This is a genomic window from Pseudomonas sp. TNT3, from assembly GCF_010095445.2.
In the GTDB taxonomy this organism is placed as follows: Bacteria; Pseudomonadota; Gammaproteobacteria; order Pseudomonadales; family Pseudomonadaceae; genus Aquipseudomonas.
The window spans coordinates 57,672-115,342 of sequence record NZ_WFGV02000013.1; the positions used below are offsets into that span (position 1 = coordinate 57,672).

At 53.3% G+C, this 57,671-nt stretch carries 42 protein-coding genes and 2 pseudogenes (2 of these 44 cut by a window edge); 30 read left to right on the top strand and 14 right to left on the bottom strand.

Features of this window, described 5'->3' with window-relative positions; genetic code table 11:
- The 6 genes from GBC55_RS10595 to GBC55_RS10620 form a co-directional block, all read right to left on the bottom strand.
- Positions 1-341, bottom strand: partial view of a DUF6586 family protein gene (locus GBC55_RS10595; RefSeq protein WP_162437420.1) — the 5' portion only. The gene continues 184 nt to the left of window position 1, outside the view; the window shows 341 of its 525 coding nt (coding positions 1-341); the start codon lies at positions 339-341; its stop codon lies beyond the left edge, outside the window.
- Positions 342-554: 213 nt separating this feature from the next.
- On the bottom strand, positions 555-3,185 hold the full coding sequence (topA, locus tag GBC55_RS10600) for a type I DNA topoisomerase (protein ID WP_162437421.1): 2,631 nt from the start codon (positions 3,183-3,185) through the stop codon (positions 555-557).
- 114 nt (positions 3,186-3,299) lie between these two features.
- A complete protein-coding gene (locus GBC55_RS10605) occupies positions 3,300-3,536 on the bottom strand; it encodes a DUF1653 domain-containing protein (protein ID WP_162437422.1) in 237 nt (78 codons plus the stop codon).
- Between the two features lie 98 nt (positions 3,537-3,634).
- A complete protein-coding gene (gene fadA / locus GBC55_RS10610; protein ID WP_162437423.1) occupies positions 3,635-4,810 on the bottom strand; it encodes an acetyl-CoA C-acyltransferase FadA in 1,176 nt (391 codons plus the stop codon).
- Between the two features lie 32 nt (positions 4,811-4,842).
- Complete coding sequence (gene fadB / locus GBC55_RS10615) at positions 4,843-6,990, bottom strand: fatty acid oxidation complex subunit alpha FadB (protein ID WP_162437424.1); 2,148 nt, start codon at positions 6,988-6,990, stop codon at positions 4,843-4,845.
- Between the two features lie 704 nt (positions 6,991-7,694).
- The gene (locus GBC55_RS10620; protein ID WP_162437425.1) at positions 7,695-8,132 is read right to left on the bottom strand and encodes a hypothetical protein; all 438 of its coding nucleotides are present in this window, start codon (positions 8,130-8,132) and stop codon (positions 7,695-7,697) included.
- A gap of 119 nt (positions 8,133-8,251) precedes the next feature.
- Here GBC55_RS10620 and GBC55_RS10625 point away from each other — a divergent pair, with 119 nt between their 5' ends.
- Both GBC55_RS10625 and GBC55_RS10630 read left to right on the top strand, forming a co-directional pair.
- Entirely contained in the window at positions 8,252-8,692 is a 441-nt protein-coding gene (locus GBC55_RS10625; protein ID WP_162437426.1) for a universal stress protein, read from the top strand.
- A 34-nt stretch (positions 8,693-8,726) separates the two neighbouring features.
- Positions 8,727-8,819 (top strand): annotated as a pseudogene (locus tag GBC55_RS10630) (YqgE/AlgH family protein); the annotation flags it as partial.
- 58 nt (positions 8,820-8,877) lie between these two features.
- Here the strand turns inward: GBC55_RS10630 and GBC55_RS10635 are convergent.
- Positions 8,878-10,797 (bottom strand): ATP-binding cassette domain-containing protein, encoded by a 1,920-nt coding sequence (locus GBC55_RS10635; RefSeq protein WP_162437427.1) that lies wholly within the window; start codon positions 10,795-10,797, stop codon positions 8,878-8,880.
- Positions 10,798-11,010: 213 nt separating this feature from the next.
- Between GBC55_RS10635 and GBC55_RS10640 the strand changes: the two genes are divergently transcribed.
- The gene (locus tag GBC55_RS10640; protein WP_162437428.1) at positions 11,011-12,939 is read left to right on the top strand and encodes a transglycosylase SLT domain-containing protein; all 1,929 of its coding nucleotides are present in this window, start codon (positions 11,011-11,013) and stop codon (positions 12,937-12,939) included.
- Positions 12,940-13,040: 101 nt separating this feature from the next.
- Here the strand turns inward: GBC55_RS10640 and GBC55_RS10645 are convergent, their stop codons facing one another.
- Positions 13,041-14,816 (bottom strand): ABC transporter transmembrane domain-containing protein, encoded by a 1,776-nt coding sequence (locus GBC55_RS10645; protein ID WP_162437429.1) that lies wholly within the window; start codon positions 14,814-14,816, stop codon positions 13,041-13,043.
- 234 nt (positions 14,817-15,050) lie between these two features.
- Here GBC55_RS10645 and GBC55_RS10650 point away from each other — a divergent pair, with 234 nt between their 5' ends.
- Complete coding sequence (locus tag GBC55_RS10650; protein WP_162437430.1) at positions 15,051-15,230, top strand: PA1571 family protein; 180 nt, start codon at positions 15,051-15,053, stop codon at positions 15,228-15,230.
- A gap of 176 nt (positions 15,231-15,406) precedes the next feature.
- On the opposite strand, the gene pdxB is transcribed toward GBC55_RS10650, so the two are convergent.
- Entirely contained in the window at positions 15,407-16,549 is a 1,143-nt protein-coding gene (pdxB, locus tag GBC55_RS10655; RefSeq protein WP_162437461.1) for a 4-phosphoerythronate dehydrogenase PdxB, read from the bottom strand.
- Between the two features lie 351 nt (positions 16,550-16,900).
- Between pdxB and GBC55_RS10660 the strand changes: the two genes are divergently transcribed.
- Positions 16,901-18,304 carry an MATE family efflux transporter gene (locus GBC55_RS10660; protein ID WP_162437431.1) on the top strand — a complete coding sequence of 468 codons (1,404 nt, stop codon included), beginning with the start codon at positions 16,901-16,903 and terminating at the stop codon, positions 18,302-18,304.
- On the opposite strand, the gene tusA is transcribed toward GBC55_RS10660, so the two are convergent.
- Both tusA and rlmM read right to left on the bottom strand, forming a co-directional pair.
- On the bottom strand, positions 18,301-18,552 hold the full coding sequence (gene tusA, locus GBC55_RS10665) for a sulfurtransferase TusA (protein WP_162437432.1): 252 nt from the start codon (positions 18,550-18,552) through the stop codon (positions 18,301-18,303). The two genes, GBC55_RS10660 and tusA, sit on opposite strands and share 4 nt — an antisense overlap.
- Before the next feature lie 203 nt (positions 18,553-18,755).
- Positions 18,756-19,829, bottom strand: coding sequence for a 23S rRNA (cytidine(2498)-2'-O)-methyltransferase RlmM (gene rlmM, locus GBC55_RS10670; protein WP_162437433.1), 1,074 nt, complete (start codon positions 19,827-19,829; stop codon positions 18,756-18,758).
- 222 nt (positions 19,830-20,051) lie between these two features.
- Between rlmM and acnA the strand changes: the two genes are divergently transcribed.
- From acnA to GBC55_RS10760, 18 genes and pseudogenes are all read left to right on the top strand, one after another.
- A complete protein-coding gene (gene acnA / locus GBC55_RS10675; protein WP_162437434.1) occupies positions 20,052-22,793 on the top strand; it encodes an aconitate hydratase AcnA in 2,742 nt (913 codons plus the stop codon).
- Between the two features lie 910 nt (positions 22,794-23,703).
- Positions 23,704-24,546 (top strand): 3-deoxy-8-phosphooctulonate synthase, encoded by an 843-nt coding sequence (gene kdsA, locus GBC55_RS10680; RefSeq protein WP_162437435.1) that lies wholly within the window; start codon positions 23,704-23,706, stop codon positions 24,544-24,546.
- 30 nt (positions 24,547-24,576) lie between these two features.
- Positions 24,577-25,863: a 3-deoxy-manno-octulosonate cytidylyltransferase gene (kdsB, locus tag GBC55_RS10685; protein WP_162437436.1), complete on the top strand. Its 1,287-nt coding sequence runs from the start codon at positions 24,577-24,579 to the stop codon at positions 25,861-25,863.
- 331 nt (positions 25,864-26,194) lie between these two features.
- Positions 26,195-26,986, top strand: a complete 792-nt coding sequence (locus GBC55_RS10690) for a CPBP family intramembrane glutamic endopeptidase (protein WP_162437437.1) — start codon at positions 26,195-26,197, stop codon at positions 26,984-26,986.
- A gap of 212 nt (positions 26,987-27,198) precedes the next feature.
- Positions 27,199-27,633: a low molecular weight protein-tyrosine-phosphatase gene (locus GBC55_RS10695; protein ID WP_162437438.1), complete on the top strand. Its 435-nt coding sequence runs from the start codon at positions 27,199-27,201 to the stop codon at positions 27,631-27,633.
- Positions 27,634-27,657: 24 nt separating this feature from the next.
- Positions 27,658-29,892 (top strand): polysaccharide biosynthesis tyrosine autokinase, encoded by a 2,235-nt coding sequence (locus GBC55_RS10700; RefSeq protein WP_162437439.1) that lies wholly within the window; start codon positions 27,658-27,660, stop codon positions 29,890-29,892.
- A 55-nt stretch (positions 29,893-29,947) separates the two neighbouring features.
- On the top strand, positions 29,948-30,466 hold the full coding sequence (rfaH, locus tag GBC55_RS10705; RefSeq protein ID WP_162437440.1) for a transcription/translation regulatory transformer protein RfaH: 519 nt from the start codon (positions 29,948-29,950) through the stop codon (positions 30,464-30,466).
- 749 nt (positions 30,467-31,215) lie between these two features.
- On the top strand, positions 31,216-32,583 hold the full coding sequence (locus GBC55_RS10710) for an undecaprenyl-phosphate glucose phosphotransferase (protein ID WP_162437462.1): 1,368 nt from the start codon (positions 31,216-31,218) through the stop codon (positions 32,581-32,583).
- A 243-nt stretch (positions 32,584-32,826) separates the two neighbouring features.
- A complete protein-coding gene (locus GBC55_RS10715; RefSeq protein ID WP_162437441.1) occupies positions 32,827-34,062 on the top strand; it encodes an oligosaccharide flippase family protein in 1,236 nt (411 codons plus the stop codon).
- A gap of 8 nt (positions 34,063-34,070) precedes the next feature.
- A complete protein-coding gene (locus GBC55_RS10720) occupies positions 34,071-35,267 on the top strand; it encodes a capsular biosynthesis protein (protein ID WP_162437442.1) in 1,197 nt (398 codons plus the stop codon).
- A 184-nt stretch (positions 35,268-35,451) separates the two neighbouring features.
- Positions 35,452-36,357 (top strand): glycosyltransferase, encoded by a 906-nt coding sequence (locus GBC55_RS10725; protein ID WP_162437443.1) that lies wholly within the window; start codon positions 35,452-35,454, stop codon positions 36,355-36,357.
- A complete protein-coding gene (locus GBC55_RS10730) occupies positions 36,358-37,512 on the top strand; it encodes a hypothetical protein (protein WP_162437444.1) in 1,155 nt (384 codons plus the stop codon).
- A 56-nt stretch (positions 37,513-37,568) separates the two neighbouring features.
- Positions 37,569-38,597, top strand: coding sequence for a glycosyltransferase (locus GBC55_RS10735; RefSeq protein ID WP_162437445.1), 1,029 nt, complete (start codon positions 37,569-37,571; stop codon positions 38,595-38,597).
- Positions 38,598-38,609: 12 nt separating this feature from the next.
- Entirely contained in the window at positions 38,610-39,629 is a 1,020-nt protein-coding gene (locus GBC55_RS10740) for an NAD(P)-dependent oxidoreductase (protein ID WP_162437446.1), read from the top strand.
- A gap of 430 nt (positions 39,630-40,059) precedes the next feature.
- Positions 40,060-40,995 carry a KpsF/GutQ family sugar-phosphate isomerase gene (locus tag GBC55_RS10745; RefSeq protein ID WP_162437447.1) on the top strand — a complete coding sequence of 312 codons (936 nt, stop codon included), beginning with the start codon at positions 40,060-40,062 and terminating at the stop codon, positions 40,993-40,995.
- Positions 40,996-41,117: 122 nt separating this feature from the next.
- Entirely contained in the window at positions 41,118-42,158 is a 1,041-nt protein-coding gene (galE, locus tag GBC55_RS10750; protein WP_162437448.1) for a UDP-glucose 4-epimerase GalE, read from the top strand.
- A 63-nt stretch (positions 42,159-42,221) separates the two neighbouring features.
- Positions 42,222-42,986: pseudogene (kdsB, locus tag GBC55_RS10755) on the top strand (3-deoxy-manno-octulosonate cytidylyltransferase).
- Positions 42,987-43,068: 82 nt separating this feature from the next.
- Complete coding sequence (locus GBC55_RS10760; protein WP_162437374.1) at positions 43,069-45,075, top strand: hypothetical protein; 2,007 nt, start codon at positions 43,069-43,071, stop codon at positions 45,073-45,075.
- A 52-nt stretch (positions 45,076-45,127) separates the two neighbouring features.
- On the opposite strand, the gene GBC55_RS10765 is transcribed toward GBC55_RS10760, so the two are convergent.
- Positions 45,128-46,159 carry an acyltransferase family protein gene (locus GBC55_RS10765; RefSeq protein WP_162437449.1) on the bottom strand — a complete coding sequence of 344 codons (1,032 nt, stop codon included), beginning with the start codon at positions 46,157-46,159 and terminating at the stop codon, positions 45,128-45,130.
- Between the two features lie 705 nt (positions 46,160-46,864).
- Between GBC55_RS10765 and GBC55_RS10770 the strand changes: the two genes are divergently transcribed.
- From GBC55_RS10770 to GBC55_RS10795, 6 genes are all read left to right on the top strand, one after another.
- A complete protein-coding gene (locus tag GBC55_RS10770; RefSeq protein ID WP_162437464.1) occupies positions 46,865-47,164 on the top strand; it encodes a hypothetical protein in 300 nt (99 codons plus the stop codon).
- Positions 47,165-47,254: 90 nt separating this feature from the next.
- Entirely contained in the window at positions 47,255-48,361 is a 1,107-nt protein-coding gene (locus tag GBC55_RS10775; protein WP_162437450.1) for a polysaccharide biosynthesis/export family protein, read from the top strand.
- A gap of 14 nt (positions 48,362-48,375) precedes the next feature.
- A complete protein-coding gene (locus GBC55_RS10780; RefSeq protein ID WP_162437451.1) occupies positions 48,376-49,035 on the top strand; it encodes a YjbF family lipoprotein in 660 nt (219 codons plus the stop codon).
- 38 nt (positions 49,036-49,073) lie between these two features.
- On the top strand, positions 49,074-49,805 hold the full coding sequence (locus GBC55_RS10785; protein WP_247266895.1) for a capsule biosynthesis GfcC family protein: 732 nt from the start codon (positions 49,074-49,076) through the stop codon (positions 49,803-49,805).
- Complete coding sequence (locus GBC55_RS10790; protein ID WP_162437453.1) at positions 49,802-51,892, top strand: YjbH domain-containing protein; 2,091 nt, start codon at positions 49,802-49,804, stop codon at positions 51,890-51,892. The genes GBC55_RS10785 and GBC55_RS10790 overlap by 4 nt, the downstream gene beginning before the upstream one ends.
- On the top strand, positions 51,889-52,284 hold the full coding sequence (locus tag GBC55_RS10795; RefSeq protein WP_162437454.1) for a VanZ family protein: 396 nt from the start codon (positions 51,889-51,891) through the stop codon (positions 52,282-52,284). The genes GBC55_RS10790 and GBC55_RS10795 overlap by 4 nt, the downstream gene beginning before the upstream one ends.
- Before the next feature lie 136 nt (positions 52,285-52,420).
- Here the strand turns inward: GBC55_RS10795 and GBC55_RS10800 are convergent, their stop codons facing one another.
- Positions 52,421-54,034: a nuclease domain-containing protein gene (locus tag GBC55_RS10800; RefSeq protein WP_162437455.1), complete on the bottom strand. Its 1,614-nt coding sequence runs from the start codon at positions 54,032-54,034 to the stop codon at positions 52,421-52,423.
- A 3-nt stretch (positions 54,035-54,037) separates the two neighbouring features.
- On the bottom strand, positions 54,038-56,299 hold the full coding sequence (locus GBC55_RS10805; RefSeq protein WP_162437456.1) for a restriction endonuclease: 2,262 nt from the start codon (positions 56,297-56,299) through the stop codon (positions 54,038-54,040).
- Between the two features lie 327 nt (positions 56,300-56,626).
- On the opposite strand from GBC55_RS10805, the gene GBC55_RS10810 reads away from it, so the two are divergent.
- On the top strand, positions 56,627-57,671 hold part of the coding region annotated (locus tag GBC55_RS10810) for a DUF6531 domain-containing protein (protein WP_162437457.1) (this coding region is incomplete at its 3' end). 2,076 nt of the annotated region lie beyond the right edge of the window; 1,045 of 3,121 annotated nt are visible.

Here is a 57,671-nt window from a genome sequence, read left to right on the forward strand (position 1 = left end):
GCGGCATGGGCGGCTAGTAGTCTGGCCAACCAGGTTTCCGGATTTTGAGCCAGCTCGACCATCTCGGCCATTTCAGGAATCGCGATTGCTTCAAGCACTTCGCGAGTCAGCAACATTTCCGCGCGTGGCGCATTAGCCTGTGGCAAACGATAGAAGCCGGCGATTTCGTGGCATAGCCCCAACAACGCCCCGTACAGGTGAAACAACGCCGATTCGCGCCCGGCCTGAATCAGCGCCAGGGAGTTCATTGCCCGCCCCTCTTCGGCTTTGGCCAACGCTTCCAGCGACAGGCCGGCGAAATAGATTTTCTGATTGGTACGGGTATAGAGCTCGTGGGCCATGACGGCAGCCTCCACAACGAAATAATTGCTTCACGCAGGTCGGACAGTGTCGTGGATCCGCTTCGCTTCCCGCAAGCACAAAACAAAAAGGCCGCATGAAAACCCGAGGTTTGTCATGCGGCCTTGCTGTATCAACAGAGCTATTGTGGCGAGGGAGCTTGCTCCCGCTGGCCGACGAAGTCGGCCCCTCTAAACCCTTCTATTACCGCCGGCTCAAGCCTTGACCTTAGCCGGACGCTTGTCTTCCACAGTCCACTTGCCGCCGTCGTAATACGCTTTCCAGCCAGTCGGCTTGCCGTCGACTTCTGTCTGAACGTATTGCTCCTTGGTTTTGCGGCTGTAACGAATCACTGCCGGCAAGCCGTCCGGATCCTTCTGCGGCGCTTCACACAGGAAGTGATACTTAGGATCGATCTCGTCCTTGTGCGGGACAATTTCCATCACCAGCGGAGCGCGGGTCTCGCGGTTTTTCGGAAACTGACTGGCAGCCAGGAACAGGCCGGACGCACCGTCGCGCAGGATGTAGGTGTCGTTGACCTTTTCGCATTTCAGCTCAGGCATCTTCACCGGGTCCATCTTCGGCGGCGCCGCATCACCGCTTTTCAGCAGCTTACGGGTGTTCTTGCACGTCGCGTTGGTGCAACCGAAGAACTTGCCGAAACGGCCGGTCTTGAGTTGCATCTCGCTGCCGCACTTGTCGCATTCCAGGCTCGGACCTTCGTAGCCCTTGATGCGGTAAGTGCCCTCCTCGATCTCGTAGCCATCGCAATCCGGGTTGTTACCGCAGATGTGCAACTTGCGCTTCTCGTCGAGCAGGTAAGCGTCCATCGCCGTACTGCAGATCGGGCAGCGATGCTTGCCACGCAGTACCAGCGACTCCGACTCACCCTCGTCGTCCGCGGCGATTTCATCGCCCGGCACCAGATTGACAGTGGCCTTGCAGCGCTCTTTCGGCGGCAGGCTGTAACCCGAGCAGCCGAGGAACACACCGGTCGATGCCGTACGAATCTGCATCGGACGACCGCACACCACGCATGGAATGTCAGTCATCACCGGCTGGTTGGCGCGCATCCCGCCTTCGGCGCTTTCAGCAACTTCGAGTTTCTTCTTGAAGTCACCGTAGAACTCGTCCAGCACGTTTTTCCAGTCGCGTTCGCCCTGGGCCACGTCGTCGAGGTTCTCTTCCATGCCGGCGGTGAAGCCGTAGTCCATCAGGTTGGAGAAGCTCTCGGACAGACGCTCGGTGACGATGTCACCCATCTTTTCCGAATAGAAACGACGGTTATGCAGCGCAACGTAGCCACGGTCCTGGATGGTCGAAATGATTGCCGCATAAGTCGAAGGACGACCGATACCGCGCTTTTCCATTTCTTTAACCAGGCTCGCTTCCGAGTAACGCGCCGGCGGCTTGGTGAAGTGCTGGGTCGGATCAAGCTTGATCAGCTTCATCGCATCGCCCTGAGCCATGTCCGGCAACACATCGTCGTCGCCTGGCTTGGCGATTTGCGGCATGACGCGGGTGTAACCGTCGAACTTCAGGATACGGCCCTTGGCGCGCAGCTCGAAGTCGCCTGCACCCACGGTGACCGTGGTCGACAGGTATTGGGCCGGCAGCATCTGGCAAGCGAGGAACTGGCGCCAGATCAGCTCGTAGAGGCGCTCTGCATCACGCTCCATGCCCGTCAGCTTGCTTGGCTCGGTGTTGGCGTCGGACGGACGAATCGCTTCGTGAGCCTCTTGTGCGCCTTCCTTGCTGCTGTAGACGTTCGGATTTTCCGGCAGGTACTTCTTGCCGAACTCGCTCTCGATATAGGTACGCGCCATCGTCACGGCATCGGCCGAGAGATTGGTGGAGTCGGTACGCATGTAAGTGATGTAGCCGGCTTCGTACAAACGCTGGGCCATCATCATGGTTTTCTTCACGCCGAAGCCCAGGCGGTTGCTCGCAGCCTGCTGCAGGGTCGAGGTGATAAACGGTGCGGACGGCTTGCTGCTGGTCGGCTTGTCTTCACGCTTGGCGATGCTGTAGCTGGACGCCTTGAGCTTCTCCAGCGCGGCCATGGCCTGGGTTTCGTTGAGCGGCTTGAAGGCTTCGCCTTTCTCGCGGGCCACGTCAAAGCGCACGGTTGCGCCTTTGGCGGTGCCGAGGTCAGCGTGGATTTCCCAGTATTCTTCCGGGTTGAACGCACGAATCTCGCGCTCACGCTCGACCACCAGCTTCACAGCCACCGATTGCACACGACCGGCAGACAGGCCACGGGCGATTTTCGCCCACAGCAGCGGCGAAACCATGTAACCCACGACGCGATCGAGGAAACGACGCGCCTGCTGGGCGTTTACACGGTCGATGTCCAGCTCGCCCGGCTTGGAGAAGGCTTCCTGAATCGCCTTCTTGGTAATTTCGTTGAACACCACGCGCTTGTAGCGGCTGTCATCACCACCGATGGCTTCGCGCAGGTGCCAGGCAATGGCTTCCCCCTCGCGATCCAAGTCGGTTGCGAGATAGATGGTGTCAGCATCTTTGGCGAGCCGGCGCAGCTCTTCGATGACCTTTTCCTTGCCCGGGAGGATCTCGTACTTGGCTTTCCAGCCATGTTCGGGATCGACGCCCATGCGCGAGACCAGTTGCTTGCGCGACTTCTCTTTCGGCGTGAGCACCGGACCTTCGCCCGCGGCGGCCTTGCCGCGCTTGGCGGCTGGCTCTTTGCTGGCGCTAGCCGAACCGCTGGTGGGCAGGTCTCGGATATGGCCGATACTCGACTTCACCACGTATTGGTTACCCAGATACTTGTTGATGGTCTTGGCCTTAGCCGGGGATTCCACAATGACCAGCGATTTGCCCATGGATCAGAAAATTCCTGAATTCTAGAAGTGAAAGGCGGTTGGCGCCTGACGCGGCACCGCTATATATAGTGGCTACAAGATGAGGTCAAGCGCAGGGTTCTGCGCGCACTCGGCTTATGGCTTGGAAAAAACGCTCGGTTCGGCTTGCACCAAAGCAAAGCGTGGCACCTGTTCGCCGTCAACCTCGACCGACTCCAGGAACATGCTCAAGGGACGCACCCAAAAGCCGTAATCGCCATACAGGGCTTGGTAGAAGACCACTTCTTCTTCGGTTTCCGAATGCCGCGCAATGCTGAATACGCGGTACTGCGGACCTTTGTAATGCTGGTAGAGCCCAGGTGATATCGACATGGTTTGGCCCTCGCACAAATCTTTTCAAAAATAAAATAAAAAAAATTCAGAAAAACAAAAACCGGGGCACTTGGCCCCGGCTTCCATCAACGAAATGCTTAAACGCGTTCGAAGACGGTGGAGATGCCTTGGCCGAGACCAATGCACATGGTAGCAACACCCAGGTTGCCGCCATTTTGCTTCATCACGTTCAGCAGAGTGCCGGAGATACGCGCACCGGAGCAACCGAACGGGTGACCCAGGGCGATCGCGCCGCCGTGCAGGTTAACCTTCTCGTTCATCTTGTCGAGCACTTTCAAATCTTTCAGCACTGGCAGGGCCTGTGCGGCGAAAGCTTCGTTGAGCTCGAAGAAGTCGATATCGTTAATGCCCAGACCCGCGCGTTTCAGCGCTTTCTGTGTAGCCGGTACTGGACCATAGCCCATGATTGCCGGGTCCACACCTGCCACTGCCATCGAGCGAATCACGGCCAAAGGCTGGATGCCCAGATCTTGAGCACGCTGCGCCGACATCACGATCATGCACGAGGCACCGTCGGTGATCTGCGACGAAGTACCGGCTGTCACGGTGCCGCCCTTAGGGTTGAAAGCAGGCTTGAGAGCCGCCAGGCTTTCCAGGGTGGTTTCCGGACGAATGGTTTCGTCGTAGTCGAACAGTTTCAGGAAACCGTTCTCGTCATAGCCCTGCATCGGGATGATTTCGTCTTTGAACTTGCCTTCCACGGTCGCCTTATGAGCGAGCTGATGGGAACGCACGCCGAAAGCGTCCTGCTGTTCGCGAGTGATGCCGTGCATCTTGCCCAGCATTTCAGCGGTCAGGCCCATCATGCCCGAGGCTTTCGCCGCGTACAGGGACATGTGCGGGTTCGGATCGACACCGTGCATCATGCTCACGTGGCCCATGTGCTCGACGCCGCCGACCACGAACACGTCACCGTTGCCGGTCATGATCGCTTGTGCGGCAGTGTGCAGCGCGCTCATCGACGAGCCACACAGACGGCTGACGGTCTGGCCGGCGGCAGTGTGCGGGATCTGCGTCATCAGGGACGCCATGCGGGCAATGTTCCAGCCCTGCTCCAGGGTCTGGTTTACGCAGCCCCAGATCACGTCTTCGACTTCGCTCGGGTCAACCTTAACGTTGCGTTCCAGCAATTTGCTGATCAGGTGCGCCGACATGTCTTCGGCGCGGGTGTTGCGGTGCATGCCGCCTTTGGAGCGGCCCATCGGAGTACGACCGAAGTCGACAATCACGACGTCTCTTGGATTCAAGCTCATAAAATTTCACTCTCGCTCAAAAGTTGGGACGCTTAACCGAAGAACCGTTGGCCGGTTTTGGCCATTTCACGCAGTTTTGCGGTCGGGTGGTACAGCGCGCCCAAATCAGCGTACTGGTCAGCCAGGGCAACGAACTCTGCAACACCGACCGAGTCGATGTAGCGCAGCGCACCGCCACGGAATGGAGGGAAACCAATACCGTAAACCAGACCCATGTCGGCTTCGGCAGCGGTTTCGACGATGCCGTCTTCCAGGCAACGTACGGTTTCCAGGCACAGCGGGATCATCATCCAGTTGATGATGTCTTCGTCAGTGACATCGCGCTGCTCGTAAACGATCGGCTTGAGCACTTCGAGTACCGACGGATCGGCGACTTTCTTCTGCTTGCCCTTCTTGTCGGTCTCGTAGGCGTAGAAGCCCTTGCCGTTCTTCTGGCCCAGGCGCTTGGCTTCGTAGAGAACGTCGATCGCCGAACGACGGTCGTCTTTCATGCGGTCCGGGAAACCTTCAGCCATCACGTCACGACCGTGGTGTCCGGTGTCGATGCCGACCACGTCCATCAGGTAGGCCGGGCCCATCGGCCAGCCGAATTTTTCCATGACCTTGTCGATACGGACGAAGTCCACACCGGCGCTGACCAGCTTGGCGAAACCGCCGAAGTACGGGAACAGAACACGGTTGACCAGGAAGCCCGGGCAGTCGTTGACGACGATCGGGTTCTTGCCCATTTTCTTGGCGTAGGCAACGGTGGTGGCAACGGCCAGCTCGCTGGACTTCTCGCCACGAATCACTTCAACCAGCGGCATCATGTGCACAGGGTTGAAGAAGTGCATGCCAACGAAGTTTTCCGGACGCTTGAGGGCTTTGGCCAGCAAGGTGATGGAAATGGTCGAGGTGTTGGACGCGAGGATGGTGTCCTCTTTGACCTTGTCTTCGACTTCAGCCAGAACAGCCTGCTTGACCTTAGGGTTCTCGACGACCGCTTCAACCACCAGATCCACGTGACCGAAATCACCGTAGGACAGGGTAGGACGAATACCGTTAAGGACTTCAGCCATTTTCGCAGCGGTCATACGACCCTTGTCAACGCGGCTCACCAGCAGCTTGGCGGCTTCAGCCAGACCTTGCTCGATGCCGTGCTCGTTGATGTCCTTCATCAGGATCGGCGTACCTTTGGAAGCCGACTGATAAGCGATACCGCCACCCATGATGCCGGCGCCCAATACGGCAGCCTGCTTCACGTCTTTGGCGATTTCGTCGTAGGCCTTGGCCTTTTTCTTCAGTTCCTGATCGTTCAGGAACAGACCGATCAAGCTCTGCGCAGCAGAGGTCTTGGCCAGTTTGACGAAGCCAGCCGCTTCGACTTCCAGTGCCTTGTCGCGACCGAAGTTCGCGGCTTTCTGGATCGTCTTGATCGCTTCGACTGGCGCTGGGTAGTTCGGGCCAGCCTGACCGGCGACGAAACCTTTGGCGGTTTCGAAAGCCATCATTTGTTCGATCGCGTTCAGCTTGAGTTTCTCAAGCTTCGGTTGACGTTTGGCCTTGTAGTCAAACTCACCGGAGATGGCGCGCTTGATCAGTTCCAGGGCAGCTTCCTGCAGCTTCTCAGGGGCAACCACTGCGTCCACGGCGCCGACTTTCAGCGCGTCTTCAGGACGGTTTTCCTTGCCGGCGGCAATCCACTCGATGGCATTATCGGCACCGATCAGACGCGGCAGACGCACAGTACCGCCAAAGCCCGGGTAGATGCCCAGTTTGACTTCCGGCAGACCGATCTTGGCCTTGGTGGACATGACGCGGTAGTCCGCCGCCAGGCACATTTCCAGACCGCCACCCAGTGCGATGCCGTTGATCGCGGCCACAGTCGGGACGTTGAGGTCTTCGAAATCGCTGAAAATCTTGTTGGCTTCGAGGTTGCCAGCAACAAGCTCTGCATCAGGCAGCTTGAAGTTCTCGACAAATTCGGTGATGTCGGCGCCGACGATGAAAACGTCCTTGCCGCTGCTGACGATCACACCCTTGATCGAAGCATCTGCCTTGATGGTGTCTACGGCCTGACGCAGTTCGTTCAGGGTTAGACGGTTGAACTTGTTGACGGACTCACCCTTGAGGTCGAACTTCAGTTCGACGATGCCACTTTCAAGAGCCTTAACCGTGATGGCTTTACCTTCGTAAATCATCAACTGATCTCCACGATATGGAAGCTGAACAGTACACGTCGGACGCAGGCGGATGGCTGGGCAGGACGATCATCGTCAATGCTACGCCAATCCACCCGACACACCCGCCAACGCGATAGTCGGGATTCTGTAGGAGCGATCTGCAATGCAAACGCTCAATTCATACGCCCGTTTGATTTGGGTACGTCACCTTCACGGAATTTCAGACAATTGTCAATCGCCCAAAATACGGGTTGAAACGCGACTTTGTGGTCATTTCCGTGACGCGAAGATCTTCAACACGCGGGTGCATGCGAAGCCATTCATAGGATCAATAGTTAGAAAAGTCGCCCTAATTCGCAGCAGCCTTTGTTTAAAAGGCTACGCTGGCGGGACGTGGAAGAAAAAATATCAACGCATTGGCGAATGCCCGGCGTAAGATCAGCCCACACCGTTTTCCGGCCTGCCTGGCCAACCCGGCCCGATGTTGATGTCGGGCTTTTTATTGCCCGTAGAAAACTCCCAACAGAACCACACCCGGACCCCCTGTAGCAGCTGCCGAGCCTGCGAGGCTGCGTCCGGCTGCGCAGCAGTCGTAAAATCAAGCGCTTCGGTGTGTCAGTTCTACCGAATATTCAGGTCTAGCGACTGCTGCGCAGCCGAACGCAGCCTCGCAGGCTTGGCAGCTGCTACAGGTTTCAGTGGTTCAGGTATTTCGACGGTGTTCAGGCGAGTGCTTTGAGGGTCACGTCGATCTGCTGCAGAACCGTCGCTTCGCCCTTCTCGCCCCAATACAAAGCGATCATCTGCTTGTCGGCTTCGACCTTGTAAACGTTGGCTGGCAATTTTTCGAAATAATTCAGCAGCACCCGATCCTCGCAGACCTCCTGCCACTGATTCACCCAGACACCCGGCGCCTTTTGCCAGTAAATCCAGCACGCTGGCTGCTTGCCGCGCCGTGGACGATGATATTGCGCGCACGGACTGGGCGGCTCCTGGCTCAGCCAGTGTGGCCACTCCTGCGGCGCCAGTTGCATGGCCAATCCGATGCGTCGGGCTTCCATGCGAAGGGCCATGCGACCGTTCTGACCACGGGAGGGTCGCAACCATGCCAATGGACTCAAAACCACTAACAGGATTGACACCACTATCCAGACCGTCATATCAGTACACCCCTTTTTACACGCACCGCTTTTAAATGAGCGCACCGGGCCACTTTGGAACCACTGCGCTTGAAACCAGCCATACTTACCACTATTGCAATCCTCAGGAGGAGCACCTCATGCCCTACAACCATATTCTGGTCGCTGTAGATCTAACCGAAGAGTGCGATCCTGTAATCCATCGCGCTCGCGAACTGTCGGTCAGCAATGGTGCCAAATTGTCCCTGGTGCATATCGTCGAACCCATGGCCATGGCCTTTGGTGGCGACGTGCCGATGGACCTGTCACAACTGCAGCAACAGCAGTTTGATCAGGCCCGCGAGCGCCTGGATCGGTTGATCGTGAAGTACCCTGAGCTTTCCAAGGAATACAGCCACCTGACCTACGGCCAGCCGCGCCAGGAGATTCACCACCTGGCCAAGGAACAAACCTGCGACCTGATCGTAGTGGGCAGTCACGGCCGGCACGGCCTGGCATTGCTGCTGGGTTCCACTGCCAATGACGTGCTGCACGGTGCGCCTTGTGACGTACTTGCGGTGCGCCTGCAAAACAAAAGCTGAAACACGGACCTCTGTAGGAGCGAGCTTGCTCGCGATGGTCGTCAACGATAAAGCGGGGTGCCTGACACCCCGCGGCGCTCTCCGGTTCATCGCGAGCAAGCTCGCTCCTACAGAGATGGATTGTGTTGCATACGAAAAGCCCGGCGCTCATCTCTGAACGCCGGGCTTTTTTATTACAGGATCAATCAGGCATCCAGCTCAGCCCAACGCTCGACCATCACGTCGAGTTCAGCCTGTAACTGCTCCAGCTGAGCGATCACGGCAGCTGTTTCCGTCGCTGGACGCTGATAGAAAGCAGGGTCCGCCATTTGCGCTTCAACCGCCGCAATCTGCTTTTCCATGGCTTCGATCTGCGCCGGCAACATTTCCAGCTCGCGCTGCAACTTGTAGCTGAGCTTTTTCTTCGCTACAGGTGCTTCGGCTGCAGCAGCAACGGGTGCCGCTTCGGCCGTCACCACTGCCGAGGTCAGGTCGGCCTTGCCGGACTTGCTCTCGGTCACGCCCAACAGGCGCGGCGAGCCGCCCTGACGCAGCCAGTCCTGATAACCACCGACGTATTCACGAACCTTGCCTTCACCTTCGAAGACCAGGGTGCTGGTGACCACGTTGTCGAGGAATGCCCGGTCGTGACTGACCATCAGCACGGTGCCGTTGAAGGTCAGCAAGACCTCTTCCAGCAACTCGAGTGTTTCCACATCGAGGTCGTTGGTCGGTTCGTCGAGGACCAGCAGGTTCGCCGGCTTGCTGAACAGCTTCGCCAGCAACAGACGCGCACGCTCACCACCCGACAGCGCCTTGACCGGCGTGCGGGCACGCTGCGGGCTGAACAGGAAGTCGCCGAGGTAGCTCAACACATGACGGCTCTGGCCATCGATATCGATGAAATCGCGACCTTCGGCGACGTTGTCGATCACGGTTTTTTCCAGGTCCAACTGGTGGCGCAACTGGTCGAAGTAGGCCACGTCGATGCGCGTCCCTTCTTCCACTGTGCCGCTGGTTGGCTGCAGGCCGCTGAGCATCAACTTCAGCAACGTGGTCTTGCCGGTACCGTTGGCGCCGAGCAAACCGATACGGTCGCCGCGCGTCAGGACCATCGAGAAATCCTTGATCAGGAACGGGCCGCCCGGATGAGCGAAACTCACGTTCTCGAGGACCATCACCTGCTTGCCGGACTTGTCAGCGGTGTCCAGCTGAATGTTGGCCTTGCCGGTACGCTCACGACGCTCACTGCGCTCAACGCGCAAGGCTTTCAAGGCGCGCACGCGGCCTTCGTTACGGGTGCGGCGGGCCTTGATGCCCTGACGGATCCAGACTTCTTCCTGGGCCAGCTTCTTGTCGAACAGCGCGTTCGCGGTTTCCTCAGCGGCCAGCGAGGCCTCTTTGTGCACGAGGAAGCTGGCGTAGTCGCCGTTCCAGTCGATCAGGCCGCCGCGATCCAGTTCGAGGATGCGCGTGGCGAGGTTCTGCAGGAAAGAACGGTCGTGCGTGATGAACAGCACGGCGCCCTGGAAATCCTTCAACGCTTCTTCAAGCCAGGCAATCGCACCGATGTCCAGGTGGTTGGTTGGCTCGTCGAGCAGCAACAGGTCCGGTTCGGAAACCAGGGCCTGGGCCAGCAGGACGCGACGACGCCAGCCGCCGGACAATTGCGAGAGGGTCTTGTCGGCCGGCAACTGCAGACGGCTCAAGGTGCTGTCGACCAGTTGCTGCAAACGCCAGCCGTCACGGGCTTCGAGGTCGTGCTGGACGTGCATCAGTTTGTCCAGGTCGGCGTCGGTGACGATGTTCTGGCTCAGGTGGTGATACTGCGCGAGCAGCTCGCCAACACCGTCCAGGCCTTCAGCCACTACGTCGAATACGGTCCGCTCGTCGGCTACCGGCAATTCTTGCGGCAATTCGCCAATCTTGAGACCGGGTGCACGCCAGACAGAGCCTTCATCAGGCTTCTGGTCGCCCTTGACGAGCTTCATCATGCTGGACTTGCCAGTGCCGTTGCGGCCGATGATGCACACCCGCTCACCACGGGCGATCTGCCAGGACACCTTGTCCAACAACGGCATAGCGCCGAAAGCAAGGGACACATCGCTGAATTTGAGCAGGGTCATGAGCTTCTCCAAAAACCGGGCGCGCATTCTACCTGACTTGAGGCTTCAAAAGGCCGGCCATTTCATTGTCGGGGCACTCTGCATGACAAATGTTGCGAACTGATGCCAACCGGTCCGCAAAGCTTTCGCCCGTTGCTGGCAAAAGGCTAAGCTACAGATTATTCAGTGTGGGTCCTGTCCGCACTTGTCATGATTTCTCTGCCCGGATGTCTCATGCGCAGTCGCCTTTTTAGTCTTTTTTCATGTTTGCTTCTTTCTGCCACTGCCATCCAGTCAGCCCAGGCGGTGGACCTGTCCACTCAGCGCCAGTATTACGATGAAGCCAAGCGCGCGTTGGCCAAGGGCGATACCGGCCCTTATTTTCGCTACAGCCAGGCCCTCGCCGATTATCCGCTGGAACCGTATCTGGCCTATGACGAGCTGACCGCGCGCCTGAAAACCGCGAGCAACGCCGAAATCGAGAAATTCCTCGCCGAACACGGTGACCTGCCCCAGGCCAACTGGATGAAGCTGCGCTGGTTGCGCTGGCTGGCCGATCGTGGCGAATGGGCGACCTTCGTCAAGTATTACGACCCCAAGCTCAACTTCACCGAACTGGACTGCCTGAACGCGCAGTACCAGATCGGCAGCAACCAGAAATCCGTCGGTTACGCCAACGCGAACAAACTCTGGCTCACCGGTAAATCCCTGCCTGCCGCGTGCGATGGCTTGTTCGGTGTGTGGGCGGCCGATGGTCAGCTGACCGAAGAGAAACGCTGGGAGCGCACCAAGCTCGCCGCCCAGGCACGCAACTATCCACTGGCCAACAGCCTGATCAGCGGCCTGACCACCCTCGCCCCTCGCGGTCGCTTGCTGGTGGAAGTGGCGCAAAAGCCCGAACTGCTGAACCAGCCGTCGCGCTTCACCCCGGCCGACGAGCCGATGTCCGACATTGTCAGCCTCGGCCTGCGTCGTCTTGCCCGCCAGGACCCGGACAAGGCCATGGCCCTGCTCGACGGTTATGCCAGCAGCATGCATTTCTCTCGCGATGAAAAAGTTGCGATCGCCCGGGAAATCGGCCTGACCCTCGCCCGACGTTTCGACAGCCGTGCCCTGGACGTGATGACCAAGTACGACCCGGAACTGCGCGACAACACCGTATCCGAATGGCGTATGCGCTTGTTGTTGCGTTTAGCCCGCTGGGATGATGCGTATCAGCTGACCCGACGCCTGCCCCAGGACCTGGCGACCACCAACCGCTGGCGCTACTGGCAGGCCCGCAGCCTGGAACTGGCGCAGCCACAGAACCCGGAGTCGCAGGCGCTCTACAAGCACCTCGCTCGCGAGCGGGATTTCTACGGATTCCTCGCGGCGGATCGTTCGCAGTCACCTTATTCACTGGTCAATAAGCCGTTGGTGCTAAGCCAGGCGCTGATCAATAAAGTGCGCAATACACCGGGGGTACGTCGCGCCCTGGAGTTCCACGCCCGCGGGCAGATCGTCGACGGTCGTCGCGAGTGGTACCACGTCAGCCGGCATTTCAACCGTGACGAAATGGTCGCCCAGGCCAAACTGGCCTATGACCTGAAATGGTACTTCCCGGCGATCCGCACGATCAGCCAGGCACAGTATTGGGACGACCTGGATATCCGCTTCCCGATGGCTCACCGCGAAACGCTGGTCCGTGAGGCCAAGGTCCGTGGCCTGCATTCAAGCTGGGTGTTCGCCATCACCCGCCAGGAAAGCGCCTTCATGGACGACGCCCGCTCCGGCGTTGGCGCCACCGGCCTCATGCAGTTGATGCCAGGCACCGCCAAGGAAACCGCTCGCAAATTCAGCATTCCATTGGCCTCGCCACAGCAAGTGCTCAACCCGGACAAGAACATCCAGCTCGGTGCCGCCTACCTGAGCCAGGTGCACGCCCAGTTCAACGGCAACCGCGTCCTCGCCTCCGCCGCCTACAACGCCGGCCCCGGTCGAGTGCGTCAATGGCTGCGCGGCGCGGATCACCTGAGCTTCGACGTATGGGTTGAAAGCATCCCGTTCGACGAAACCCGCCAGTACGTGCAAAACGTATTGTCGTACTCGGTGATCTACGGCCAAAAGCTCAACTCGCCACAGCCGCTGGTGGATTGGCATGAGCGGTATTTTGATGATCAATGATGTTTGCCTGACGCCATAACGAAAATGCCCGCATCGATTGATGCGGGCATTTTTTTAGAAACAAAAACAAGATCAAAGGTTCTTCTGTTCCGCAGCGTTCTTCACGCCGCCTCATGCCCATCACTGAACTGCAACGCCGCCAACCGCGCGTACAGCGCATTGCTTGCAATCAACTCCTGATGCGTCCCCACCGCCACCAGCTTCCCTTGGTCCATCACCGCAATTCGGTCGGCGTTCTTTACCGTGGCCAGTCGGTGGGCGATGACCAGGGTGGTGCGGTTTTTCATCAGGCTGGGCAGGGCTTGCTGGATCAGGTGTTCGCTTTGGGCGTCGAGGGCGCTGGTGGCTTCGTCGAGCAGCAGGATTGGCGCGTCCACCAGCAGCGCGCGGGCGATGGCGAGGCGTTGGCGCTGGCCGCCGGACAAGCCGAGACCACCGTCACCGAGGTGGGTCTGATAACCGTCAGGCATCTGTTCGATGAAGTCGTGGGCGTAGGCGATTTTCGCTGCTTCCTGAACCTGGGCCAGGGTCGCGCCCGGGTTGCCGTAGCGAATGTTCTCTTCCACGCTGCCGAAAAACAGTGCCGGACTCTGCGAGACCAAGGCGAAGCAGCGGCGCAGGTCGAGGGGATCGAGTTGAGTCAGCGGCACGCCATCCAGCAGGATTCTTCCTTCGACCGGGTCGTAGAATCGCAGCAGCAGGTCATACACCGTCGACTTGCCAGCACCTGAAGGCCCGACCAACGCAAGGGTTTCGCCGGCATTAATGGTCAGGCTCAAGCCATCGACCGCATAGCTTTGCGGACGCGACGGGTAGGAAAAGCGCACATCCTGCAGCACCAGATCGCCTCTCACCCGCTCAGGCAACGTCACCAACCCGGTGACCGGTGGCTGAATGATGTTTTCCGAGCGCAGCAGTTCGGCGATTCGCTCGGCGGCCCCGGCGGCGCGCTGCAACTCACCGATTACCTCGCTCAAGGTGCCGAACGCACTGCCGACGATCAGGCTGTAGAAGACAAACGCGGCCAGTTCACCCGCCGAGATCCGTCCGGCAATCACATCCATACCACCGACCCACAGCATTACCCCCACGGCCCCCAGCACCAGCACGATCACCAGGGTAATCAGCCAGGCGCGCTGGAAGATGCGTTTACGCGCAGTCTCGAATGCCTGCTCCACGGTGACGGCAAACCGCTGCTCGTCCTGGACTTGATGGTTGTAGGCCTGCACGGTTTTGATCTGGCCCAGGGTTTCGGACACATAACTGCCGATGTCGGCAATGCGATCCTGGCTCATACGAGACAGATTGCGGACCCGGCGGCCGAAAATCAGGATGGGCGCGATCACCAACGGCAAGGCCACCACCACGATGCTGGTGAGCTTGGGGTTGGTGATGAACAGCAAAACGATGCCGCCAATCACCATCAGCAAGTTGCGCAGGAACAGCGACAGCGAGGAACCAATCACCGATTGCAGCAGTGTTGTATCTGCCGTCAGACGGGACTGGATCTCGGAGCTGCGGTTGTCTTCATAAAACCCTGGGTGCAGGTAAACCAGATGATTGAACACCTGCCGCCGAATGTCCGCGACCACCCGTTCGCCGATCCAGGACACCAGATAGAAACGCGCAAACGTACCGATCGCCAACCCCACGACCAACACCATGAACAGCCCGATCGACTGATTGAGCAGATGCGGCGACTGAGTCATGAAGCCCTGATCGACCAACAACCGAATGCCCTGCCCCATCGACAACGTGATGCCGGCAGTGACGATCAGCGCGAGCAACGCACCCAAAGCCGGCCAGCGATAAGGCGCGAGAAAGCGGGTGGTCAAGCGAATGGCGCGGCGTTGACGAGCAGAAAGCATAAAGATCATCCAGATACGCAACGGCGCAGTTGATAGGAAGGAACTCTGTAAATCACAATGAGTCAGGTTAATTATGACCGCAAAGCCTTGCCTCTAGACGCTATTGGTCTAAAGTCCGGCTGGCAACGTTGCGATATTTCTGGTGGACTGATGCTGCCGTTCAGGAAAGATCGCAGGGAGTTGTCACAACCCGGTCACCGGGCGGTTTTATAGTAAGCACACAACCTGATGAGGAGACAGGCCATGTCCTTGCAACACAGCAGCGAAGACAAAATTGAAGTGATCCGTACACAGCCAGACCAGTCTCTGGGTTGCTCGATTATCGATGAACAAGGGCGCGAAGTACCGATCACTGAAGGCATGATCCAGGACGCTTGCCGCGAACTGGAACAGCGATTGGTCAAGCCTGCCAAACAAGATTGATGTAGCCACCGTCTTCTTGACCCGGCCCTGATGGCCGGGTTTTTTATGGGTGAATATTCAAATATCGCGGCGCGGCCAATCGCGGGCAAGCCCGCTCCCACAGGGATTTATACGGTTTCAAAATGGATGCATGACCTGAGGGAGCGGGCTTGCCCGCGATTGGGCCGACCTGACTGTCAACTAGCCACAGCCCCCAACGCCGCCACAATCTTCTGCAACTGCGCCGACTCACCTTCAATCCGCACCTGCAATCCATCAATCTCCCGCCGCTGCGGGTAATGCTTGCGCAACGCATCAAACGCCGCACGCTGTTCGTTCACCGTCCCGACAAGGCTGCGGCGGAAATCCGCGTCATCACGGCGCGGGTCGTACACGCCACGGCACAGCATCGCCAATGCCCAGGCCGGATCACTTTCAGCGTTCAAGGTCACGCGGGACAGCCAAGGCGCCGGCAGCAATTCGCTCAGGCTGACGTCCGCCGGCTGACCGAGGAAATCGCAATACGCCTGATAAATCTGCGCCGTCCCGCGCTGTTTGCCATCAAGGCTGTAGCCCGCAATGTGCGGTGTCGCCAACACGCAGAGATCGGCCAGTGCCACATCGACCTCGGGCTCACCCTCCCAGACATCCAGCACGGCTTGCAGGTCTTCACGCTGCAACAGGACGTTGCGCAGGGCGGCGTTATCGACCACCGCGCCGCGACTGGCGTTGATCAGCCAGGTGCCGGTCTTGAGTTGATTCAAACGATTTTTATCAAACAGGTGCCAGGTGGATTGGGCGCCGTGTTTCTTCAGCGGTGTGTGCAGACTGATGACATCGCACTGCTCGATGATGCGCTCAAGGCTGACGAAGTCGCCGCCTTCCGCCGCTTGCCGTGGCGGATCGCAAACCAGCACGTTCCAGCCCAGCCCTTTCAGCACCTTGACCAAACGGCCGCCGACTTCACCGGCACCGACCACGCCATAGGTGCGTCGAGTCAGGTCGGCGCCTTCGATTTCGGCCAGGGTCAGCAGACTGCCGAGCACATAATCCACCACGCCTCGGGCGTTGCAACCGGGTGCGCTCGACCAGGTGATGCCGGCCTGCTGAAAGTAATCAAGGTCCAGGTGATCGGTGCCGATGGTGCACGTACCGACAAAACGCACCTTGCTGCCTTCGAGCAATGCGCGGTTGACGTTGGTCACGGAGCGCACCAGCAACACATCGGCCTGCTCGACCGTTGCACGGTCAATGGAGCGCCCCGGCACCCGGCGGATTTCGCCAAAACGTTCGAAGAAGGCATCGAGCAGCGGGATATTTTCGTCGGCAACAATCAGCATGGCGGGCTCCTTTGGGGGATCGGCAGTGTAGGCGTAGATGGCCATGCTGGGCCAGCGGGCATTAGAGGTCACCACTTCTCCTCTTGTCACCACTTCTCCTGTGGTGAGGGGATTTATCCCCGTTGGGCTGCGAAGCGGCCCCAGAACCTGTGCACGCGGTGTACCTGTAATAACGTGGATTCAATAATAGGGGCCGCTTCGCAGCCCAACGGGGATAAATCCCCTCACCACAGGGGTTATCGATACCTGCGGGAGACGATTACAAATCCCCAACACAGCTCTTTTCCTGACCATAGCGTCAACGCGTAGAATGCCCCGCCTTGCGCATCAATACCTTTGGACGTTTCGCCCTTGAACTCCGTAACCGACAACACCACCGCCCTCACCCGCCCCGAACGCATCCGCCTGGAGCTGAAAAACCTGCTCGGCCTGGCGCTGCCGATCATGGTCGCGCAGCTGGCCACGACAGCGATGGGTTTCGTCGATGCGGTCATGGCCGGCCGTGTCGGGCCTCGGGATCTGGCGGCGGTGGCATTGGGGAACTCGATCTGGGTCCCGGTCTTCCTGTTGATGACCGGCACCCTGCTGGCCACCACCCCGAAAGTCGCCCAACGCTTCGGCGCCGGCACTCATAGCGAAATCGGCCCGATCGTCCGTCAGGCACTGTGGCTGGCATTGGTCGTCGGGGTGTTGGCCACCGGCATGCTGCTCGGCGCAGAGCCGATCCTGCACCTGATGAACGTCGATCCCGAACTGATCGGCCCCTGCATGCAATACCTGCACGGCATCGCCAGCGGCCTGCCTGCCGTCGCGATCTATCACGTGTTGCGCTGCTTCAGTGACGGCCTCGGGCGTACGCGCCCGGCCATGGTCCTCGGCCTGTGCGGCCTGGCGCTGAACATCCCGCTGAACTACATCTTCATCTACGGCCACTTCGGCGTGCCCGCCATGGGCGGCGTCGGTTGCGGCTGGGCCACGGCGATCGTGATGTGGGTGATGGCGCTGGGCATGGCCGGGTGGGAGCGCTGGGCGCCGGCGTATCAGTCGAGTCAGTTGTTCAGTCGTTTCGACTGGCCGCAATGGACGGTGATCAAACGCCTGCTGGGCATCGGCTTGCCCATCGGCATTGCGGTGTTCGCCGAATCGAGCATCTTCGCCGTGATCGCCCTGTTGATCGGCAGCCTCGGCGCAACAGTCGTCGCCGGGCACCAGATCGCGCTCAACTTCAGCTCGCTGGTGTTCATGATCCCCTACTCCCTTGGCATGGCTGTCACCGTGCGCGTCGGCCAGGCACTGGGTCGTCGAGAGCCACGTGAAGCGCGCTTCGCCGCCGGTGTCGGCATGGGCACGGCGCTGGCGTATGCGTGTATTTCAGCAAGCATGATGCTGTTGTTGCGCGAGGACATCGCGACCATCTACACCTCGGACCCGACAGTGATTCATGTCGCGGCGATGCTGATCGTGTACTCGGCGCTGTTCCAGTTTTCCGACGCGATCCAGGTCACGGCGGCCGGCGCATTGCGCGGTTATCAGGACACGCGGGTGACAATGATCCTGACGTTGTTCGCGTACTGGGGGATTGGGTTGCCGGTGGGTTACGCGCTGGGCCTGACCGACTGGTTAGGCGCGCCAAGCGGCCCGAGCGGGCTGTGGCAGGGTCTGATCGTGGGCTTGAGTTGCGCGGCGCTGATGCTGTCGATCCGCTTGACGCGCAGTGCACGCAAGCAGATCCGCATCAGTCGTTCGACGGGTTAAGCGAGTTTCTTGCGGATCCAGTAGAGGTAGGTGCCTGCCTCTTCATGCTGGCCGATCAGCTCGTGATCGAGAAACACGCAGAACTTGGGGATATCGCGACGGGTCGACGGATCGGTGGCGATCACCTTTAACAGACCGCCGGGCGCCAGGTCACGGATGTGCTGGTGCAACATCATCACCGGCTCCGGGCAGTTGAGGCCGGTGGCGTCGAGGGTGCCGTCAACCGGCGTATCAATCATTTCACTCATGATTCACTCCTGAAACGTGCCGACATTGTCGCGCAATGTCGGGTTTGTGGCGAGGGAGCTTGCTCCCGCTGGGCCGCGAAGCGACCCCAACTATGGCTACGCGGTTTATCAGTTATATCTCTGTGTCCGGTTTTAGGGCTGCTACGCAACCCAGCGGGAGCAAGCTCCCTCGCCACACAAGCCCGCATATCTGCCGACGCACATCAACGAGACTTCGGCTTCTTCACATCAATCCGGCGCAAATGGCACGTCACTTCTTCACGGTCGTGATACAGCTGCTTGCAGCCAATCTCCACCCGAATCCCGCGCTCCTTGAACCCGTCGGCAATGCGCTCCAATAGACGCTTCACCTCGGCATAACGCTGCTTCATCGGCAACTTCAGGTTGACCACCGCCTCGCGGCAATGCCCCTCGCCAATCCACTCTTCCAGCATCGCGGCATTACGCGCCGGCTTCTCGACAATATCGCAGACCATCCAGTCCACCGGCTGCTTGGGCTTGAAGGTAAAACCATCCGCCATCAAATGCTGCACCAGCCCGGTGTCCATCAGGCTTTCAGCCATCGGCCCGTTATCGATCGCCGTCACCAGCATGCCGCGGTTGACCAGCTGCCAGGTCCAGCCACCAGGTGCGGCACCCAGGTCAACGCCGGTCATGTCACTGTGCAAACGCTCGTCCCACTGATCACGCGGGATGAAGTGGTGCCACGCCTCTTCCAGCTTCAACGTCGAACGGCTTGGCGCGTCACGGGGAAACTTCAGGCGCGGAATGCCCATCGGCCACATCGCCGAGTTGTTCGACTCCGCCAGCCCCATGAACACTTCGCGACCGCTCTTGAACGTCAGCAACAACCGCGGCTTGAGCGGATCTTCCACCAGTTTGCCGGCGGCCATCAGCGCCTTGCGCAAGTGGACTTCGAACTTCTTGCAGAAATTCGACAGTTCCTTGCCGTCGTTGGTGTCGACCATCTCCAGCCACAGGCTGCCGCACAGCGGAAAATCTCGCATGTGCGCGAGGATCACGCTGATGCGATCGGTTTCCGGCAGATCGATAAAGATCCCGCGAGCCCACTGGCGCGGGAAGATCAGGTCGGCAAAACGCTGCCCGCGCATCAGGCGCTCGGCACCGTCTTCTTCGGTACAGATAAATTCGGCAAAGGCGCTGGCGGCCTTGGCCTTGGCATAACCGGCCACGTTCAAGCGTGCGGCATGTTCGGATATCTCGGAACAGACTTCGCCTTCGAAGCCCGGCCGGCAATGCATAAAGAGGGTGTTCATTCTTACTCCTGGGCAGATGGCGAGAAATTCAACCACTGCGCGATGCCCAGACTTGCGTTGAAGCAAAGCCTGTCACGAAAACCGGCGCATGATAGCCGAGTTCGGAACCTTGGACCTGTCCATAGAGTCCAGTTATTAGCTTTAAGCCGCAAAGAGGACTAGGTTTAGACCTCAGTTCGTCCCCTCAGTCCGTAGCCGTGCGGATCATAAGGAGTGATCGTAATGCCGTCCCTCGATAGCCTGAAATCCCTTAAAACCCTGCAGATCGACGACAAGACCTACCATTATTACAGTCTGCCCGATGCTGCCAAAAGCCTCGGTGATCTCGACAAACTGCCGATGTCATTGAAAGTGCTGCTGGAAAACCTGCTGCGCTGGGAAGATGAAAAAACTGTCACCGGCGCCGACCTCAAGGCCATTGCCGCCTGGCTCAAGGAGCGTCGCTCCGATCGTGAAATCCAGTACCGCCCCGCGCGGGTATTGATGCAAGACTTCACCGGTGTTCCCGCCGTGGTCGACCTGGCCGCCATGCGCGCCGCCATGGCCAAGGCCGGCGGTGACCCGCAGCGGATCAACCCGCTCTCCCCCGTGGACCTGGTGATCGACCACTCGGTGATGGTCGACAAGTTCGGCAGCGCCAGCGCGTTCGAGCAGAACGTCGACATCGAAATGCAGCGCAATGGCGAGCGTTACGCGTTCCTGCGCTGGGGCCAAAGCGCCTTCGACAACTTCAGTGTCGTGCCACCGGGCACCGGCATCTGCCACCAGGTCAACCTGGAATACCTGGGCCGCACGGTCTGGACCAAGGACGAAGACGGCCGCACCTACGCGTTTCCCGACACCCTGGTCGGCACCGACTCCCACACCACCATGATCAACGGCCTTGGCGTACTCGGCTGGGGCGTCGGCGGGATCGAAGCGGAAGCGGCGATGCTCGGCCAACCGGTGTCGATGCTGATTCCGGAAGTGATCGGCTTCAAACTCACCGGCAAGCTCAAGGAAGGCATCACCGCCACCGACCTGGTGCTGACCGTTACCCAAATGCTGCGCAAAAAAGGCGTGGTCGGTAAATTCGTCGAATTCTACGGCGACGGCCTCGCCGACCTGCCGCTGGCCGACCGTGCGACCATCGCCAACATGGCCCCGGAATACGGCGCCACCTGCGGCTTCTTCCCGGTGGATGACGTCACCCTCGACTACCTGCGCCTGTCCGGCCGCCCGCCGGAAACCGTCAAACTGGTCGAGGCCTACTGCAAAACCCAGGGCCTGTGGCGCCTGCCCGGCAAGGAACCGTCGTTCACCGACAGCCTCGCCCTGGACATGGCCAGCGTCGAAGCCAGCCTCGCCGGCCCGAAACGCCCGCAAGACCGCGTCTCGCTGCCCAACGTCGCGCAAGCCTTCAGTGACTTCATCGACCTGCAATTCAAGCCCACCAGTAAAGAAGAAGGACGACTGGAAAGTGAAGGCGGCGGTGGTGTCGCCGTGGGCAACGCTGACCTGGTCGGCGAAACAGACTACGAATACGACGGCCACACCTATCGCCTGAAAAACGGCGCCGTGGTCATCGCCGCCATCACCTCCTGCACCAACACCTCCAATCCGAGCGTGATGATGGCAGCCGGCCTGGTGGCGAAAAAAGCTGTGGAAAAAGGCCTCACCCGCAAACCCTGGGTGAAAAGCTCACTGGCGCCCGGCTCGAAAGTCGTCACCGACTACTACAAGGCCGCAGGACTGACGCAATACCTTGATCAACTCGGCTTCTCCCTGGTCGGCTACGGCTGCACCACCTGCATCGGCAACTCCGGCCCGCTGCCGGAGCCGATCGAAAAAGCCATCCAGAAAGCCGACCTCACCGTCGCCTCGGTCCTCTCGGGCAACCGCAACTTCGAAGGCCGCGTGCACCCCCTGGTGAAAACCAACTGGCTCGCCTCCCCGCCACTGGTCGTCGCCTACGCACTGGCCGGCACCGTGCGCACCGACATCAGCAGCGAACCGCTGGGCAACGACAAGGAAGGCAACCCGGTGTACCTGCGCGACATCTGGCCCAGCACCCAGGAAATCGCCGACGCCGTAAGCCAGGTCAACACCGCCATGTTCCACAAGGAATACGCCGAAGTATTCGCCGGCGACGAACAGTGGCAAGCCATCGAAGTGCCACAAGCCGCGACCTACGTCTGGCAGGACGACTCGACCTACATCCAGCACCCACCGTTCTTCGACGACATCGGCGGCCCGCCACCCGAAGTCAAAGACGTCTCGGGCGCACGCGTCCTCGCCCTGCTCGGCGACTCGGTCACCACCGACCACATCTCACCGGCCGGCAACATCAAGACCGACAGCCCCGCCGGCCAATACCTGCGCGCTAAAGGCGTGGAACCCCGCGACTTCAACTCCTACGGCTCCCGCCGCGGCAACCACGAAGTCATGATGCGCGGCACCTTCGCCAACATCCGCATCCGCAACGAAATGCTCGGCGGCGAAGAAGGCGGCAACACGATCTACATCCCAACGGGAGAAAAGGTCGCCATCTACGACGCCGCCATGCGCTACCAGGCCGCCGGCACCCCGCTGGTCGTCATCGCCGGCCAGGAATACGGCACCGGCTCCAGCCGTGACTGGGCGGCCAAAGGTACGAACTTACTGGGCGTAAAAGCCGTCATCGCCGAAAGCTTCGAACGGATTCACCGGTCTAACCTGGTAGGCATGGGCGTGCTGCCGCTGCAGTTCAAGCTGGATCAGAATCGCAAGAGCCTGAAGCTCACGGGGAAAGAAAGCATCGACATCCTCGGTTTGACCGGCGTGGAGCTGACGCCCCGGATGAACCTGCCGCTGATCATCACCCGGGAAGACGGCAGCCGCGAGAAGATCGACGTGCTGTGCCGGATTGATACGTTGAATGAGGTGGAGTACTTCAAATCGGGGGGGATCCTGCACTACGTACTGCGCCAACTAATAGCCTCATAACTCACCGCGGACTAAGACACCGCCTTTAGGCGGTGTCTTTAAGAGTACGCCTCACTGGCATATTTGGTTTTCCTGCACTATCGCTATGGCTTCTGCAAACACAAGAAGTACAGCTGTCTGGCCTCTCCAGCAACAAGGTTTCCGCAGCCGGTCCTTCGCTCGCCCCCCCTCCCTGAACTGGTTTAGCGATCGGGTCTGGATTTCCCCACCCAAGCCAGTTCGCACCAAGCGAAAAATTAACTTCGCGCCAGTTACATTTTGACCAACGAATCCAGGTACTGGCGAAAGCCCAAGCGCATCACAGTTTCATACAGCAACTTCTTTACACCTCTGCAAATATAACGAACACCCGATCAGCTTTTGCGGTCTCGAACTCGCGCGCTGTCGGGGCCAACCAACTACGGCAAACCCACGAAGTACGGGTCAAGCGCCGCCCTACTGCCTGCTTGAATGTTCAAAAAATAGTGCCATCACAAACAGATACCGGCGATTAAAATCTCCGATCCTCGAGGCAAGACCTGGTCTCGGGTGTGAATGCTGCATTTACAGTGAAGTTCGGTGGACTGGAACCGTTACGACGGGCGTTCGGTTGTCGTGACCGACGAATGCGATTACCCTTACGCCGCCAATTCGGGAGCGCGCAATGCTGCGCTGAAAAGATGCTGCATTAACAATCTGCTCACCCGCGCACCTGAAAATATTTGCACTAATAGTAATCACTTACTAAAGGTCGCAAATTCCCTAGCCGAGTTCCACATCAGGCTTGCCAGTTGGCTAAACGGTTGATAGGCCACTTACCTTCGGCCAGTTTCCACCTCCTAAATCGCGGTACATGATGGCTGGCCCTAAAAAGGCGGCTCTAGACCAACGCCACCCCCCCTCTCACCATATTCATAGCGAACTCTCGATCGTGATTAAAATCACTTCTACCATCCAATGCTCCAACGAATCTCCCTTCGTACTCTTCGGCGGCATCAACGTACTGGAATCCTTGGACCTCGCGCTGACCGCTTGCGCCGAATACGTGCGCGTCACCGAAAAGCTGGGCATTCCTTACGTGTTCAAAGCCAGCTTTGATAAGGCAAACCGCTCGTCCATCCACTCTTACCGCGGCCCAGGGATGGAGGAAGGTCTACGTATATTCGAAGCCGTGAAGGCCGAGTTCGGTGTTCCGGTGATTACAGATGTGCACGAGATTTACCAGGCTGCGCCAGTAGCAGAAGTAGCCGACGTTCTGCAACTGCCTGCATTTTTAGCACGGCAGACTGACTTGGTAATGGCACTAGCGAAGACTGGCAAACCGATCAACATCAAAAAGCCACAATTCCTGAGCCCGTCGCAGATGCAAAACATCATGCACAAATTCAAGGAAGCCGGAAACGATCAACTGATCCTATGCGACCGCGGCACCTGCCTGGGCTATGACAACCTGGTGGTGGACATGCTGGGCTTCGGCGTGATGAAGCGCACGTGCGAAAACTTGCCGATCATCTTTGACGTGACGCACGCGCTGCAACAACGCGATCCATCGGGCGCAGCATCAGGTGGTCGTCGTGAGCAAGTGGTTGAACTGGCACGTGCCGGAATGGGCGTGGGATTGGCTGGACTGTTTCTGGAAGCGCATCCAAACCCAAATGAGGCCAAATGTGACGGCCCGAGTGCTTTACCGCTGGATCAGTTGGAGCCGTTCCTGACTCAGATCAAAGCGCTGGACGATCTTGTCAAGTCGTTCAAACCATTGAACATTGCGTGACGCAACGTTTTTGACGAAAGGATTCCGAACATGGAAAGTACAGAACATCGGGTCGCAATAATCATCCCGTCACGCTATGGCTCAACACGTCTACCCGGTAAGCCGCTGGCGGATATCGCGGGTAAACCCATGGTGCAGCATGTTTACGAACGCGCACTTCAGGTGACTCATGCTCAAGTTGTCGTAGTAGCTACCGACGACGAACGCGTCGCAGAAGCGGTGCGGGCGTTTGGAGGTCAATACGTAATGACCTCGCCGGATCATCTCTCCGGCACCGATCGTCTTGCCGAAGTAATGGCGCATGTCAAGGCGGGCATCTACATCAACCTGCAAGGTGATGAGCCACTGGTGCGCCCCTCTGACATCGACACACTCATCGCCGGGATGCTTGCCGACGAGCAAGTAAAGGTGGGTACGTTGTGTCATCCGATCGAAGCGCATGAAGCTACCTCCCCCGATACCGTGAAAGTAGTACTGGCTAACAACGGCAACGCGCTTTACTTCAGCCGCTCTCCGATCCCGTACCCAAGGGACGGCGAAGCGACCCAATACCTAAAACACGTGGGCGTTTACGGATTTCGTCGCGACGTCTTAGCCGATTACGGCTTTCTGCCGCAACCGATGCTCGAACATGCCGAAAAACTGGAGCAGTTGCGACTGATGGCTGCTGGATACTGCATTCGGGCGTATCAAGTAGCACCGACCGGTCCTGGAGTGGATACGCCGGACTGCCTCGAGAAGGTGCGCGCGTTGATGAGCGGCGAGCCACTAATCACCGTTCCTACACTGGACGACATTCGCCTGGTAATTACTGATGTAGATGGTGTGCTAACTGACGGCGGCATCTATTACGACGCAACCGGCGAGTGCCTAAAGCGCTTTCATGTTCGAGACGGAATGGGGATGCGCTTACTGGAAGAAAATGGTGTTCGGGTGGCAGTGCTGTCAGGTCGCGATTCGGCGACGCTACGCAAGCGCGTTGCTGATTTGGGCATAACGCTCTGCAGATTCGGCGTGACGGATAAACAGGCCGCCTGCCATCATCTGATGGCCGAAGCCGGAGTCGATGCCGCACAAACGGCATGCATCGGCGATGACTGCATTGATCTGCCGGCGTTTGCAGCTTGCGCTTTGTCCTTCGCGGTGGCAGATGCGCGAACTTACGTTAAAGCAGCAGCGACGCATGTGTTGACCTCTACGGGCGGCACTGGGGCATTTCGTGAAGTTGCAGACAATATACTAATTGCACAAGGTAAGGGGGCCGTACTAACCACCGCAGCAGGCTATAGGCAAGTTATGGCGCGGATGGCGCAGTGATCAGCCATGATGGGCGGCACTAAAACTCGCAAGAGTTCACTGTAAGCACACTTGACGCGATCCTCAGTGTTGAACTGGTGAGGGTGATCACTTTTTTTTACCCTCGCCTTTCCTAAGCTATAACCCGTCTGTCACGATAGTTTCCCACTCCCAATTTTCCTATAAAAGTATATTGGGGCGGGCAGAGAAATATCGTGTCGTACTTTGAGTTGAACTCAGAGCCGCATTGCTCCATCTGCGCCACATGATGGAGGGGTCGTAAACTAGTCGCGGAGCCCATGCGCGCCTGCTAAAAACCTTCGAAGAACCAAGCCCCCCCAAGGACGACCCCATGCTCCGCCTCCCCTGGCCGTACCTCACCATGCTCACCGCCGGCTACGTCCTCGCGCTCACCTACGGTCAACTGTCCCTCCAGGGCAGCATCCCCATCACACTGCTCCTGTTAGCCGGCTTCGCCGTTCAGGCACAAAACCACCGCTACGCCCGCTACCTCGGCCACAGCCTGTTCGCGCTCATCGCAATAGCCCTGGCCCTCCACTACCTGCCAGGCTTCCACAACGCCCAGGCTATCGAGCCGCAACGCTTCAGCGAAAACGCCGTGCCCTTCTCGATGTACCTCAACCTCGACAAACCCCTGCTCGGCTTCTGGCTGCTGCTCGCCTGCCCCTGGCTTATCGCCCCACGCGCCTTCAGCCCAACCCTGAAAACCAGCGCCATCGCCCTGCCCCTCACCGCACTCGCCACCTTCACCTGCGCTTGGCTGCTGGGCATCATCGAATGGGCCCCCAAATGGCCCGACGTCGCCCGTATCTGGCTCCTCAACAACCTGCTATTAGTCACTTTGGTAGAAGAAGCCCTGTTCCGCGGCTATATACAGGGAGGCCTGAACCAACGCTTCAAACATTTCCCGTACGGCGAACACCTCGCCGTGTTACTCGCTGCAACAGTTTTTGGGCTCGCGCACTGGGGCGCCGGCTGGCAATGGGTGTTGCTGGCAACCCTGGCCGGCGTCGGCTACGGCCTGGCCTACCGCTTCGGCGGACTGGCTGCAGCCATCGCCACGCACTTCGGTTTGAATCTGCTGCACTTCGGGTTATTCACGTACCCGATGCTGGCGGAATAGCCAAGACGTAGAACCGAACGCCCGTATGACAGAAAGTTCCCATCGAGCCTTGACCCTACCCACCTACGCCACTAGAGTGCACGCTTTTAAAATGGCCCCGGCAGCAGTAGTGCACCGGAGAAGGCCGTACTGTTGCGCTGGAAAGGAATTCCATCCCCCTCCTCCTGCTGCCTGTGCGGTCAACACACTCGTTCCGTAACCAGCGCAGCCCTATGTTCAATAAAATCCTGGTCGTATGCATCGGCAACATCTGCCGCAGCCCCACCGTAGAAGCCCTGCTAAAAAGCAAGCTGGCCCATCACGGCAAAGTCATAAGCTCAGCCGGCCTCGGCGCCCTCGTGGACAAACCCATGGACGCCACCGCGCTGGAAGTCCTGCGCGAACACGGCGGCGACCTGCCAGACCATAAAGGTCGGCAACTGACTCGAGAAATGCTGCAACAGGCCGATGTAATACTGACCATGGAACAACGCCACGTGGACAGCATCGCGCGAATGGCTCCAGAAGTACGCGGTAAGACATTCCTACTGGGTAAGTGGCAAAACAATCAGGAAATTCCTGATCCGTACCGCCAGCAAAAAGTCGCTTTCGATCACGTCTACCAACTGATGACGCAAGGCGTCGACAGCTGGTCGCAAAAATTATAATCACCTCTTGTAAAAGTATCCCGCATGCCAAGCCAAAACAGCCTACCTATTCAGGATCACAGCGACGACGATGATGACATCGATTTGCTCGCGCTATTCGGAACTCTGATCGATAGCAAATGGATCATAATCGGCATTACCGCTTTTTTTTGCGCAGTGGGTGTCGCTTACGCTCTTCTCTCTACACCGGTCTACCAAGCTAACGCGCTTGTACAGGTAGAGGAGAAAAAAGGCGGTATGGCTGCTCTCGGCGGCATGGGTGAAATGAGCGAAATGTTCGGCGGCACCTCTCCGGCAGTTACCGAGATCGAATTACTCAAATCGCGGGCCGTACTAGGCAAGGCTGTAGAAAACCTCAAGCTCGACATTATTGTTGAACCTAACTACTTTCCGCTTGTTGGTCACTTTCTGAGCCGTCACTTCAAGCCAGATAGCGAAAGCGAATTGGCCTCCCCTATGTTGGGCTTAAATAGCTATACATGGGGCGGGGACAAATTAGATATCTTTCAGCTGGAAGTGCCGGACTCTTATTTAGGGAAAGGTTTGACGCTGCGCGCCGAAGGCAACAACGGTTTCACATTGCTCAACGATGACGAAGAAGTCCTACTAAGCGGTAAGACCGGCGAGACGCTTGCGCAAAAGGGCTTTAAGCTACAGGTTGCAACACTAAAGGCCAATACTGGAGCTCTGTTTAATGTCACCAAACAGCGCCGCCTCAATACAATCCTGCAGTATCAGGATGATGTTTCTGCTAACGAGCGTGGCAAGGAATCTGGAATCATCGCGCTATCATTGGAAAATGAAGATCCAGACCTAGCTAATAAAGTACTGGATGAAATTAACCGCCTATATGTATTGCAAAACGTCGAGCGAAACTCTGCCGAAGCGGCACAAAGCCTGGAGTTCCTACGCACGCAACTACCCGACGTGCGCAAACAGTTAGAAAAAGCAGAGGGCCAGCTTAACTCGTACCAGACAAGCGCACGCTCTGTAGATATTACAATTGAGACAAAAGCTGTACTCGATCAAATCGTAGCCTTGGAAACATTAATTTCTGAGCTTAAGTTAAAGCAAGCGGAAATGGAGCATCGCTTCACTCGCGAACACCCCGCCTATCAAGCGTTGATGACTCAGATGGGCCAGCTAGATCAACAAAAGCGCGGACTCGAAAAAAAGGTCAAAAACCTTCCAGAAACTCAGCAAGAGTTGCTGCGTCTAGCTCGAGATATGCAGGTCACTACCGAAATTTATACCCAGCTTCTGAACAAAACTCAGGAGTTAGACATTGTACGTGCAGGAACAGTTGGTAACGTACGAATAATTGATTCGGCTGACGCTGATATAGAAAAACCAGTTAAACCTAAAAAGCCTCTGATCGTTTTGATCGCTACTCTGCTCGGTGGTTTGATTGCTGTCGGGTATGTTCTGGTCCGCAAAGCAATGAATCGTGGCGTTGAGGATCCAGATGTCATCGAGCAACTTGGCATCCCTGTATACGCGTCGATCCCGCTAAGCAAAGGTCAATCCCTGATCGAAGCAAGCCTGAAAGGTAATGGACGACCAACAACGGGCTCGCTGCTATTATCAGTAAATAACCCTGCAGACCTCGCTGTCGAATCTTTGCGAAGCCTGCGAACAAGTCTGCACTTCGCGACTTTAGAAGCCAAGAACAACATTCTAATGATCTCTGGCCCGAGTCCGGCCGTGGGTAAATCCTTCGTCTCCTGCAACTTGGCAGCCATCATTGCTCAGACTGGGCAAAAAGTACTGCTAGTTGACGCCGACATGCGCAAAGGATATCTAAACAAACTGTTCCGCAAAGATGTAAGCAACGGTTTGTCTGACCTCTTGGCTGGAAAAATTGACCTTAGTACCGCAACTCATTCTACAGAAGTGGAAAATCTTAGCATTATCACCCGGGGACAGATTCCGCCGAACCCGTCTGAATTACTGATGCACAGTAATTTCACCCAGTTTCTAAATAAAGTAAGCAGCGAGTATGACCTGGTGATAATCGACACTCCGCCAATTCTGGCGGTGACCGACGCCGCCGTTGTAGGACGTCAGGCCGGTACGAGTCTCATCGTGACCCGGTTCGGCGTTAACGCTGCCAAAGAAATTCAAGTAACGAAGCGCCGCTTCGAACAAAATGGCATTGTCGTGAAGGGCGCTATTTTCAACGCAGTAGAACGTAAAGCTTCGGCCTATGGCTATGGCAATTACAGCTACTACCAGTATGAATACGCTTCAGATAAATAGTATCGGAATATCAGGGCAGCGCCGCTGCCCTGATCTACTCACGAGAGCCTTCCGCATGGCCCTTCAGCACCTGCCACCACGCTGGTACCTGATACAGTGCAAGCCACGACAAGACTCACGCGCAGAAGAAAATCTGACGCGCCAAGCATTCAAATGCTACCGCCCTACCCAGCAAGTTGAACGCATACAACGGGGCCGACGCATCACCTCGTTGGAGTCATTGTTCCCAGGTTACCTGTTCATCCAACTCGACCAGATCAACGATAATTGGCACCCCATCCGCTCGACCCGCGGAGTGAATCAACTGGTGACGTTCGGCAAACAGCCAATCTCCGTAGCAGATGAACTCATCGACCAACTCAAACATCGGCTTCAAAACCAACTCAGCGAAACGCCAAAAGGTTCCATAACCCTTGAGCCTGGTGATCGTGTTCGAATAAACAGTGGCACCTACAAGGAACTGGAAGCCATCTTCCTCTCCCACGACGGCGCCGAACGTATCGTGATCCTTCTGCAGCTCCTGCACCGCGAACAAACCCTAAGCGTCCCAATAAGCTCAATAGAAAAAACCTGACAACACCACCCCAAAATAAAAACAATACTCCCCTCCTCTACTCCGCTTTCCAGGCCAATCGTTGCCCCCCCGTAGGAGCTGCCGAAAACTGCGATCTTTTGATCTACCCCCCTGAATCAACAACTCCCACAAATCATAATCAGCATTTTCCACGCGCAAAAAACTCAACCCCGCAATCAATTCAAGACTCCGAAGTCAATCCTCGCCCTGCTTAAGTGACGTACTGCTCAAAATTGTCAGTTCTGTCTGTAGGATATTTCACTCAAACCGCATTTCACCTTCACTTTTCCCACCAAATTAGTAAAATGCACTGTCGGCTGAGGTAACTTCTCATTTCGGCAGGATGCCATTGCACAGATCTCCAATTGTGCAGCAGTCAAGGAAAGACTCATCTCCTCTGCTTGCCATTAACCGAGCCCAGACTCGGCCTGCCTAATTGATCCTCTTCCCTCGAAAATTGCCAGCGCTTGCGCATACGGCTCACGTCGCACCCACGGCGCACGTTCTCAGGAAACCAACGGTAAATCCTGGGGCGGTAGCGTGCCCAAAACCTTGATATTGGCCAAGGCAAAGAGCGTTCCCCGCCACGGATATGGGGAACGCCACGACAACGACCGGTTTGTGCCTCAGGCCCAAACAGTAACTCGAGCTGATCGGAGGCTACTTCTCCGAATAGCGGGCACAGCCTGGACGGCTATGCCCATTTCAACGCAAGGGACATTATCTTGATTCGCAAGCGTAATACCACAATGCCAGCAGGCCGCGGCCTCACGTTCTGGGCCCAATGGGTGGCAGCAATCTCAGTGCTAATTCTCTTACTCTGCGCACTAGCAGTTATAAAAACAGGAGAAGTGGATACTCAATACCGTATTCTCATTGTGCTCTTGCTACTAGGTTCTGTACCGGCCTACTCCATGATGCAGGTCTACCATAAACAGCATGGCTATTTGGTAGGACTAGGTCGCTTGCTTGCCGGATGGTTGACTTTACTCTCCGGCCTGATGGTAATGGCATTCATTACAAAGACTAGCGACCTTTTCTCACGAGAGGTGATTATCACCCTCGCATTGTCCGGCTTCGCGCTTCAAGCGGTGCTTTATGTGCCACTTCATAATCTCGGCAAGCGTTATCAGCAAAAGCTGCAAGCCGCACGCACATCGCTCATCGTTGGTACCGGCGAGCTAGCGCTTGACTTAGCGGACAAGTTGGTTAGGCAGAAAAAAGAACCGCTGATGGGCTTGGTAACGGCGGATGATAATCCCCAGCCTAGTAATAGTTTGTATCCTATATTAGGTAGTCTCGCGCACTTGCGAGACCTGATCGCGACCCATCGCGTTCGCCGACTGTATATCGCGCTACCACTAGCTGAAGCCGAGCAAATCGAAAGTTTATACATTGATCTTTTGGACTCCAGCGTCGATGTGATCTGGATTCCTGACCTCCAGAGCCTCATTCTGCTAAATCACTCGGTATCGGAAATTGAAGGACTTCCTGCGATACATCTTAATGAAAGCCCGCTGACCTCCTATCCAACTGCAGCACTTTCAAAGGCTGTACTGGATCGCACCGTCGCGCTTGTCGCCATTATTTTACTCAGTCCTGTACTGATAATTACAGCCATCGCCGTTAAATTATCTTCACCTGGCCCGGTATTATTCAAACAAAAGCGGCATGGATGGAACGGTAAAATAATAAAAGTCTGGAAATTTCGCTCAATGCGAGTACATAACGACGACGAGGTAAAACAGGCCAGCCGAGAAGACCCGCGTATTACACAAGTAGGTCGATTTATTCGACGCACCTCCATTGATGAGTTGCCTCAACTCTTCAATGCTCTGCAAGGTCGTATGTCGCTTGTTGGCCCGCGGCCGCACGCCGTGGCTCATAATGATTATTACACTGGCAAGATTGATGCGTATATGGCTCGACATCGAATCAAACCCGGCATCACTGGCTTAGCACAAATTAGTGGCCATCGAGGCGAAACTGAAACCATCGACAAAATGGAAAAACGAGTAGAACTTGATCTCACCTACATTAATAACTGGTCATTAATGCTAGACATAAAAATACTGATAAAAACACCTTTTACACTATTATCGAAAAATATCTATTAAACAGGTCGAAAAGAAGCGTTGTGATAATATCAAACCTCAAAAATATATACACCACAAAGGACAACGCTAGCCTCTTGTTTTTTGACGTATCAACACAAACAATGTGCAAACACGGAGAACTAAGGTAATAACACTCAATAATCGTCTGAAGCAATTGTTCTAGCAGATCAAAGCTAGATTTGTGATCTAATAACCCATATTATCGAAAATGATAGCCGCAGATAATCAAATAGAAATAGTGTGATGAGCCTAAAGAAAAAAGACACCGCCATTTCGCTAGGCAGCATAATAATCGGCCAAGCGGCATTCTTTATTTGCCTTTCGCTCATCGGTAGAACTTGGGGGGCAGAAGAACTTGGAAAACTTAACCTAAATCTGAGCTTGGGAATGTTCATCGGAACAATAATGGCTTTTAGATACGAGCTTTCTTGCATACAAGAAAAAGAAGAAAAATCATATCAAGCACTTATCCAAGTAGTAATAATAACAACAACAACACTAGTATTTTTGTATGTCATAGGCAGCACTTGGAAACTAACAAACAGCACCATCACACTAATATTTTCAACTACATTTATTTTGCAACAATCTTGCAGCCTCTACCTAAACACATTACGTAAATATGCTCTTATTGGCCTAATCAAAATATCAGCAAACGTTAGCTTTGCTATATCACTGATCATTCTAATAAACTTAAGTACAATTTCCGACACCTTCTTGATTTACACAGCTATCAATCTGATAGTAACGGCGATTTGCCTTATCTTAATCATTAAAAAATCACAACACCCAAACTTATTTTTAAACTTTGAATTCTATAAAGAAAACCTGAAGTTTCCGAGATACACACTTCCCGCAACGCTGCTTAGTTCGACACTGACATACTCGCTCCCTATCGTAATCCCATTTTTTTATGGACCTATCGTTGCTGGATATTTTGCTGCGACACAACGATTTGGATTCTTCCCAGTCTCCCTAATAGCGCAGAGTATCAGTGGTATATTCCGAAGGGAGATAATTTCCGCGATTAATTCCGACGATGGAAAGCTATTAGACATATACATAAGTCACGGAAAGTTATTATTGGCGATCTCCATGTGTTATCTATTTTTCGGAAATCTTTTTTTTGGATTACTTATAGATATTTTACTTGGAGATAGCTGGAAGCAAGCTACGACTTTTTTTCATATAATATCTCCACTTTATGCCGTACAAATAATCTACATTCCACTTTCACAAGTATTTTTATCGACAAACAATCAGCGCCTAGATCTCTACATCCAAATACTTATTTTTACAAGCACTGCCGCAACGTTTGCTGCCTCGTATATTTTCGATTTAAGCAGCACACTAACGGTTTCGATATTCTCTGCATCTGGTGTAGTCGTATTATTGATCGGTTTAAAACTCACTCACTCAATTATAAAAAAAATATCTGTCAAACCCTACGACAACATCATATTGCAAAAACACAATTAAGAGCATATATGCGAATAGCATTAGTAGTCGATTCCATGCAGCGCCATCGATTTTTTTCAAGAATCGCGAATGCATTAAAAAGTGAACATAACATTCACTTCGTGAGCTCAGAACCGCTCGCCGTAATGATGAGTCGGATAAACGGATTCAAAGTAAAACACCTATCAAGAAAAACTAAACAATCTAAATATTTTCTTAATAACGAACTCACCCGTACGGTTGAGACATCAATTGAAGTGCTGAACGGTCTGTTTACTAGCGAAGACGCATTTCATGATGCAGGTTCTATTGCGGACGACCTTTATGTTTATTTTAGAGAGAATAAGATCGATAAAGTCGTCATATGGAATGGACAGCAACTAATAGGACGGGCAGCTAACCTCGCTGCAGTCAAATCTAATGTAGAAATTCAATTTTTGGAATTGGCAAATTTACCCAGCAAGCTATTTTCCGATCCAGTGGGAGTAAATGCTTTATCTAGCGTTGCCCATGATATTGAGATCATCGACAGGCTTCCGGAGGTGCCGGATCAGTTCCACCAAGACTGGCTCCAAAGCTACGAGCTTAGCAAGCAACAGCCACTCCCCCAGGCTCAACGTAAATTAAAAAACACTATAGCGTCAGGTTGCAATCTTGTTCTAAAACAATTACTAGCAAGCACCTGCTCCATTGTTATATCCAAACGAACAAATTTAGCAATTAAACATCATCTAGCCGACAGCAATACTTCACCTCTTGCTAATAACTATATTTTTCTAGCTTTACAGGTTTCGTCAGATACACAAATAAAGCTTCACTCCAATTTTGACAACATTGATGCAATTAATTTATCGTATAAAAAGGCGTCTGAAGAAAATTTAGAGCTAGTAGTAAAAATTCACCCTGCCGAGAATAGTTCTTTAGAAATCTCCAGAATTTCAAAAGCTCAGAAATCAATGGGATTCAGAATTAGCAATGACAACACGGTGGACCTACTAAAAAACGCGCACACCATAATCACTATAAACTCCACAGTGGGCCTGGAAGGCCTATTATTTGGTAAGAAAGTGATTCCCTTGGGAAGATGTTTTTACAAAAACTTTGATAATTCAAGGCTAAAAAAATACATCCATCACTACCTAATAAAAGATATAAACTACTTCGACAACTCCAAAATCAAAACTCAAACAGCACTCGAAATTATTGGTATTACCACGTCGCGGTAACAACAATTATATTGGCAATAGAAAGAATCAATCTACCACGATGATATAAATAAGCCGTACATGCAAATAGTTTTCTGAAGCCGAACTGAGTCTTACTTTCCATATCATTTCGCTGAACCGAAGTGAAAGATTCGAAAATCTCTCTATATCTATTAGCGAAGTCTTTTAAAAATCTGGAACTCAATTGAATATTTTCATACTTCACCCAGGCAAAGCAAACTATCCGGAAATTGCGGCTTATCGCAATTTCTTTAGTAAAGAATTTACTGTTACTGACGGAACAATACAGCAGTTCGACGCAGTGGGTAATAAACAAGACACTATTGTTTGGTGCATCATGGGGTTCTTCCCAAAGAAACTCACTGCCAGACTTATTATTCACGATTATCGATCTCTCTCTGTCGGCTATTTCCCTAAAACAAAAGACCTTATTAAAAAATATCTTAATATAAAACCTGATATTCGCATATTCCAAAATAAGCGTATGGAACAAGCGATGGGTTTTCAAGATAACGTTCGCTCTCTTACTCTTCCAATGGGAGTACCAGATTGGATTTTCAATCTTGAAGCAGACAGCAGTCTGCCCGGTGGAACATACTGCTACATAGGAGAAATCACTCGCGAGCGAGGGATGGACAAGGTGATAAATGCATTTAAAAAATATAGGAGTAATGAAAAAGAAACTCTAATACTTGTAGGGCCAGCGGAGGAATCAATTAAAAAGAAATTTTCGAACCAGTTAAATATAATTTTTACCGGAAAATTATCGCAACTCGACGCATTAAAAGTAGTCAAAAATAGTTCATTTTGTATAAGTCGTATTCCGCATAAATATCCATACTGTTATCAAGCGCCTACAAAACTCCTCGAGTATTCCGCCCTCCAGAAAAATATTTTATGCAACAACGCCCTTTCTAACACAGAAACGGCCAGGTTGTTGAACATTGATATTATAATATGCCCAGATGAGATTTTTACTGCGATTGCTCCTTCAGCACCCCAATCAAAAACTCAACTCGGAACTTCTATTGATTGGAACAATGTGATACAAAATTCAGAAATTTATGAAACCATAAGAAGCAAATTATAAATGATCTCAGCAATATTAATCTCACTCAGTATATTCTGCTTTTCACTGAGCCTATTTAGCATCCGCGCAACAATTGCATGCTATTTATTTTTAGCGCTTGCGCTAATATTTAGCCCCCGCAAACTCAGTAATTTCAAGATTAAGAGCAAATGGGTGGTCGCTTTAGCGATTATCAATATTGTCCCTTTAATAATTTCGATCAGACATGGTATATATTTTAATTACTATGTGAAATTTTTTGCAATGTCAGTCTACTCATTAACACTAATACTTGTAATTCATAATAGAGTGATAAATTACTCACAATTCACATCCGCGTTAAACTTCTTCTTGATAGCACATTGTTCGTTCTTTATTGTTCAGCTGGTAACTTATCAAGCAACTGGATATTTTATAGACTTCAACAATTATTTAAGAGAGGTTTCATCGGAGACTCTTTACGAAACAAAATCTCTCGAAGATTTGTTTATTCACATCCGCGCAACGGGCTTATTTTCCGAACCCTCATTTTACAGCATGACTGTACTTCCGGTTGCTTTACTATCATCCTTACACCAGAGAAAGTTAACAATCGCAACGAGCTTAGGGTTCGTTACATCTATTGCCAGCCTTTCAATAGCTGCAATTTTAGTAACTTCTCTAGCACTCGGATTGACACTATTATTTACAAAGTCAAAAAGAGCCCTGCCCGCTCTAATAATTATAGGCTTGCTATTTGCCGCGCCAATTCTTTATAAAGTTTATACATTGAGAATTGTGGATTCGGTCGATTACGATGCATTAACGTCTCGACAAATGATTTTTACAGAGTTTAAAGAGCGAGGTCTGTTAAACAATCTCATCGGGAGTGGATTTTTTTGGGACGAAACTTTGCCTGTCGGTAAAACAATGATGAAGGGTTACAATACTCGTGATTCTTCTTTTTATGTATATCTATACTTCACCGCAGGCGCTCTTGGCACGGCGCTAATATTAAGCTCATTGATTATAATCCTACGTAAAAACCCGAAATACATTGCTGCAGTAGCGATACTATTTCTTTTCAAATTCCACGCCATGACAGGCATACTTTGGTTATTATTGACTCTATGTATTATATTTCCACTACTAGAGAACAAGAAAACAAACCCAACTCAAGAAGATAGTAGAAACTAGTGAACACATTGAAGATCGCGCACATTATAGAGGCGTCCGCCACAGGAACTTTATCTATGGCGGCACTGCTAGCAAATTGCCAAGCTAGTAATGGGCACATGGTGACTGTTATATATTCACGGCGTAATGAAACACCGAAAGATTTTGAAAGCCATTTTCACAGAAACATAAGCTTAATAAACATTCAGATGTCAAGCATGGCAGAAAAACTTACATGCCTAGCAAAAATCAGATCTGCGCTAATTGATTTATCTCCAAACTGTATTTTCATGCACTCCTCTTTTGCTGGCTTTTTAGGCCGACTGGCTACTATCGCGACATTAGGTAATACAAAATTCTTTTATCTGCCACACTGTATCTCCTTTATGCGGAAGGACATCGGTCTTCTTAAGAAATACCTTTTTGTTATATTTGAATGGTTTGCCTGTATTAAGAACGCTGATTATGTAGCGTGCTCCGAAAGCGAAAGAATGGCCATTACTAAATTTATTCCTTTTCGAAGATGCCATCTCGTAGAAAATGCGCTCGACTTGAATTCTATCCCTCAAATGCAGCAAAAAAATATTTCTCAACGAAAGAAAATTGTCATTACCGTAGGACAAATTCGACCTCAAAAAAGACCAGATCTTTTTTCGGAAATTGCTCGAATAGTTAAAACCGAGGATCCTCATGTAGAATTTCTCTGGGTTGGCGATGGGGAAGCAGATGCTCGTCGACAACTAGAGCAGTCCGGAGTTAAAGTTCTCGGGTGGGTATCGAAAGAACAGGTCTGGCAGTACTTAAGCGGAGCACGTCTTTATCTGTCAACCGCAGCTTGGGAAGGAATGCCGGTTTCGGTCATCGAAGCTAGTTTTGTTGGTCTTCCCGTTGTGGCATCTAGCTGCGCGGGAAACGTCGATGTCATCACCCATAACGAGAATGGATGGCTCTATAAAACTGCCGCTGAAGCTTCTGAATACATACATTCGTCTCTTGAAAATCCTGAATACTCGCGCTCGATAGCTAGGAGCGCACACGATATTGCCCTACAGCGTTTTAACGTCGAACGCTATTTTCGGGAAATGGAAACTCTATCTCAGTACTAGTCGAGAAAACAAATGACATGCGCCGTTATATTCGGGGGTACTGGCTTCATAGGTACCTTTTTCGCTGAACACCTTGAATCCGTTGGATCATTTAATAAAGTTTACCTTTTTGATCTAGAACCTTTAGATATCAAAACGAGCGAATTCCGCAGAACTTTAGTTAGAAGACTCCACAATACAGAAATTATTATTGGCGATGTTCGCGATTCGATTTCTTGGGAACCACTAGAAGACGTTACACTAATCGCGAATTTTGCAGCGGTACATCGCGAACCAGGGCACGAAGACTTTGAATACTTCGAAACTAACCTTTCTGGAGCAGAAAATGTATGCGCCTGGGCAGAGAAAGTCGGCTGTAACAATATAATATTTACTAGTTCGATCTCTCCTTACGGTCCCAGCGAAGCGCAGAAAACTGAAAAATCTACACCTGTGCCGACTACTGCTTACGGCGGATCCAAACTGACCGCCGAAAAAATTCATCAGATATGGCTTGCACGAGATGAAAACATTCGACATTTAGTTATCGTTCGCCCAGGAGTGGTTTTCGGACCTGGTGAAGGTGGAAATGTATCTCGTCTCATCAAAGCCGTAATCGGGCGCTACTTTTTCTATATGGGGAATCGTGGAACTCGAAAGGCAGGAACTTATGTCAAAGAGCTATGTATGGCGATGTGGTGGGTTTTAGAATGGCAAACAGAAAAGGGACAACATTTGACATTGTTCAACATGTCGATGAATCCAGGCCCATCCATACAAGAATATGTGCAAACTATATGCAAGATAGCGAAAATTCAGCGCAACGTTCCGAGTATCCCTTATCCACTATTGCTAACAGTTGCATATGTAATTGAAATTATCGCCGGTCCTCTAAAAATTAAGCATCCATTCAGTCCGGTTCGAATTCGCAAAATGGTGCGCTCAAATAACACATTACCGGCACATCTGGTCGAAATTGGTTACTCTTATAAGTACACACTCGAGACTGCGTTAGCTGACTGGAAGTCCATGTGTCCAAAGGAATGGCAATAATAAACGTTCAAGAATTTACTTTCTTACGCTATCTAGCACATTACTACAACTTTGAATAACTGAGTTCCTCAACAATAACAAGTTATTTTCGTCAATTGCACTCAGCTATTGCACATTCAATATTTCTACTTGCCGAAACAATCGCAACTTCTAATCGGTAACAATCAACTCATCATTCTACATCTTATTTTTTAATGAGCACGAGGACGTCTTGAAATATAAGAAATTGCAGACTCCATCCACTGTTTAATTCATGCGGTGTATTTACTGATTTTAATATAGGCACTTTAGTATGTTTTAAAAAACCTACCACCAATGCTCGAATTAATATTTTTAACAAGCATCTTGTTATGTTCTAAAGCTTATTTGTGTTTGAAGAAACTCCGCAATCCACGCTAATCATTTACGTATTTTTATCAAGGAAATTGCCATGGACGCAATTAGATGTATTGAGGCCGCCAAATCGGTATTTGCTATTGAAGCGAAAGCTGTAGCTGGTTTAGCAGAGCGTCTAGACAATTCTTTTTTTGAAGCTGTTCAGCAAATACTAGAGTCTAGGGGCCGAGTAATCGTATGCGGCATGGGCAAGTCTGGAATTATTGGAAAAAAAATTGCCGCAACTCTAGCGAGCACTGGCACACCAAGTTTCTTTATGCACCCAGGTGAAGCATATCACGGCGACCTTGGCATGGTTACCTCGGATGATATATTCGTCGCGATCTCCAATTCCGGAGAAACGGACGAAGTCGTAAAACTAATTCCCTTTCTAAGAAGTAACAGGAACTATCTCGTCGCATTAACAGGCAAACCAGAGTCTACGTTGGCAAGGGCTGCACATAGTCATCTGGATGTCAGCGTGGAAGAAGAAGCGTGTCCATTACAACTAGCACCAACTTCCTCAACAACTGCAGCATTGGCCATGGGAGATGCCCTTGCGGTAATATTGATGAAGGCTAGGGATTTTAGGCCCGAAAATTTTGCTAGATTTCACCCAGGCGGAACCCTTGGAAGGCGACTGCTGAGTAAAGTAGAAGACGAGATGGTCACGGTCAACCTACCATTCGTCAGCGTACATGCGAAGGTGCTAGAGGTAATACACATTATATCTTGCGGCGGTCTTGGACTGGCCATCATCGATTTTGAAAGTGGTTTTGGTTTAGTAACTGATGGGGATATCCGCCGAGGTATTGAACTCTACAGCAATACCATCTTCGACAAAACTGCCGCGGAACTTATGAGCTCCGATCCGTCGATGGTTCCGGTTGGCACTCGAGTAGAAGACGCGTTGTTGCTGATGGAGAATCGCAGTATCACTTCCCTTTTGGTATTTCAAGAGCGATCAATTGTTGGAGTTTTTAAGAAATAAACATTTTATTAGCATAATATTTGCCTGAAAAAATGTTTTCTTTCAGCTCGTCTCAACGGCGCTACACATACACATACACAGCCAATTTGCCGTGCCTGTATCAATTTAAAAACTGGTAATTTATGAAAAACACCATTCTTGTGACCGGTGGAGCAGGTTATATCGGATCACACACCACGTTAGCGCTACTAGAAGCAGGCTTCGAAGTAATTGTACTCGACAACTTATGCAATAGCTCCGTGGACTCTTTGAATCGAGTCCAAAAAATCTGCAATAAACTGCCGATATTTATTGAAGGTGATATTCGCGACCGAATATTGTTGAATAACATTTTTACAACCTATAAGATTTCTGCCGTGTTGCATTTTGCTGGCCTTAAGGCGGTCGGTGACAGTGTAAATAACCCACTTGAATATTATGAGAACAATGTTGCTGGCAGCGTAAATTTATGTTCAGCAATGGCCCAAGCCAACGTTTTTAACTTGGTGTTTAGCTCCTCTGCTACGGTATACGGAGAGTCAACGCAAATGCCAATCAACGAGCGTGCTCCTACTGCGACACCTACTAACCCTTACGGCCGATCAAAATTGATGGTCGAAGAGTTATTGAAAGACTTAAGTTATTCTGATGCCCGTTGGAGTATAGCTTTATTACGCTATTTTAACCCTGTTGGCGCACATCAAAGTGGCCTAATTGGAGAGGACCCTAACGGCACTCCCAACAACCTGGTCCCATACATTAGTCAAGTTGCCATTGGTAAACTAAAAAAACTTTCTGTGTACGGCGACGATTATCCGACACCCGACGGCACCGGTATTCGTGACTACATCCACGTAGTCGATCTAGCAGACGGACATTTGAAAGCTCTACAGGCAATTAGCAAAACAGGTGGGGTAAATATCTGGAATCTTGGGACAGGTATTGGTTACAGCGTTTTAGAAATGATTCGGGCGTTCGAAATGGCGAGCCAGAAGTCCGTGCCGTTCCAAATAGTAAACCGACGTCAGGGTGATATCGCTGAATGTTGGGCAGATCCAATGAAGGCTCAACAGGAACTAGGATGGAAAACTGAGCGTAAACTGAATGATATGATGGTCGATACTTGGCGTTGGCAAAGTCTCAATCCCTATGGATATAAAACATCGTCTAACTCTGTGAAATAACTCTAGGATATCCATGGTCGAAACCGGAGCACGTACCCTAACCACCGATCAGCGCTTGGATACATGGCCACAGCCTTTACCGTTGTCATTCCATCACGTTATGCCTCGACCCGTTTGCATGGCGAGCCGCTGCTGTTGATCGCCGGCAAACCGATGATCCAGCACGTCTGGGAACAAGCAAGAAAGAGCAGCGCCGAGAGAGTAGTGGTTGCCACTGATCACGCTCGCATCGTCGAGGCCTTCAAAGGCTTTGGTGCCTAGGTGGTGTTGACCCGCTAAGACCATAACTCCGGTACCGATCCCTTGGCGGAAGACGCTGCGAAACTAGGCCTTTCCCCGGAAGCCATTGTGGTCAACGTGCAAGGTGACGAACCGCTGACCCCGCCGAGTGTGATCAATCAGGTCGCCGCCAACCTTGCCGCCTACGCCGAAGCGCGCATGGTCACCCTGTCCCAGCCGATCGAAGACGTTGATACGCTGTTTAACCATTATGTCGTCAAGGTCGTCAGTGATCTCAATGGCCTGGCGTTGACTTTCGGTCGCGCGACGTTGCCGTGGGCACGGGATGTTTTCGCCAAGAGCCTTGATCAATTGCCGGAAGGTGTACCGTTCCGCCGGCAACTCGGTATCTATGCCTACCGCGCCGGTTTCCCGCATTACTTTGTCAGCTGGGGACCGTGCTGGCTGGAAAGCATCGAGCCCCTGAGGCAGTTGCGTGCTTTGTGGCATGGCGTGAGGATTCATGTTGCCGACGCGTTGATTGCACCGCATACCGGCGTCGACACCGTTGAAGACCTTGAGCGCGTTCGTCGCTTGCTTGAGGCCTGATGCGGATTTTGTTCGTCTGTCTGGGCAACATCTGCCGTCAACCGATGGCGGAAAGCGTGCTGGTGTAAACTAGAAGTGACTCGTGATAGATAGTAAGACCCAGAAAAATTGGCGAAGTATTCGTTTTTTATTTTCGGATTTTGGCCACATTGCTACGTCCAACGTTTCAATTCATTTCGGGCATATCGAACAACAGCCGGTATATCGCCGAACGCAACAATTTTTGAGGTTAAGCATAATGCTGAATCGCCGTCAGATATTAAAAATTAGCTCCCTCGCCACCACATCATTTGCAGTACCACTAGCATACTCTGCGAGCAAAACAAACAAAGGCTATAACATCGGTGATACTTCAACTTCTCCAGAAAATATGATTGAAAGCTCTGTAATTATAACTAGTGGGTGCATGCCAGTAGAGGCTCTAGCAACGAAATTCAACTTACCGCTTGATGATGTCGGCGCGATAGTTAATGCTGCCTGGGCGGAAAATATTGGAGTACTAATCGGAAAACGATTGTACACCACCAATACATCAATCCTGGTAAGAGCAAACTGCGCACTCATAGGAGTTGGCAGCGGGTTGAGCTTTATAAAAAGCGCAAACGGTTTTACTGGCAACATTATTGACACACTAAATTTTTCTGCTTTACAACGCGCTCAATCGGTATCAGTTAATGATACGATAAATCCCGTACCGCGACGCTTTGTTTTGTCCGGATTCACAATAGACGGAAATGTACAAAATTACGGAGGAGTTATATCCTCAGACAGCGGGTATGGTATTCGCTTATACGGAGCTGGATATTCAGTCACTGATGTAAAGCTCACTCGTATCCCCGGGATTGGATTTTACTCCGAACTTGCTCCGCACGGGACATACTTTAACTCAGACAAAAATGAAATAAAGTCGTTTAGCCCTACAGATGAGTATGGTGGCGTAGGAATACGAGGTCTATATATTTTCGATACGGGAGAGGAAGGCTTTGTATTTATTGGCCCTGCAGATATAAATGTATCTGATGTATTTGTGGGATGGGCAGCTAACAGTCAAAGAAATGAATATGCACCAGGCAAAAAATCTAAGTTGTTCAGCGGACGCTCAGTAGATTCAGTAGTAATCTTACGTAGCTGTGAGATTGGTTTTATTCACGCTTTCGACAACCGAAATGGTCATGGAATATATATTGATCGTCAAGGAGCAGGAAAGCCTGCTGTTAGATTTAATGCAAACCACGTAATGAGTGAAAACTGCTTTGGGAATATCTATATCGGCCCTGACGTACACTATCAAATAAGTACGATCGACTCACATAACAACACTGGCGGAGACGGTTCTAGGCCGCACTTGCATGTTTCTTCTACTGTAGGAGGTGTTTGCAACAATATCAAAATTAAAAAGGAAGCTTCCTACCTAAGCGAATATGGATGCGACGCTGCCATTGTTAATGGAGCAAAACATAATCTTAAAATTTTTATTGATACTACTACTGGCCAGCAGCGTGGCAGAGGAGTTCTCTGTTCGTCACGCATAAGCGACATTGAAGTGCATGCCTCGGGAATGAAGGGTATGGCTTATTCCGGGTGTTCTGTTAGCTACGCAGCGGAGGTTACATCCCAATTTACCGGTAGCAAACTTAAGGTTATAGCTCAGCTTTGTGAAGGCGGCATCAATTTTTCAAGCTCTCCGAATAGTGGTGATTATGGCAGCGAGTTTGAAATAATTAGCGATGAATGCACCACTCCCATTAATGGACTGTCTTCACTATCAAGTCGACAAACTCGATTTGTAAGAGCCACACACCTCACAGGTAGCGGCCCCTCACTACGGAGCGAGTACTCATCTTTTGTTGCTGTCAATCTCGACTCAACTGAAATACAGTCTCTTGAGCTGGAACACGGATTGATTGCTGCCCCAAAGTTAGAAAATTGCAGACCCTATCTGACGGGCAACTCTGGCATGCCATATACAATGCCAAATATTGAGCAGATGTATGTGTGTGCAACTGACTCCAAGACCGTAACAGTAAAAGTTAAGTTTGCAGTCGGCGGCACGGGTTCCGCTTCGCTGTGTGTAGACGCGCGCATATAAACGCACAGCACTCGACATATATTCCACTCCCGCGCATTTTACTAGCAGGACGTCACGAATCAGTGATTGTTCTTTTCCCGTACGTCGGTGCTAGTTTTCCGTTAAACAAGACATCTAGTAACTTCACCCTACTTACAAAGTAAGCTACCGCGAGCAAAACCACTACCTGCACAAAAAACGTAAGAGGCCAACTAGCCATACCCAAATTGGACAACGCTTTATGGCAAGCAATATTGACAATGTAGTTAAAAGCCAAAATTGGCAAAGTCATTTTACCGACCCAAGAAAGAGCCTTGCTGTTAACTAGCCTCGCTATCAAGTACAGAAGTGCGGTTCCTGAAAGAGCACCGCCTACATTTATCAACAACCACTGAGGCTGAGCAATGAAATTTTCTGCCATAGATATGGCCGCAGGTGTAATATAATTTGTAGCAAACAACATTCCTGCGCTAACAACACCTACTAGCGTCACAGGGATCGTCTTTTTGGACAAAACGGTTTTTGCGGTAATTCCCACAGCAAAAAACAAAGTAGCAGTGAGTGCAATAGCGCAATTAAAGAGCGTGTAATTATTCACTTCAAAACTAATTATTACACCCACAACCCCGATCATGTAAAGAACATAGATACTGTTATTTCTGAACGTGGCATAACAGGCGATTGCACATACCTCCGTTATAAACAATGCGAACAAGAACCAAACTGGAGTAGATTCAAAATTGTATTGGGTATTTGTATATCCGACAAGCGTACCTAATAGCTTTTCAAAAAATACATGTAGATCGATACCGCCTTTATTTAGCACGAGCATGGCGAGGAAAGGTATTCCGCAAGCCAGACCTAAAGTCCAAGCCGGCATAATTAGCCTATAGAATTTTCTTTCAACTTGACGCACCGGACTCTGAATTGACTTCTCCGGATTAAACAAATACCCTGACAAAATGAAAAACGCAGGCATGTGGAACGAATATATAAAATTGTGCAACCACGAGGGCAACCCAGTTGTATGACCAAGCACCACTAGCAAAATACCGAGCCCTCTAAACGAGTCTATAGTGAGGCTCCTGCTTCCTGCATTTTCCATGTAAATGGCTCTATTAGTTAGATTCGAAATATTAATAGGAGGTCGTAAGCAGCCCACAGGTGACTTGCCCCCCCTCATTTTTAGTTACGAGCTTTTTTCAATTTCAGTTTCAAACGTCATCCTGTCATAACAGATGTAATTTCATATCTGAAGCTATGCAAACCAAGCACAATGAGGTACTGCATCGTACGACCGGCGCACTCAGGTATACGAACACTGCCTTTTGCGCCTGAAAAGGGATGCTCGAGCATTGGCTTAAGTAAATAAGCGCCGGATAGTCACCCACAACCCACAACCCACATCATACGGTGTCAAATTTTCCCGCAATTCAGGCGCCAGGTCGAGGGGAAGTGCTCGCTTTGCATTAAAACAATGTTCACGTAAGCCCAAAACCAAAAAAAGCCCAGGAAACCCAGAAAGCACAATCTAGGACAGCAGCTTCGCACTCGTTTAAGGCAACGCAGGCATCAAAATTTGTATGGATTGCCGTGTTGATAGCCTCTTTCCTAAAGCAGCAGGTTGCGGTGTGACGATTTGGCTCATAGGACGTCGAAAGCATAGCTTGCGTGACCAGATAGGAAATCGTTGTATGAGGATTATCGAGCCTCAATGCGAGTTCTAGCTTGCAAAATAGATACTTCCTGCAATAACCTACTCAAATAACCATCAAGGATTATCCTTTCAAGGAGCATAATCATGAAAATCATGAAAAAACTACTAGCTTTGGCCCTCGTAACATCCGTCAGCTTGCCGTTGATGGCAGCTGAAACAGCACCTGCAAAAGCCCCTGAAGCTGCTACGCCTAGTGCGACTTCGGGTCTGAGCTTATCGACCCCAATCGCCGGTGGCGTTACAGTCGGCACTGGCTTGGCTGTTGGTGCTGGTCTCATCGCTGTTGGAGTTGCAGCTTCGAATAGTGGCGGTGGTGGTGGTAACGACGGTACCCCTGGTACTACCGGCACTACTGGGACCACAGGCACCACAGGTACTACTGGTACCAACTAAACCGGTCTCTCCCGCTTAAAGTTCGATACGCTAACCTCCCAGCCATGCTGGGAGGTTTTGTTTTGCCTATTCCCTCGAGCAATTTCGATAATGAATCGCGCGCTACCTTTGGCCATGCTGGTTGGCCTGACCCTGCAAGGCTGCATATTTTCCCCTGGTCAGCACATGGACACGGGCAATCTGGTACGAGAAGGCTCACCGGAAAGCAGCCGCATTGAGTTGATACCCATCACTCCAAAATTAATGGCAATTGAAACCGCAGCCGACCATTCGAATATTATTGCGCCGGAGCTGCTACGTTTTCAGCCTAGCGAGTATCGGATTGGTGCCGGTGACCTTATCTACATCACCGTTTGGGATCACCCTGAGCTGACTGCTCCGTCCGGTCCTCAACAGCAAATTGAAGCAAACGGGCGTCTGGTTCGCCCCGATGGCTCGCTCTTCTATCCCTACGTCGGCAACATAGAAGCTGCAGGTAAAACCATTGAGGATTTGCGCTCGATCATCGCCTCGCGCCTTGCCAAGGTTGTCGCTGAACCACAGGTAGACGTCAGCATCTTGCGGTTTGTCAGCCAGAAGGTCGTCCTGTCTGGCGCCTTTGGTAAAACCGGTCAGTTACCCATTACGAATACACCTCTGAGCTTATTGGACGCTGTCGGCCAAGGTTCGGTACAAGCCGGTTCTGCCGATATTTCGGGCTTGGTGTTAAAGCGCGATGGTCGCGAATATGTCATCGACCTCGACACGCTTAATCGAAAGAACTCGACTTTGCACAACCTTTATCTGAAAGATGGCGATCAGCTCCATTTGCCGTACAACGATCAGAAAAAGGTATACCTGCTCGGCGAAGTCACCGCTGCTCGACCGCTTCTTTTCAAAGGTACCAACATGAACCTCACCGACGCCCTTGGTAGCGTTGGTGGTTTGCGTCAGGAAACCTCCAGCGGCAAAGAGGTCTATGTGATCCGTGGCGTTGAAAATCTCGCGGACGAACCAGTCAAGGTTTTCCAGATCGATCTCAAATCTCCTTCTGCGTTCGCCCTGGCTCAGCACTTTAAATTGAAGCCGCAGGACGTTGTCTATGTTGGCCCCGCAGATGTCACTCGCTGGAACCGCTTCATCAGCCAGGTTTTCCCAACTGCCAACCTGCTGCGTACCGGTGTAGCGATTCAAGATGACATGGGCAGCGAAAACTAAGAATTGGATGTCTTGTGAAATTTTTGCGACTGGCCACCCTCTCGGTGGCCTCCCTGCTAGTGAGCGCCTGCAACCCGTTGATGACCGCTTCCATGGACACGCTCAAGGCCGCTTTCGAAGGTCCTGAGCCCTTGGAGCTCACCCGCCAACAGGTGGATGCAACCCCGTACTACCAGATCACCATTGCGGCACCTACGGGTGAAGCCGTTATGGCATTGGTGCGTCAGCAGAATGGAGTTGGTTTCTGGATGGCGTCGACTCGCCAAATTCTGATGCTTGAGGACGGCTTGGCCATTCGTAGTGTCGGTTTTAACAACAACCTCGATGGCACTCGCTTCGACGGTGAGTCGCCCTTCAAAACGGGCTTGCACCGCGTTGTCGATGGCTTGCAGACCCGGCGCCAGGTCGACTTTGTCGACGGTTACCGGATGGGCGTGACCCTCACCAGTCGCTTTGAGAAAAAAGGCCTGGAAACCGTGCATATCCTCGACCGCGACGTTGAGTTGCTGCGCGTTGACGAGGACATCGCCATGGAAGGTCTCGGCTTCACTGCGCGGAACCAGTACTGGGTTGACCCTGCCGACGGCTTCATCATGGCCAGCGTGCAACATCTGACCCCCGAATTGCCCCTACGCATTGTTCAAGTGCGCCCGAATAAGCCGGTAGTGCAATGATTCCTCGTTCCTCCTGGCTGCTTTGCTGCAGCCTGCTCATGACTTTTGCCGTAAATGCTGACTCGCTGGTTACCGTGCAGGGCGATGCCGCCAAACCTGGGCGCTACTCGTTCCAGGAAGGGACTCGCTTGCATGACGTTTTACTACCAGCTCAAGTGAGCCCTAAGGCGTATCTGCTCGGCGCTGCGTGGTTACATACTCCATTGCGCAACGCGCAAGAGCGACTGAAATTGGGCGTGCTCTTCGATCTCGCGACTGTTAAGAGCAACGCACTGCAAGATGACGAAATCGAGTTGGCTGAACTGGCTGAACGCTTGATCGCCAAAGTGCAAGCGATGCCGGTTACCGGACGCAGGGTGGCTCAACTCGATCCGGTGCGTGTTGAATTGAACCGTGGGGACAATCCCTACCTGAGCAATGGCGATGTACTGCTCTACCCTCCTCGTCCTACTACGGTACGAGTTGTTGGGGCAGTACAAGGCGAATGCGATCTTCCGTACCAGGCATTGCAGCCGGCAATCAGCTATCTGAAAAACTGCCAACGTGACGCTGGTGCTGACAAAGATGTGCTCTTCGTTATCCAGCCGGATGGACGTGTTTTCCAGGAAGGCATTGCGCTTTGGAATGAAACCAAGTCTGTATCGCCAGCCCCAGGCGCACGCATCTATGTCCCAGTGCACAGCACTGCGAAAGGCGACCCTACGCCTGATCTGAATGCCGAAATGGCTGCTTTTATCGCCACCCAGCCGCTGCTGGAGGTGAAGCCATGAAGTATCACTTGATTCCTTGTCTACTGCTCGGCTGTAGTACTTGGGCAGTAGCCGAACCGCGCTACACGCAGAGCGATTTTGGTGGTATAGGCCTATTACAAACTCCTACTGCGCGTATGGCTCCGGCTGGGGAGTTGTCTTTGACCGCCAGTCGAACTGATCCGTATAGTCGTTATAGTGTGTCCTTTCAGCCTTTCGATTGGTTGGAAGGGTCGTTTCGCTACACCTCGATTAGTAACCGCGACTATGGTCCTGAATCTCTTAGCGGTAGCCAGAGTTACAAAGATAAGGCGATCGACGCCAAAGTGCGCCTGCTCGAAGAAACCCACTGGATACCGCAAATTGCATTAGGTGCACGTGACGTGGGTGGTACTGGCCTGTTTTCCAGTGAGTATTTTGTAGGCAACAAACGGATGGGGAATTTCGATCTTAGCCTGGGCTTAGCCTGGGGCTATATCGGGAACCGTGGCGATATGGACAACCCGTTGGGCTGGCTGGATGACAAATTCGACACACGACCAGACTCAGGCACCCAAGCAGGTAACTTTAACGGAAACAGCTACTTCCGTGGCTCCCCATCGTTCTTTGGCGGCGTGAACTACCAAACACCTTGGGACCCGCTATCCATAAAGCTCGAATACGAAGGCAACGACTACCAACACGAGCCACAGGATAACAACCAGATCCAAGATTCCCCAATCAACCTGGGCTTCGTTTTCAAAGCCAACGATTGGGTAGATCTCCACGCAGCCTGGGAACGCGGCAACACCGCCATGTTCGGCATAACCCTGCACACCAACTTCGCCACCCGCAAAGCGCCAACCAAAAGCTTCGACCCTAAACCCGAACCTGTGCCGGACGTCAAACCGACAACCGCTCCAACGGACGTGCAATGGGCCGGCGTCGCCAAGCGTTTGCAAAACAACGCAGGCTACACCGTTTCGAAAATCACCCAACGTGATTCCGAACTCATCGTCTACGGTGAACAGGGTCGCTACTTCCACACCCCAAAAGCCGTTGGTCGCGCTTCGCGCATCCTCGACAACAGCGTCAACGATCAAATCGACTGGTTCACCATGGTCGACACTCGTTACAGCTTGCCGATCGAGGAAGTCAGCGTGCCCCGGGATACGTTCCGCGAAGTGGTGCAAGAAGATCGCCCACTGGAAGACCTGCGCCGGGTAACCGAGCAAAACGTTTCGGTACCGCATCAAGAGAAAACCCTGTACGCGAAGACGCCGGACAAGTTCACCTATGGCCTGGGCCTTGGATATAAACAGAACGTCGGCGGTCCCGACGGGTTCCTGTTGTATCAGTTCAGTGCGGATCTGAGCGCCGAGTATCGTTTCAAGCCTGATCTGTGGTGGAACGGTCTGTTAAGCGCGAACCTGATCAACAACTTCGACAAGTTCAAATACGACGCACCGAGCGGCCTGCCCCGTGTACGTACCGACCTGCGTCAGTACATGACGACGTCGGAAGTTACGATGCCGACGTTTCAGCTCAATAAGGTCAAGCAACTGGATCAAGACCTCTACGGTATGGTTTACGGCGGCTATCTGGAGTCGATGTTCGCCGGTGTCGGGAGTGAAGTGCTGTATCGTCCAATGGGCGAGCGCTGGGCCGTTGGTGTGGACATGAACTGGGTCAAGCAGCGTGATTTCGATCAGGGCTTCGGTTTGCGCGACTACAGCACCATCACGGGCAACGCTTCGCTCTACTACCGCAGTTCGTTCCAAGACATTCTGGGGGCACTCAGTGTTGGTCGTTATTTGGCCAAGGACTACGGCGTTACCTTGGACTTGTCCCGCGAATTCGCCAACGGCGTGCGGTTTGGTGGTTGGGTGACGGTCACCAATGCCACGAAAGAAGAATACGGTGAAGGTAGTTTCGGTAAAGGCATCTATTTCTCGATTCCGTTCGATGAATTGATGGCCAGTTCCACCACTCGCCGAGCTAACTTGGCATGGACTCCGCTGACTCGAGACGGTGGCGCTTCCTTGGGTCGCAGCTACTCGCTGTACTCCCTGACAGAGCGTCGGAACATCGACCTGTTCCACAACAACTTCTACAAGGTCACCGAATGAAGCAACGGATACTGCGTGCCCTGCCCAAGCTGGCGTTTTTCGTGATCCTGGTGGTGCTGTGCGTCGCCGGAATGCGCGGCGAGCCGGTACCGCAGGTGTTTGAGAATCAGGACAAGCTGCATCACTGGGCCGGGTTCGCTTGTCTGACGGTGAGTGCTTATCTGGCATTCCCTGGCACTCGGATTATCTGGTTGATGTTTTGGACACTGTTGGGTTCGATGTTGATCGAATTGGAGCAGAGTTTCATGCCGCTGCGCACTGCGTCCTGGGGTGACATGGTGGCTAACGCCACGGGTGTTATGTGCGGGATGGTGGCTATTCTGGTTTGGCGTGGTTATCAGCGTGCGAGGCTCAAGAAGGCCTCGTTCGCGGTGTCGCAAAGCGTCAACTGATCAGATAATTCAGCCGTTTCCTCTGTGGGAGTGGGCTTGCTTGTGATGGGGTGTGTCAGTCGATTTAAGTGTTGACTGACACACCGTAATCGCGAGCAGGCTCGCTCCCACAGTTGTTTCTGGTATGACTGGTCTGTTAATCAGTAGCTTCGACCGTGATCTCAGCATCCATATCTTTCAAGTCGGATAATTCCGCATCACCGGACATCATCCCAAGTGACCGCAGCATCTCGACCAACCCATTGCTTTCATCCCCAAGCACAGCAACACCCACCTGATTCTCCTCGTGATAGTCCATCGCCTCCAACCACGGAGCACCGCCCCTGCGCGGGACCAGCAATACCGCCCTGTCCGGCCTCATCCCATTCCAGCGCAAACAATCGCGGTACAGGTGCGCAGATTCCATTGCGTCCAGCACCGCAGTGCGGGTGACCCGGTACTTGGCGTCCATCACGATGAACTTGCAGCCCTGCGGGCCTTTTACTGTGACGACAATGTCGGGATAGCGCTCACCCGACACGCTGGTAAATCCATGATTGTCTGGCCGATCAAATGCGGGGCACTGAACCTGTAGCCACACATCGACCTGAGTGTCGTTGCCTGTACCTGTACAGCGGATGACATCCACTCGCGTGCCGGGCCAATGGTTTGTCCAGCTCAGTTCGGGATAGAGAGACTTCAAAGTAGCAACGACCTTGAGGTAGCACCATCGCTCGTAGATCTCCCACGTGGGACTGATCCACAGGCGCTCCCCATTGCGGCTGCCGTCGATACCTGGGCGCAGTACATACCAACCGTAACGATAAGCGCGTGCATAGGCCGGGTGGGCAGAGATGGCGTTGAGCCCTGCGGCGGTGATTCGGCGTTGGCGCAGGGAGCAAAACGGTTCCCGGCGTTGAATCTTCCTCAGTGCACTGTGCAGCCCTTCCACGTATTCAATGCGCCGGCCAAGCCTTGGAGCCAGGGCAGAACGGGTGTCGGTGTCGCGCTCACGAGTCAGCAGTGTTCGCAAATCTGTGATGACCTGTCGACAGCGGCGTATCGTTTCATCAAGCACGACAGCCATGGCCTGGTTAGCCGGGTTGTCCAGGTCCTCGAACACGCTGGGCACATCAAATTGCAGGGGCTTTGCGCCAGTGTTCGTTTGCGCCCGGTGATAGAGCAGCGCAGTGGCAGCCGGGTCTTGCAGGGCACGACGCAGAGTCTGATGATCAATACGGCGCAACTGATGCGCAGGCCGTAACGTGCGCTCTCGCCGCAGCCGGGTGAGCGGCTTGCGTATGACATCGGTGAGGGCCGTGAGTAAGGTCGGGCCGTACCGCTTGAGCCGTGCGAAGCTGAGGTGCGGATCAGTGACACGCCCTTCGCGACCGATGTCCCGCTGGGCGTATTCGTCGCCTAGCAGCAGACGTGAATCAAAGGCGAGGATCTCGTCGAGCATGGCGGCGAATGTCGCTTCGCCGACTTTGCTCTGGTCCGGTGCCACGTCGAAATGGTAGGTCGCAACAACGACGCCCCCCTCGTCCACCAGCTCCGCGGATACCTTGCCGGCATAGAACATCGGCGTCCATTGCCACGCATCGAACGCGCCATGGCGAATGGTTTGCAGCGGCTCATCGTCGACGAAGAAACTCCGCTGGGGCACCACCTTGAAATAATAGGTGCCCAGCTCCACGAACCCCGGTTCGACCCCGTCAGGGCTGACGCTGAATGCACGTCCTAACTTATCGATGTAATGGATAACGGCCATGGTTCATCGCCAGAATCGGGCAGTGCCGAGGATGTGCAGGTCGCCCTTCAATTCGACGAGTTTTGCGGTGGATTCCGGCAACAGCCCGCCTCCTAAAAGCGTAATGCAGTTGTCGAATGCATCCTGTAGGCGCTGCGAATCTTCTCCGCGGATTTTGGGCAGGACCTTGGCGTAAATCGCTTGATCCAGCGCCGCGTCAAATTTAATTACGCCGCCGGTCTCGGCCTGCTCGATGTAGCCGATTACGTCTTGAATGGTGCGCCAACCGAAATGCAGGCGTGCCGGGCGCAGGGCCTTGACCAAGCCCGTTAGCGTGTCGCGCACGTGGGAAACTTGTTGCACGGTCAGGCTGCTGGTTTGCCAGCCTGGGAACGCGTCGACATCGATATCCCAGAACTCGATGACAGACGCCCGATCAAGCACTTTATCGCTCAGCCCGTGGGTGGTTTCATCCATATTAACGGTGCCGATGATCAGCAGATTGTCCGGATAGGCAATGCTCCGGGGCACGCCGCTGATGTCATCGTACTGGGCATGGAATTCGATGCGATCGCCGGTTTCCATGGCCGACAGCAGTGGCGCGAGGTACTGCTCGGGGTGGGACAGGTTCATTTCATCGAGCACTACCGTGTACGGGCGTTCGGGGTCGGCGCTGGCTTTGAGTAGGAAATCGACGAATGCCGTACGGACATAACTGTCGCTGTCCAACGGGTTGATGTAACCCAGCACGCAGGAAGGATCGTGCCAGCCGGGTTGGACAGGTATTGTCAGCAGGTAGGGTGCTGGATTGGATTGATCTTGGTGTAGCGCGTGCGCGTAACCCCGCGCCAGTAGCGTTTTGCCCGAACCGCTTAAGCCGGTGAGGACTGCAAAATGTCGGCGTGGATGACTCCAGAGTCCGGCGTCGAGGCGAGCAACCTGATTGAGTGAGAAGGCGGTGCCTTTCGGGAGGCTTTCGTGGATGGTTTGCGGTGATGGGCGTTGGAACGGAGCGGGTTTCTGATCCGGAACGGTCAATGGGGCGATGGGGGGATTCGCTTGTGAGGACGGTGATTGAGGGAGCCAGTGAATCTGCGCTGCCCAGGCTTTTCCCCGCTCTGTCAGGTGCAATTTATCGTGCTTTTTTTTCTCGGCTAACTGCAATTTTTCCAACCAGAAGGGCACATTGGAGGCAGCTCTGTCGCCAGACGATTCTGATCTGATACTTCTCAGCAAATTGAACGTATCAGAGTTGGACATAGCTTGGCTGCGCATTGCAACAAGCATGTGATCAAACCCGACCACGCGGGTCAGCAGCCAATCAGAGATTTCCTCGGGCCCGTCTGTTTCCACAAGGCCTTCACCTCGCGGCGTCAAATAGATTTTATCACCTCGCTCTTGTATCACCCCCCACGTAAATAGATTGTGGAGGTGACTTTTTAAACTCGTTTTGCCGTTTGCATCTTTGATTTTTTGCATATGAGCTAGAAGGTCCTCACGCGTGCAACCCCCTTTGGCGAATTTGATGATGGCCGTAACATCCGCGAGCCCCTTTCCTATGGCGCGCATGCCAAATTCGCGGCTTTCGTCAGGCAAGGGATTGAGTCGCTCATGGCCCGTATTGAAGTCTACGATTTCGGTAGCCTCAGCTTCCTGATCCTGGAGGTAGTTCAAGTAAAGCAACCACGGCAAGGTCATGCGCTCCAGTGCTTGCGGGGATAGCCCATCAACCTTGTCGCCCAGGACATGATCCAGGTGATCGCGCACAAGATGATGCAGCGATAGATCACCCTCTGCCCCCGATAAACCGAGCCATAACGACAATGTACGCAGCTTCGAAATGTGAGCGATCGTCGTCAACCTGGACGGACAAAGCGCGGCGAAGAGTCTGTTCTTTTTCAGTCGGGTATTGCGTTGGTTGATTGGAGTGTCGACCAATCGACTCAGCGCCTGCCAGCCGGCGTTCAGTACTTCGTCATACTTTTGCGGGTCGATTCCTTCAAGCGATGTGCGGATATCCCAAAGGCATGTGGCGACGGAGGGCGTGTGAATAGCGTCGGACGCATTGATCGGGCCCATTCCGTTGCGGCATAAGGTTTCACTCTCCCACAACTCCGTTTGAATCTGCGTACTGCAAAACTCATCGTGAGTGGCGTTCTGAACTTTCTGCAGAAACTCCGACAGGCTTGCCAGCCAGTTCTGATACCAAGGTAACCCACGATGCTGAGCCAGGACTACTTCACAAGCTGCTCTTAGATTCGCGTCATTTGTCAGATCCACCGCCACCTGCTTACCCCTTTTGTCATTTGAGAGACAGTATTCATTACCGTCACAGCTACGCCTTGCCATAAAGCCCGTCTGGACGCTCGCTTTAGAGCCTTGTCTGTGAGCTGCACTATGCGTGATCAGGAAACATCCTGCATGCACTTGAATGGCAGAGCAAAACAATTGCTTCGAATTGATTCAGCGATTTTTCCTACCAACAACACCTACTCCGCCTGACTTCTTTCCACCCTGATCCCCCGCACAGTCTCTCGCGCCATTTTTCCTGCGCGAGGGACTGCTCATGTTCGACCCGATTGTGTGTTCGCCTTCGTTCGAAGCGCTGCGCTGATGGAGCACAGCGCACGCATCGAGCAGGCGCTCGACGACTTTCCTAACACCTTGACGCTGTATCTCCAGCAGCTCGATCACTGGTTCAGCCGTGCCGCCGACACCGTCAGTCACGCGACGGATCTGCCGTCGCTGATGGACATGGATCGGCGGATCAAGCTCGGTGATAGCACCACGGTGGTCGGTCGTCGCGATGACGATTTTATCTCCACGGTGGCGCAGTGCCCGAGCAACGGGATTCTGCTGATCGAGAGCACGTTCGAGTCGGTGTATGACATTCCGCTGGGGAACATTCAGGTTGATGTGATAGCGGTCGAGGGTGGCGAGCGCAAGTCGGTCACGCTGGATGCAAACGGGAAAGGACAATTCCGCGGTATTCCCGGAAAGTTTTACCGGGTGCACGTGCAAAGCGCGGTGACGAAGGATCAGGTTGATGCGCTGTTCAAGTCTTACGACGGACTCACCGGGCAACTGGAAGACTGGCTGCGCAAGGAGTGGGAGGGGTTCAAGCCGCAGTGGTCGCAGTCGGCGTTTGCGGCGGCGGGTAATGGAATGCTGGCCGGAAGTTGGGCGGCGATTATTGGGGTGTGGGACAGCCTCAGCCTGCTCTCGGAAATCCTTCAGGATCCCGGCAGATTCGCTGAACGCTTGGGCAGTGGCGCGGATGAGCTGGTCAAGCTCGCGAAGTCCGCACCGGAGGCGATGGCCCAAATCCAACTGCTGGTCAGTGATGAAGCGGCGCTGTGTTTGCTGCTGCGCACGGCCAGTCTGTGGTGGGACATGCTGCCGCCCAGTGTACTCGCGGGCAACACCGCCGAAGCGGTGGCCACGGGGGTGGTGCAACTGCTGATCGATATCCTGATTGGTGTTGTCCTGACGTTCGTAGGCGCCGGCATCGCTTACTTGAGCATGCGCTTGGCCCACTATGGCGCCCGGATCGTCAATGCCGCCGTGGGCTTCGTCAACGCCATCTTCGCCCTCCTCAGCACCTTCATGTCCTACGTCGACCGCTACAAAGCCGTCGCCGCACGCGGCATCGCGGCCG

Bases quoted from the DNA above. Each gene is read 5' to 3' on its own strand.
- kdsB (WP_162437436.1), top strand. From the start codon at position 24,577: ATGGAAAGTACAGAACATCGGGTCGCAATAATCATCCCGTCACGCTAT.
- GBC55_RS10730 (WP_162437444.1), top strand. From the start codon at position 36,358: ATGATCTCAGCAATATTAATCTCACTCAGTATATTCTGCTTTTCACTG.
- GBC55_RS10635 (WP_162437427.1), bottom strand. From the start codon at position 10,797: ATGACCCTGCTCAAATTCAGCGATGTGTCCCTTGCTTTCGGCGCTATG.
- GBC55_RS10650 (WP_162437430.1), top strand. From the start codon at position 15,051: ATGTCCTTGCAACACAGCAGCGAAGACAAAATTGAAGTGATCCGTACA.
- GBC55_RS10795 (WP_162437454.1), top strand. From the start codon at position 51,889: ATGAAGCAACGGATACTGCGTGCCCTGCCCAAGCTGGCGTTTTTCGTG.
- GBC55_RS10625 (WP_162437426.1), top strand. From the start codon at position 8,252: ATGCCCTACAACCATATTCTGGTCGCTGTAGATCTAACCGAAGAGTGC.
- GBC55_RS10700 (WP_162437439.1), top strand. From the start codon at position 27,658: ATGCCAAGCCAAAACAGCCTACCTATTCAGGATCACAGCGACGACGAT.
- GBC55_RS10710 (WP_162437462.1), top strand. From the start codon at position 31,216: ATGCCAGCAGGCCGCGGCCTCACGTTCTGGGCCCAATGGGTGGCAGCA.
- galE (WP_162437448.1), top strand. From the start codon at position 41,118: ATGAAAAACACCATTCTTGTGACCGGTGGAGCAGGTTATATCGGATCA.
- GBC55_RS10775 (WP_162437450.1), top strand. From the start codon at position 47,255: ATGAATCGCGCGCTACCTTTGGCCATGCTGGTTGGCCTGACCCTGCAA.
- GBC55_RS10640 (WP_162437428.1), top strand. From the start codon at position 11,011: ATGCGCAGTCGCCTTTTTAGTCTTTTTTCATGTTTGCTTCTTTCTGCC.
- GBC55_RS10695 (WP_162437438.1), top strand. From the start codon at position 27,199: ATGTTCAATAAAATCCTGGTCGTATGCATCGGCAACATCTGCCGCAGC.
- GBC55_RS10620 (WP_162437425.1), bottom strand. From the start codon at position 8,132: ATGACGGTCTGGATAGTGGTGTCAATCCTGTTAGTGGTTTTGAGTCCA.
- fadB (WP_162437424.1), bottom strand. From the start codon at position 6,990: ATGATTTACGAAGGTAAAGCCATCACGGTTAAGGCTCTTGAAAGTGGC.
- GBC55_RS10740 (WP_162437446.1), top strand. From the start codon at position 38,610: ATGACATGCGCCGTTATATTCGGGGGTACTGGCTTCATAGGTACCTTT.
- GBC55_RS10605 (WP_162437422.1), bottom strand. From the start codon at position 3,536: ATGTCGATATCACCTGGGCTCTACCAGCATTACAAAGGTCCGCAGTAC.
- topA (WP_162437421.1), bottom strand. From the start codon at position 3,185: ATGGGCAAATCGCTGGTCATTGTGGAATCCCCGGCTAAGGCCAAGACC.
- GBC55_RS10720 (WP_162437442.1), top strand. From the start codon at position 34,071: ATGCGAATAGCATTAGTAGTCGATTCCATGCAGCGCCATCGATTTTTT.
- tusA (WP_162437432.1), bottom strand. From the start codon at position 18,552: ATGAGTGAAATGATTGATACGCCGGTTGACGGCACCCTCGACGCCACC.
- pdxB (WP_162437461.1), bottom strand. From the start codon at position 16,549: ATGCTGATTGTTGCCGACGAAAATATCCCGCTGCTCGATGCCTTCTTC.
- GBC55_RS10690 (WP_162437437.1), top strand. From the start codon at position 26,195: ATGCTCCGCCTCCCCTGGCCGTACCTCACCATGCTCACCGCCGGCTAC.
- acnA (WP_162437434.1), top strand. From the start codon at position 20,052: ATGCCGTCCCTCGATAGCCTGAAATCCCTTAAAACCCTGCAGATCGAC.
- GBC55_RS10735 (WP_162437445.1), top strand. From the start codon at position 37,569: ATGGCGGCACTGCTAGCAAATTGCCAAGCTAGTAATGGGCACATGGTG.
- GBC55_RS10790 (WP_162437453.1), top strand. From the start codon at position 49,802: ATGAAGTATCACTTGATTCCTTGTCTACTGCTCGGCTGTAGTACTTGG.
- GBC55_RS10715 (WP_162437441.1), top strand. From the start codon at position 32,827: ATGAGCCTAAAGAAAAAAGACACCGCCATTTCGCTAGGCAGCATAATA.
- rfaH (WP_162437440.1), top strand. From the start codon at position 29,948: ATGGCCCTTCAGCACCTGCCACCACGCTGGTACCTGATACAGTGCAAG.
- GBC55_RS10800 (WP_162437455.1), bottom strand. From the start codon at position 54,034: ATGGCCGTTATCCATTACATCGATAAGTTAGGACGTGCATTCAGCGTC.
- GBC55_RS10745 (WP_162437447.1), top strand. From the start codon at position 40,060: ATGGACGCAATTAGATGTATTGAGGCCGCCAAATCGGTATTTGCTATT.
- GBC55_RS10785 (WP_247266895.1), top strand. From the start codon at position 49,074: ATGACTTTTGCCGTAAATGCTGACTCGCTGGTTACCGTGCAGGGCGAT.
- GBC55_RS10765 (WP_162437449.1), bottom strand. From the start codon at position 46,159: ATGGAAAATGCAGGAAGCAGGAGCCTCACTATAGACTCGTTTAGAGGG.
- fadA (WP_162437423.1), bottom strand. From the start codon at position 4,810: ATGAGCTTGAATCCAAGAGACGTCGTGATTGTCGACTTCGGTCGTACT.
- GBC55_RS10770 (WP_162437464.1), top strand. From the start codon at position 46,865: ATGAAAAAACTACTAGCTTTGGCCCTCGTAACATCCGTCAGCTTGCCG.
- GBC55_RS10645 (WP_162437429.1), bottom strand. From the start codon at position 14,816: ATGATCTTTATGCTTTCTGCTCGTCAACGCCGCGCCATTCGCTTGACC.
- rlmM (WP_162437433.1), bottom strand. From the start codon at position 19,829: ATGAACACCCTCTTTATGCATTGCCGGCCGGGCTTCGAAGGCGAAGTC.